54 protein-coding genes and 3 pseudogenes (1 of these 57 running past the window's edge) are annotated in these 57,671 nt (G+C 40.6%); 52 read left to right on the top strand and 5 right to left on the bottom strand.

What is annotated here, in order from left to right:
- From J7E52_RS23160 to J7E52_RS23115, 10 genes are all read left to right on the top strand, one after another.
- Positions 1-38, top strand: the end of a protein-coding gene (locus J7E52_RS23160; protein WP_214750729.1) for a YlmC/YmxH family sporulation protein. It extends 232 nt beyond the left edge of the window; 38 of the gene's 270 nt are visible here — the last part of the coding sequence; its start codon lies off the left edge, out of view; the stop codon is at positions 36-38.
- 227 nt (positions 39-265) lie between these two features.
- Positions 266-1,168 (top strand): dipicolinic acid synthetase subunit A, encoded by a 903-nt coding sequence (gene dpaA, locus J7E52_RS23155; RefSeq protein WP_214750878.1) that lies wholly within the window; start codon positions 266-268, stop codon positions 1,166-1,168.
- Entirely contained in the window at positions 1,165-1,767 is a 603-nt protein-coding gene (locus J7E52_RS23150; RefSeq protein WP_214750728.1) for a dipicolinate synthase subunit B, read from the top strand. Before dpaA ends, J7E52_RS23150 begins: the two co-directional genes overlap by 4 nt.
- A 214-nt stretch (positions 1,768-1,981) precedes the next feature.
- Positions 1,982-3,037: an aspartate-semialdehyde dehydrogenase gene (gene asd, locus J7E52_RS23145; protein WP_214750727.1), complete on the top strand. Its 1,056-nt coding sequence runs from the start codon at positions 1,982-1,984 to the stop codon at positions 3,035-3,037.
- Between the two features lie 105 nt (positions 3,038-3,142).
- On the top strand, positions 3,143-4,369 hold the full coding sequence (dapG, locus tag J7E52_RS23140; protein ID WP_214750726.1) for an aspartate kinase: 1,227 nt from the start codon (positions 3,143-3,145) through the stop codon (positions 4,367-4,369).
- Between the two features lie 46 nt (positions 4,370-4,415).
- The gene (gene dapA / locus J7E52_RS23135) at positions 4,416-5,285 is read left to right on the top strand and encodes a 4-hydroxy-tetrahydrodipicolinate synthase (protein WP_063231824.1); all 870 of its coding nucleotides are present in this window, start codon (positions 4,416-4,418) and stop codon (positions 5,283-5,285) included.
- A gap of 289 nt (positions 5,286-5,574) precedes the next feature.
- Positions 5,575-7,245: a ribonuclease J gene (locus J7E52_RS23130; protein ID WP_214750725.1), complete on the top strand. Its 1,671-nt coding sequence runs from the start codon at positions 5,575-5,577 to the stop codon at positions 7,243-7,245.
- Between the two features lie 190 nt (positions 7,246-7,435).
- The gene (locus tag J7E52_RS23125; RefSeq protein ID WP_396020310.1) at positions 7,436-8,119 is read left to right on the top strand and encodes a ClpP family protease; all 684 of its coding nucleotides are present in this window, start codon (positions 7,436-7,438) and stop codon (positions 8,117-8,119) included.
- Positions 8,116-8,343 carry a YlzJ-like family protein gene (locus tag J7E52_RS23120; protein ID WP_063231821.1) on the top strand — a complete coding sequence of 76 codons (228 nt, stop codon included), beginning with the start codon at positions 8,116-8,118 and terminating at the stop codon, positions 8,341-8,343. The genes J7E52_RS23125 and J7E52_RS23120 overlap by 4 nt, the downstream gene beginning before the upstream one ends.
- Before the next feature lie 239 nt (positions 8,344-8,582).
- Complete coding sequence (locus J7E52_RS23115; protein ID WP_214750724.1) at positions 8,583-10,913, top strand: DNA translocase FtsK; 2,331 nt, start codon at positions 8,583-8,585, stop codon at positions 10,911-10,913.
- A 30-nt stretch (positions 10,914-10,943) separates the two neighbouring features.
- Here the strand turns inward: J7E52_RS23115 and J7E52_RS23110 are convergent, their stop codons facing one another.
- Entirely contained in the window at positions 10,944-11,243 is a 300-nt protein-coding gene (locus J7E52_RS23110) for a DUF6509 family protein (protein ID WP_214750723.1), read from the bottom strand.
- 304 nt (positions 11,244-11,547) lie between these two features.
- Here J7E52_RS23110 and J7E52_RS23105 point away from each other — a divergent pair, with 304 nt between their 5' ends.
- From J7E52_RS23105 to mutL, 26 genes are all read left to right on the top strand, one after another.
- Positions 11,548-12,273: a GntR family transcriptional regulator gene (locus J7E52_RS23105; protein ID WP_214750722.1), complete on the top strand. Its 726-nt coding sequence runs from the start codon at positions 11,548-11,550 to the stop codon at positions 12,271-12,273.
- 160 nt (positions 12,274-12,433) lie between these two features.
- A complete protein-coding gene (locus tag J7E52_RS23100; RefSeq protein ID WP_214750721.1) occupies positions 12,434-13,522 on the top strand; it encodes a BMP family lipoprotein in 1,089 nt (362 codons plus the stop codon).
- 200 nt (positions 13,523-13,722) lie between these two features.
- A complete protein-coding gene (locus J7E52_RS23095) occupies positions 13,723-15,258 on the top strand; it encodes an ABC transporter ATP-binding protein (protein WP_214750720.1) in 1,536 nt (511 codons plus the stop codon).
- The gene (locus tag J7E52_RS23090) at positions 15,251-16,294 is read left to right on the top strand and encodes an ABC transporter permease (RefSeq protein ID WP_101224696.1); all 1,044 of its coding nucleotides are present in this window, start codon (positions 15,251-15,253) and stop codon (positions 16,292-16,294) included. Before J7E52_RS23095 ends, J7E52_RS23090 begins: the two co-directional genes overlap by 8 nt.
- Entirely contained in the window at positions 16,295-17,254 is a 960-nt protein-coding gene (locus J7E52_RS23085; protein WP_214750719.1) for an ABC transporter permease, read from the top strand. It abuts the gene before it with no gap.
- Positions 17,255-17,465: 211 nt separating this feature from the next.
- Positions 17,466-18,746 carry an EF-P 5-aminopentanol modification-associated protein YfmF gene (gene yfmF, locus J7E52_RS23080; RefSeq protein ID WP_214750718.1) on the top strand — a complete coding sequence of 427 codons (1,281 nt, stop codon included), beginning with the start codon at positions 17,466-17,468 and terminating at the stop codon, positions 18,744-18,746.
- A complete protein-coding gene (yfmH, locus tag J7E52_RS23075; RefSeq protein ID WP_214750717.1) occupies positions 18,746-20,032 on the top strand; it encodes an EF-P 5-aminopentanol modification-associated protein YfmH in 1,287 nt (428 codons plus the stop codon). The genes yfmF and yfmH overlap by 1 nt, the downstream gene beginning before the upstream one ends.
- Before the next feature lie 18 nt (positions 20,033-20,050).
- Entirely contained in the window at positions 20,051-20,776 is a 726-nt protein-coding gene (gene ymfI, locus J7E52_RS23070; RefSeq protein WP_214750716.1) for an elongation factor P 5-aminopentanone reductase, read from the top strand.
- A 79-nt stretch (positions 20,777-20,855) separates the two neighbouring features.
- Entirely contained in the window at positions 20,856-21,113 is a 258-nt protein-coding gene (locus tag J7E52_RS23065; RefSeq protein ID WP_214750715.1) for a DUF3243 domain-containing protein, read from the top strand.
- Between the two features lie 241 nt (positions 21,114-21,354).
- Positions 21,355-22,146, top strand: coding sequence for a DUF3388 domain-containing protein (locus J7E52_RS23060; RefSeq protein WP_034313530.1), 792 nt, complete (start codon positions 21,355-21,357; stop codon positions 22,144-22,146).
- Between the two features lie 17 nt (positions 22,147-22,163).
- A complete protein-coding gene (locus J7E52_RS23055) occupies positions 22,164-23,063 on the top strand; it encodes a RodZ domain-containing protein (RefSeq protein WP_214750714.1) in 900 nt (299 codons plus the stop codon).
- Between the two features lie 164 nt (positions 23,064-23,227).
- On the top strand, positions 23,228-23,812 hold the full coding sequence (gene pgsA, locus J7E52_RS23050) for a CDP-diacylglycerol--glycerol-3-phosphate 3-phosphatidyltransferase (RefSeq protein ID WP_214750713.1): 585 nt from the start codon (positions 23,228-23,230) through the stop codon (positions 23,810-23,812).
- 22 nt (positions 23,813-23,834) lie between these two features.
- Positions 23,835-25,067, top strand: coding sequence for a competence/damage-inducible protein A (locus J7E52_RS23045; RefSeq protein ID WP_214750712.1), 1,233 nt, complete (start codon positions 23,835-23,837; stop codon positions 25,065-25,067).
- A 348-nt stretch (positions 25,068-25,415) separates the two neighbouring features.
- Positions 25,416-26,462: a recombinase RecA gene (recA, locus tag J7E52_RS23040; RefSeq protein WP_214750711.1), complete on the top strand. Its 1,047-nt coding sequence runs from the start codon at positions 25,416-25,418 to the stop codon at positions 26,460-26,462.
- 353 nt (positions 26,463-26,815) lie between these two features.
- The gene (gene rny / locus J7E52_RS23035; protein ID WP_063231807.1) at positions 26,816-28,375 is read left to right on the top strand and encodes a ribonuclease Y; all 1,560 of its coding nucleotides are present in this window, start codon (positions 26,816-26,818) and stop codon (positions 28,373-28,375) included.
- A 152-nt stretch (positions 28,376-28,527) separates the two neighbouring features.
- The gene (locus J7E52_RS23030) at positions 28,528-29,325 is read left to right on the top strand and encodes a TIGR00282 family metallophosphoesterase (RefSeq protein ID WP_214750710.1); all 798 of its coding nucleotides are present in this window, start codon (positions 28,528-28,530) and stop codon (positions 29,323-29,325) included.
- Positions 29,326-29,499: 174 nt separating this feature from the next.
- Positions 29,500-29,760, top strand: coding sequence for a stage V sporulation protein SpoVS (gene spoVS, locus J7E52_RS23025; RefSeq protein WP_029281188.1), 261 nt, complete (start codon positions 29,500-29,502; stop codon positions 29,758-29,760).
- 134 nt (positions 29,761-29,894) lie between these two features.
- Positions 29,895-30,830 carry a dipeptidase gene (locus J7E52_RS23020; protein ID WP_214750709.1) on the top strand — a complete coding sequence of 312 codons (936 nt, stop codon included), beginning with the start codon at positions 29,895-29,897 and terminating at the stop codon, positions 30,828-30,830.
- Between the two features lie 216 nt (positions 30,831-31,046).
- Positions 31,047-32,804 carry a 2-oxoacid:acceptor oxidoreductase subunit alpha gene (locus J7E52_RS23015; protein ID WP_214750708.1) on the top strand — a complete coding sequence of 586 codons (1,758 nt, stop codon included), beginning with the start codon at positions 31,047-31,049 and terminating at the stop codon, positions 32,802-32,804.
- Positions 32,791-33,657 carry a 2-oxoacid:ferredoxin oxidoreductase subunit beta gene (locus J7E52_RS23010; RefSeq protein WP_057278380.1) on the top strand — a complete coding sequence of 289 codons (867 nt, stop codon included), beginning with the start codon at positions 32,791-32,793 and terminating at the stop codon, positions 33,655-33,657. The genes J7E52_RS23015 and J7E52_RS23010 overlap by 14 nt, the downstream gene beginning before the upstream one ends.
- Before the next feature lie 590 nt (positions 33,658-34,247).
- On the top strand, positions 34,248-35,288 hold the full coding sequence (gene tdh, locus J7E52_RS23005; protein ID WP_214750877.1) for an L-threonine 3-dehydrogenase: 1,041 nt from the start codon (positions 34,248-34,250) through the stop codon (positions 35,286-35,288).
- 312 nt (positions 35,289-35,600) lie between these two features.
- Positions 35,601-37,145, top strand: coding sequence for a tRNA (N6-isopentenyl adenosine(37)-C2)-methylthiotransferase MiaB (gene miaB, locus J7E52_RS23000; protein ID WP_214750707.1), 1,545 nt, complete (start codon positions 35,601-35,603; stop codon positions 37,143-37,145).
- Between the two features lies 1 nt (position 37,146).
- A complete protein-coding gene (locus J7E52_RS22995) occupies positions 37,147-37,575 on the top strand; it encodes a YlbF/YmcA family competence regulator (RefSeq protein ID WP_101224709.1) in 429 nt (142 codons plus the stop codon).
- A gap of 211 nt (positions 37,576-37,786) precedes the next feature.
- Complete coding sequence (locus tag J7E52_RS22990) at positions 37,787-38,326, top strand: outer spore coat protein CotE (RefSeq protein ID WP_192204090.1); 540 nt, start codon at positions 37,787-37,789, stop codon at positions 38,324-38,326.
- A gap of 250 nt (positions 38,327-38,576) precedes the next feature.
- Positions 38,577-41,204 carry a DNA mismatch repair protein MutS gene (mutS, locus tag J7E52_RS22985; protein WP_214750706.1) on the top strand — a complete coding sequence of 876 codons (2,628 nt, stop codon included), beginning with the start codon at positions 38,577-38,579 and terminating at the stop codon, positions 41,202-41,204.
- A gap of 23 nt (positions 41,205-41,227) precedes the next feature.
- Positions 41,228-43,168: a DNA mismatch repair endonuclease MutL gene (gene mutL / locus J7E52_RS22980; protein ID WP_214750705.1), complete on the top strand. Its 1,941-nt coding sequence runs from the start codon at positions 41,228-41,230 to the stop codon at positions 43,166-43,168.
- Between the two features lie 77 nt (positions 43,169-43,245).
- Here the strand turns inward: mutL and J7E52_RS22975 are convergent, their stop codons facing one another.
- Positions 43,246-43,716 (bottom strand): site-specific integrase, encoded by a 471-nt coding sequence (locus tag J7E52_RS22975; RefSeq protein ID WP_214750704.1) that lies wholly within the window; start codon positions 43,714-43,716, stop codon positions 43,246-43,248.
- Positions 43,717-44,272: 556 nt separating this feature from the next.
- On the opposite strand from J7E52_RS22975, the gene J7E52_RS27635 reads away from it, so the two are divergent.
- The 7 genes and pseudogenes from J7E52_RS27635 (at position 44,273) to J7E52_RS22945 (ending at position 46,825) form a co-directional block, all read left to right on the top strand.
- Positions 44,273-44,377, top strand: a complete 105-nt coding sequence (locus J7E52_RS27635; RefSeq protein ID WP_483861545.1) for a hypothetical protein — start codon at positions 44,273-44,275, stop codon at positions 44,375-44,377.
- A gap of 112 nt (positions 44,378-44,489) precedes the next feature.
- Positions 44,490-44,951: a hypothetical protein gene (locus J7E52_RS22965; RefSeq protein WP_214750703.1), complete on the top strand. Its 462-nt coding sequence runs from the start codon at positions 44,490-44,492 to the stop codon at positions 44,949-44,951.
- A 216-nt stretch (positions 44,952-45,167) separates the two neighbouring features.
- Positions 45,168-45,434: pseudogene (locus J7E52_RS27515) on the top strand (peptidoglycan recognition protein family protein); the annotation flags it as partial.
- 41 nt (positions 45,435-45,475) lie between these two features.
- A complete protein-coding gene (locus J7E52_RS27155) occupies positions 45,476-45,826 on the top strand; it encodes a LysM peptidoglycan-binding domain-containing protein (RefSeq protein WP_286198037.1) in 351 nt (116 codons plus the stop codon).
- 22 nt (positions 45,827-45,848) lie between these two features.
- Positions 45,849-46,016 carry a hypothetical protein gene (locus J7E52_RS22955; RefSeq protein WP_214750702.1) on the top strand — a complete coding sequence of 56 codons (168 nt, stop codon included), beginning with the start codon at positions 45,849-45,851 and terminating at the stop codon, positions 46,014-46,016.
- A 22-nt stretch (positions 46,017-46,038) separates the two neighbouring features.
- Positions 46,039-46,182, top strand: a complete 144-nt coding sequence (locus J7E52_RS22950; protein ID WP_214750701.1) for a peptidoglycan-binding domain-containing protein — start codon at positions 46,039-46,041, stop codon at positions 46,180-46,182.
- 283 nt (positions 46,183-46,465) lie between these two features.
- A complete protein-coding gene (locus tag J7E52_RS22945; protein ID WP_214750700.1) occupies positions 46,466-46,825 on the top strand; it encodes a winged helix-turn-helix transcriptional regulator in 360 nt (119 codons plus the stop codon).
- Positions 46,826-46,900: 75 nt separating this feature from the next.
- Here the strand turns inward: J7E52_RS22945 and J7E52_RS22940 are convergent, their stop codons facing one another.
- Entirely contained in the window at positions 46,901-47,461 is a 561-nt protein-coding gene (locus J7E52_RS22940) for an NAD(P)H-dependent oxidoreductase (protein WP_214750699.1), read from the bottom strand.
- A gap of 635 nt (positions 47,462-48,096) precedes the next feature.
- Positions 48,097-48,279, bottom strand: a pseudogene (locus J7E52_RS27315) (DUF4158 domain-containing protein); the annotation flags it as partial.
- A 96-nt stretch (positions 48,280-48,375) separates the two neighbouring features.
- On the opposite strand from J7E52_RS27315, the gene J7E52_RS22935 reads away from it, so the two are divergent.
- The 8 genes and pseudogenes from J7E52_RS22935 (at position 48,376) to J7E52_RS22900 (ending at position 54,270) form a co-directional block, all read left to right on the top strand.
- Positions 48,376-48,717, top strand: coding sequence for a Na-translocating system protein MpsC family protein (locus J7E52_RS22935; protein ID WP_214750698.1), 342 nt, complete (start codon positions 48,376-48,378; stop codon positions 48,715-48,717).
- A 170-nt stretch (positions 48,718-48,887) separates the two neighbouring features.
- Positions 48,888-50,201, top strand: coding sequence for a nucleobase:cation symporter-2 family protein (locus J7E52_RS22930; RefSeq protein ID WP_214750697.1), 1,314 nt, complete (start codon positions 48,888-48,890; stop codon positions 50,199-50,201).
- 24 nt (positions 50,202-50,225) lie between these two features.
- Positions 50,226-50,720 carry a 2-oxo-4-hydroxy-4-carboxy-5-ureidoimidazoline decarboxylase gene (gene uraD, locus J7E52_RS22925; RefSeq protein ID WP_214750696.1) on the top strand — a complete coding sequence of 165 codons (495 nt, stop codon included), beginning with the start codon at positions 50,226-50,228 and terminating at the stop codon, positions 50,718-50,720.
- A gap of 17 nt (positions 50,721-50,737) precedes the next feature.
- Positions 50,738-51,091: a hydroxyisourate hydrolase gene (gene uraH / locus J7E52_RS22920; protein WP_214750695.1), complete on the top strand. Its 354-nt coding sequence runs from the start codon at positions 50,738-50,740 to the stop codon at positions 51,089-51,091.
- A gap of 70 nt (positions 51,092-51,161) precedes the next feature.
- Positions 51,162-52,583 carry an NAD(P)-binding domain-containing protein gene (locus tag J7E52_RS22915; RefSeq protein WP_214750694.1) on the top strand — a complete coding sequence of 474 codons (1,422 nt, stop codon included), beginning with the start codon at positions 51,162-51,164 and terminating at the stop codon, positions 52,581-52,583.
- A 171-nt stretch (positions 52,584-52,754) separates the two neighbouring features.
- Positions 52,755-52,889, top strand: a pseudogene (locus J7E52_RS22910) (DUF1572 family protein); the annotation flags it as partial.
- Between the two features lie 326 nt (positions 52,890-53,215).
- A complete protein-coding gene (locus tag J7E52_RS27145; RefSeq protein WP_286198049.1) occupies positions 53,216-53,581 on the top strand; it encodes a pyridoxine 5'-phosphate oxidase C-terminal domain-containing protein in 366 nt (121 codons plus the stop codon).
- A gap of 227 nt (positions 53,582-53,808) precedes the next feature.
- Entirely contained in the window at positions 53,809-54,270 is a 462-nt protein-coding gene (locus tag J7E52_RS22900; RefSeq protein ID WP_214750692.1) for a hypothetical protein, read from the top strand.
- Positions 54,271-54,426: 156 nt separating this feature from the next.
- On the opposite strand, the gene J7E52_RS22895 is transcribed toward J7E52_RS22900, so the two are convergent.
- Complete coding sequence (locus J7E52_RS22895) at positions 54,427-55,785, bottom strand: alkaline phosphatase (RefSeq protein WP_214750691.1); 1,359 nt, start codon at positions 55,783-55,785, stop codon at positions 54,427-54,429.
- Positions 55,786-56,615: 830 nt separating this feature from the next.
- On the opposite strand from J7E52_RS22895, the gene corA reads away from it, so the two are divergent.
- Entirely contained in the window at positions 56,616-57,557 is a 942-nt protein-coding gene (corA, locus tag J7E52_RS22890; RefSeq protein ID WP_214750875.1) for a magnesium/cobalt transporter CorA, read from the top strand.
- Positions 57,558-57,671 lie beyond the last annotated feature (114 nt).

Genomic DNA, 57,671 nt, shown 5'->3' with positions numbered 1-57,671 from the left:
GGCTTTCAAATAATGACGGAGAGCATATGGACGGATAATGACGCTCGCGCCATACTCCATGAACTTCTCGGAATGCACGCTCGAAAACGCCTTAGCTGGCAATAGCTATGGCGTTTTTTCTTTTCTTATCACCGTTTTTTAAGTAAAAACATAAGATGGCAGGGTAACTAGAGAATGTAGCAAAAACCGAATTGCTTCCTGAAGGAATTGTATCATGAGGCAAGGAATGTTTAGGATCTTTTATATAAAGAAGGTGACGGTTTTAATGCTCACAGGCATGCAAATCGCTGTAATTGGTGGAGATGCGCGTCAGCTTGAAGTTGTACGTAAACTGACGGAGCTTGATGCAAAGCTATTATTGGTAGGTTTTGAACAGCTCGACCATGCTTTTACCGGAGCGGTTAAGGAAAAAATGGAAGATATAAACTTCAAGGAAATAGATTCAGTTATTTTACCTGTCCGGGGCACGGATTCAGATGGGAAAGTAGAAACGATCTTTTCCAGTGAAGAGGTTGTTTTGACTGAAGAAATGATAAAAAATACCCCGGCACACTGCATTTTTTATGCAGGAATCAGTAACGATTACCTCAATGAGATATTCCAGAAAGTGGATCGCAAACTCGTTCTATTGTTCGAACGTGATGATGTGGCTATTTATAATTCGATTCCCACTGTTGAGGGTGCAATCATGATGGCCATTCAACATACGGATTTTACTATCCATGGATCGAATGTAGCCGTTCTCGGACTGGGAAGGGTCGGAATGAGTGTAGCCCGGTCATTCCATGCACTTGGAGCAAAAGTTAAGGTGGGGGCAAGAAAAAGCGAAGATATTGCGAGGATCAGTGAAATGGCATTAGCCCCTTTTCATTTAAATGATCTTGCTTCAGAAATGAAAGATGTTGATATATGTATCAATACGATTCCTTTTCCGATAATTACCGCAAAAGTTATAGCCAAAATGCCCGTTCATACATTAATCATCGACCTTGCTTCAAAACCGGGGGGAACGGATTTTCGTTACGCTGAAAAAAGGGGAATTAAGGCGCTGTTGGCACCGAGCCTACCTGGTATAGTTGCCCCGAAAACAGCTGGTCAGATATTAGCGAATGCACTGGGACTATTGATACAAGGCGAGTTCTTGAAAAGGAAGGGGAAAATGATATGAGTCTCAAAGGGAAACGGATTGGTTTCGGATTAACAGGATCACATTGCACTTATGATGAAGTGTTTCCTGAAATAGAAAAACTTGTGAATGAAGGTGCGGAAGTCATTCCAATCGTAACATCGACTGTACAAAACACGGAAACCCGTTTTGGAAAGGGAGAGGACTGGGTCGAAAGAATAGAAAAATTGACGGGGAACCATGTCGTTGATACAATCGTCAAAGCAGAGCCTTTAGGACCTAAATTGCCACTTGATTGCATGGTGATCGCTCCTTTAACGGGTAACTCCATGAGTAAAATGGCAAATGCACTTACCGATTCGCCAGTACTTATGGCTGCAAAAGCTACGATGAGAAATCACCGTCCAGTCGTGGTCGCGATATCAACAAATGATGCACTTGGGTTAAATGGTGTCAATCTAATGAGGCTGATGGCAGCTAAAGATATTTATTTCGTTCCATATGGCCAGGATAATCCCACAGGCAAACCAAGTTCCATGGTTGCAAGGATGAGCATGATAAGGGATACGATCATATCGGCACTGGAAAGGGAACAGATTCAACCTGTCATCGTCGAAAGGTTCAAGGATGATTTAGTCTGAACAAGTATTTATGCCTCGATCCCGCTTTGTAACGACTGACATATATGCATAAATTTGTGGGTTGAAGTTATAAAAAACCACTCCACTACCAGAATATTTTGTTAAAGTGCGACCCTTTGGAATGTTAATGTGTTAAAATAAATGATATTCTGAACAAGAAGTAGTAAATCCAATAAAATAACTAATTTAAGAGATAGAAAAGGAGTATGTATAAATGACTGAGACACAGGGATTGCGTATTGCAGTTGTGGGAGCAACTGGAGCAGTAGGACAACAAATGATTTCAACACTCGAACAAAGGGACTTACCGATTAAGAAAATCATCTTTTTATCATCGGCTCGTTCCGCAGGAATCAAACTTACGTTTAAGGGCGAAGAAATCGAAGTGCAGGAAGCAAAACCTGAGAGCTTTGAAGGCATCGATATCGCTTTATTCAGTGCTGGAGGAAGCGTGTCTAAGGAATTGGCTCCAGAAGCAGTGAAACGCGGTGCGATAGTGGTGGATAATACGAGTGCATTCCGCATGGATGAAAATGTGCCGCTAGTCGTTCCTGAAGTAAATGAAGAAGACTTGAAACAGCATAATGGGATCATTGCAAATCCGAATTGTTCAACCATCCAAATGGTTGTGGCATTAGAACCTATCCGCAAGACATACGGCTTATCAAAAATCGTTGTTTCTACGTATCAGGCTGTTTCGGGTGCAGGTGCAGCAGCGATAAATGAATTAAAGGAACAAGCTCGCGACTTGCTTGACGAAAAAGAAATAGATCCGAAAATTTTACCGGTAAAAGGGGACGAAAAGCATTATCAAATCGCATTTAACGTCATTCCCCAAATCGATAAATTCCAAGATAATGGGTACACATTCGAAGAGATGAAAATGATTAATGAAACAAAGAAAATCATGCATATGCAAAACCTTCCAGTGTCTGCAACTTGCGTGAGGCTTCCTGTTGTAACAGGTCATTCGGAATCTGTATACATTGAAGTTGAAAAAGAAGGCATAGCGGCTTCTCAAATCAAAGATTTAATGAAAACGGCACCTGGAGTAGTGTTAGAAGACGAACCTGAACAACAAGTTTACCCTACGCCTGCTTCATCCGTCGGCAAGAATGATGTATTCGTCGGCCGGATTCGCAAAGATTTGGATGAAGATAAAGGCTTCCATTTATGGGTGGTTTCCGATAATCTATTAAAAGGAGCAGCTTGGAATTCCGTTCAAATTGCTGAGAGCCTTTTGAAATTAGGTTTGGTTACCGTTAAGTAATAATTTATTCTTAATGAACTCGACAGAAAATTAAATTCCAATAGGATAGAGAGTTTTTGTCAGCTTCCCTGATTGGGAAGCTGGCTTATATTTGGGGTGCATATTATGAAAATTATCGTCCAGAAATACGGTGGGACATCCGTTCGAGATGAGGAAAGCCGTTCATTCGCCAAGGGGCATATTGAAAAAGCGATTAAAGAAGGCTATAAAGTGGTGGTTGTAGTTTCAGCAATGGGAAGAAAAGGCGATCCTTATGCAACGGATACCTTAATTTCCCTGGTAAATGGAGCGAAAGCCAGCCTTTCAAAACGGGAACAGGATTTACTTATGTCAGTAGGGGAAACGATATCATCTGTCGTATTTACGAACATGCTCTTGGAACATGGTATTGATGCGGTCGCTTATACTGGAGCTCAGGCGGGATTCTTGACGAATACCGACTATTCAAGTGCAAAAATTATCGAAATGAAATGCGACCGTCTCATGAAAGAGCTTGAGGTGAAGGATGTTGTCGTTGTAGCAGGCTTCCAGGGAGCGGCTAAAAACGGGGACATCACGACCATCGGCCGTGGTGGAAGTGATACATCAGCCGCAGCATTAGGTGCGGCATTGCAAGCTGAACGGGTCGATATTTTTACGGATGTGGAAGGAATCATGACGGCAGATCCACGTATTGCCGATCAAGCTCGTCCATTATCAATCGTTTCATATACGGAAGTTTGCAATATGGCATATCAAGGGGCGAAGGTCATTCATCCGAGAGCTGTTGAAATTGCGATGCAGGCGAAAGTCCCGATTCGGATAAGGTCAACATACAGCGAAGGTTTGGGAACACTTGTTACAAGCATGAACAAGGGAAGCCAGGGCAGTGACATACGTGAAAGGCTCGTGACCGGGATTGCCCATGTACCAAAGATCACTCAAATCAAGGTCCATGCGAAGAAAGATCAATATAATCTACAGGCTGAAGTTTTCAAAGCAATGGCCAATGCGTCCATTTCAGTGGACTTTATAAATATATATCCGAGTGGCGTAGTTTATACCGTTTCGGAAGAGGTGACAGAACTTGCGCTCTCGATTTTGGCCGAGCTTGGTCATGAACCGGTCATTGAACGGAATTGCGCCAAGGTTTCAGTAGTCGGTGCAGGCATCAATGGAGTGCCAGGCGTTGCAGCGAAGATAGTCACAGCGCTTTCCGAAAGGGAAATTGCCATTCTCCAGTCAGCGGACAGCCATACGACAATTTGGGTACTCGTAAAAGAGGAAGATTTAATAGAAGCTGTCAATTCCCTGCACTATGCATTTCAATTGCATGAAAGTGAAGTCCAATAATCAGGTTTTTAATGAATAAAGGTTTTAAAAATTAAAGAGGTGTTAGATGATGATATTTGGTAGAGTATCAACCGCAATGGTCACCCCTTTCGATAGCAAGGGAAATGTTGATTTTCAAAAGACGACTTCATTGGTTAATTACTTATTAACGAATGGAACCGATTCGCTTGTGATTTCGGGAACGACAGGGGAATCTCCAACTTTATCTTCTGAGGAGAAAATTGCGTTATTGCGTCATGTTTCCAAGGTTGTTGAAAAACGTGTGCCCATCATCATGGGTACAGGAAGCAACAATACGTATGCGTCCATCGAGTTGACAAAAAAAGCGGAACAAAATGGCGCCGATGCGATAATGCTGGTTGCCCCGTATTATAGTAAAACGAATCAAGAAGGTCTGTACCAGCATTTTAAGGCTATTGCAGCTAGTACGACTCTTCCTGTTATGGTATATAATATCCCTGGGCGCGCTTCGGTCAACATTGAACCGGAAACGATCATCCGCCTTTCAAAAATTCCTAATATCGTAGCCGTTAAGGAAGCGAGCGGGGATTTAAACGCTATGACCCAAATCATAGCCGGCACGGATGAAGATTTTGCATTATATAGCGGGGACGACGCTTTAACACTCCCGGTATTGGCGATTGGTGGTGTGGGTGTAGTTTCGGTTGCTTCACATATTGCAGGTAATGAGCTGCAGAAAATAGTTGAGGCTTTCATCAGTGGGAACTTGAAAGAGGCAGCCAGGCTGCATCAGGAACTGTTACCGCTTATAAAAGGTTTGTTTGCAGCGCCAAGCCCTGCACCTGTCAAAACAGCGCTTCAGTTATATGGAATTGACGTTGGATCGGTGAGACTTCCAATCGTGCCATTGACTGAACAGGAGCGCCTTGCATTAACCAAGGTATTAAAAAAATAAAAAGTAAAGTCACGAACAAGCTGATCGTTGAAGATTGGCTTGTTTTTACATAATGATGTATATGAATGGGATATACTTTCCGATTTCGGGATGAAAATATTTAAATTTTTTTTATGATCAATCGAAACTGGATAAACGTGCAAGGATCTCTTACATAATAGGTTGTTTTTTTTTGGATTAAATGAAAAAGTCCCTTTGAAAATGGTAAGTGTTGTCATGTTTTTTGAACATCGGTTATAATGAAATCATTGGGAAATTATGAACGGGATTTTTTAAGGAGGATATTCGATTGGGTAAAGATAAAAATAATGGAATAAAAGTGATTTCTCTTGGAGGACAAGGGGAACTTGGTAAAAATATGTACGTCGTTGAGGTGAACGAGGACATCTATCTTCTTGATGCAGGGTTAATGCTGCCAGAAGACGAAATGCTCGGAATCGATGCGGTTATCCCTGATATTACTTATTTGATGGATAATAAGGAACGGGTGCAGGGGATATTCATTACCCATGGTCATGAAGACCATATGGGAGCGCTTGCTTATGTCTTGAAATATTTACCGGTCCCTGTATATGGAACAAAGCTTACTCTTGCTTTAATCAAAACGAAATTAAAGGAAGATGGCTTTAACGGCAGGGCGACATTCACTGAAATCGATTCGGATTCTCTTTTAAGTTTCCCTCAAGCAGCCGTGTCTTTTTTCCGGACAAACCATAGTATTCCCGATTCCGTCGGAGTCGTGATCCACACACGTGAAGGTGCAATCGTTTATACAGGGGATTTCAAATTTGATCAAGCGGCAACAGATCTATATAAACCGGAAATCGGTAAAATGGCCAGTATCGGTGAAGAAGGTGTCCTATGCTTGCTTTCGGATAGTACCGGAGCCGAGAGGCCAGGTTATACCACATCAGAAGCAGTTGTGGCCAAAGATATTACAGAGGCTTTTCATGCTGCCTCCGGAAGGATCATTGTTGCGTGCTTCGCTTCGAACATCAACCGGATTCAACATGTTTTCAATGCAGCGGCAGCAAGTCGCAGAAAAGTGGCAGTTGTAGGGAAAAGCCTGCAACGCGTTTATGAAACAGCCTTGAACCTTGGCTACTTAAAGGTCGAAGAAGAGCTGATAATCCCAATTAATGAAATCAGCCAGTATGACGACCGTGAAATCGTCGTGTTATCGACAGGTCATCAGGGGGAGCCCATTGCGGCACTTCAAAAAATGGCAAAACAGACCCACAAGCAGGTGACGATCAAAAAGGGAGACACAGTTTTGATCAGTGCATCACCCCTACAGGGCGGCGAACTTATTTTATCCAAAACCGTCGATTTGCTATACAGGGTAGGTGCGGAAGTGGTATCTGCAAATAAATATAAAGTTCACGTAACAGGGCATGGCAGCCAGGAAGAACTTAAAATGATGATCAATTTGATGAATCCTAAATTCTTGATCCCTGTACATGGGGAATACCGCCATTTATATGCCCATCAAAAAGTTGGGATTGCTGCGGGGATTAAACGTGAAAACATCATCATTGCCGAAAAAGGTGATGTCATCGAACTAAAGGGCAATAAATTGGGCCTTTCCGGCAAAGTCTCTGCAGGAAATATCTTGATAGATGGCAGCGGTGTCGGAGATGTGGGTAATATCGTTCTTCGTGATCGGCGCTTGTTATCCCAGGATGGCATTTTGATTGTAGTGGTAACGTTGAACCGTCAGGATAAAAGCATTGCAGCTGGCCCTGAAATCATTTCAAGGGGCTTCGTATATGTTCGCGAATCAGAGAAAATGATTGGCGAAGCAACTGAAATAGTAAGTGAAATCGTAAAGAAAAATGGGTCGCGCCAACCTTTTGATTGGTCCACGCTGAAGCAGGAAATGCGTGATGCGTTAAACCAATTCTTCTATGAAAAAACGAAACGCCGCCCAATGATTTTACCGATCATCATGGAATATTAAGTAAGGAACCCCTGATTTAAAGGTCAGGGGTTCTTTTTCTGTTTCAAACCTCTTATATCTTGAAGAATGAAGTCCGAGACTCGTGACATAATAAAGCTATAGGCTAAAAGAGAAAGGGGTTGGCATAGTGGATAATGCACCATTACCAAATGAAAATGAAGGCAAGCAGGAAGGTAAGAATTCAACTTTAATCGAAAAGATCCAGCAGCTGGGGGCTACTAATGTTCCGCAACTATCTCAGGACTCAAAAATCCATTGTTTGACGATCATTGGACAAATTGAAGGACATATGCAGCTGCCGCCTCAAAATAAAACGACCAAATATGAACATGTTATTCCGCAAATTGTGGCAATTGAACAAAATCCCAATATAGAGGGGCTGCTTGTCATTTTAAATACAGTGGGAGGAGATGTCGAAGCGGGACTAGCCATCGCAGAAATGCTGGCTTCCCTTTCAAAGCCATCCGTCTCTATTGTACTTGGGGGAGGTCACTCGATCGGTGTGCCAATTGCGGTTTCGTGTGACCATAGCTATATAGCAGAAACAGCAACGATGACGATTCATCCCATTCGTTTGACAGGGCTAGTCATTGGCGTGCCTCAAACCTTTGAATACTTGGATAAAATGCAGGAAAGAGTCATTAAATTTGTTACGCGGCATTCCAACGTTACGGAAGAAAGTTTTAAGGAATTAATGTTTGCTAAAGGAAATTTAACCCGTGATATCGGCACGAATGTAATCGGGGCCGAGGCAGTTGAAATCGGTATGATCGATGATGTAGGAGGAGTAGGCCAGGCCATGAGAAAACTGAATAGCTTCATGGAAGAAAGAAGGCCAAAAATTGCCGGGGAAGAGGAGGGGCTTCTGCAATGACGCTTTATACGATCGTTCCTGAAGAAATCATTTTCCCTCACCATCATGAGAAGACGGCAAATTTAATAGAAATGATCTATAATGGTGTACATGTGATGGTCGAACATGACGGCGGCCGCACGTTTCGTATTGATCGAATCGTGAGCACGGATCCTGAAGATTATATGAATGTACACATTCAGCCGGGGGCTGTCATTAATGTGTTCGAACAGATGAATCCTTAGTAAAAACGACTAACTGAGGTAAATTATGATATACTGGAATGAAAATCAGCAGCCGCTTGGCTGCTTTATTCATTATAGGGGCAAAATGTTCGCTTTAAGAGTAAATGGTATATATATCAAGGACAGGGGCATTTTTATTTGGTATAATCAATGAGCGAACGTTTGTTTTGTGAAGGGAAATCATGTTGTGATGTTGAATAGGAAAGTTAGAATAGTTTCATGAAGAATCAGGTGATATTATGGCAAAGAAGAAACGCAGAAAAAAGAATAGTACAGAGAAGTTAAAACTAACGCTTAAATTTGAATTGATCGGCCTCACTTTAATAGGCTTGGCCATCATTGCCATTGCCAAGCTTGGAGCAGTGGGAAATGGGACGGTCTTTTTAATCCGCTTCTTCATGGGGGAATGGTATATCCTCTTTTTGTTGGGAGCAATCGCAGCCGGGTTCTATTTGATGATAAAGAGGGAGGTCCCTTATCTGTTAAAACGGCAATTCGTCGGGATGTATTTCCTTGTTGCGAGCATGCTCCTACTAAGTCATGTGACGCTGTTTAACATGCTTGCAGATGGAGGACCGTTCACGAAGCCCAGCGTCATTTCAAATACTTGGGAACTATTCTGGATGGAAGTGACCGGCAAGGCCAGCACCAAGGACCTTGGGGGCGGTATGATTGGAGCGGTATTATTTGCGGCCTCATACTTTTTATTCGACGAAGCTGGATCGAAAATCGTTTCATTCCTTTTTATCATTGTAGGTGCTGTCCTATTGACCGGGAAAACGTTAGGTGAAACCCTCGGGAAGTTTTTCATGGGTCTTGGCGGCTTTTTCAAAAAGCAATGGTCTGCTTTCAGAGATGATATGAAAACGTGGAATGAAGACAAAAAAGAAAAGAAAAAGAATCCCGTGAAAAAGAAGAAACGGGAAAAAGAACTGGTGGAAGAAACGGATCAGCCCCTTCACCAAGAAGAGGAAACACAGCAAATGGCGACGGAGCGGATCATTTCCAGCTTTGCTGATAAAGCCTATAGCGACGAAGACGAAATAATTCCGGTCGTTACGGAACCAGCAGCTGAAAGTGCAGAGGAACAGGATGATGCCGTTCCGCCTATGAATTTTACGGAAGTGGAGAATAAAGAATATCTTTTACCGCCACTTTCTTTGTTATTGCAGCCTAAAAAAACGGACCAAAGCGGAGAATACCAATTGATTCATGAAAATGCGGCCAAGCTTGAGCGTACCTTTCATAGCTTTGGAGTGAAAGCAAGGGTCACTCAAGTTCATTTAGGCCCAGCCGTAACCAAATACGAAGTTCATCCGGACGTAGGGGTGAAGGTAAGTAAAATTGTCAGCCTATCCGATGACTTGGCCCTTGCACTAGCCGCAAAAGATATTAGGATCGAAGCTCCGATTCCCGGAAAATCGGCTATCGGAATAGAAGTGCCCAACTCTGAAGTGGCGATGGTGTCATTAAGGGAAGTTTTAGAGGCCAAAGAAGTTGACAAGCCTGACGCAAAGCTGCAAATAGGCTTAGGGCGGAATATTTCCGGTGAAGCGGTTAAGGCGGAACTCAATAAAATGCCCCATTTACTAGTGGCTGGTGCTACTGGCAGCGGGAAATCCGTTTGTATCAACGGGATTATTACGAGTATTCTGATGCGGGCAAAACCGCATGAAGTGAAAATGATGATGATTGATCCAAAAATGGTGGAGTTGAATGTCTATAATGGAATTCCCCACTTACTCGCACCTGTTGTGACAAATCCAAAGAAAGCTGCACAGGCTTTGCAAAAAGTGGTCAGTGAAATGGAAAGGCGCTATGAGCTATTTTCTCATTCCGGTACGCGTAATATTGAAGGCTATAATGATTATATTAACCGGTATAACATCGAAGAAGATGCCAAACAACCACTCTTGCCTTACATCGTAGTCATTGTCGATGAGCTGGCGGATTTGATGATGGTCGCCTCTAATGATGTAGAGGATGCCATCACACGGCTTGCACAAATGGCACGTGCCGCTGGCATCCACTTGATAATTGCCACTCAGCGGCCATCCGTAGATGTAATTACAGGGGTCATTAAAGCGAACATCCCATCTCGGATTGCTTTTAGTGTCTCATCTATGACCGATTCGAGAACGATTCTCGACATGGGCGGAGCCGAAAAACTGTTAGGCCGGGGTGACATGCTCTTCCTGCCTGCAGGAGCTTCAAAGCCGGTTCGCGTCCAAGGGGCCTTTTTATCCGACAATGAAGTCGAGGAAGTTGTCACATATGTCATTTCACAGCAAAAAGCACAATATAACGAAGAGATGATACCGGATGAAATTGCAGAAACTTCAAATGGTGAAGTCGAAGATAATTTATACGGGGATGCGGTGTCCTTGATCGTAGAAATGCAGACTGCATCTGTTTCCATGCTGCAACGCCGTTTCCGGATTGGCTATACCCGGGCAGCGAGATTGATTGATGAAATGGAAGCGAGGGGAATTGTCGGTCCATATGAAGGCAGTAAACCACGAAATGTATTGGTCACTAAAGATGAACAGGATGAGGCGCATTCATCATAGATAAAAAAAACCGGGCAGCAGCCCGGTTTTTTAATTATTCATCGCCTCGTCTAAATGTTTAAGGCAGAAGTCGGTAATCATCGCTTCTTCATCTTCTTCTAAATCGAATTCGAGTGCGACTTCGTTCCCTTTTTCAAAAATATCATATTTAATCAATTTGCCTATTTGTTCTTCCACTGCAAAAAGCACCCGAATATATAAACCATTTTCTGAAAAGAGCTCATCCTCTTCAGGCACTTCAATATCCAAGAACAACTCGAAACGTTCCCCGGACAAAATACCAAATGGATCATTCAATTTTTCGATCGTGTATTCTGTAATCTTTAACATCTTGTGTACATCCCTTCAAAGAAGATAAATCCTATTATACAGGAAAACAGCATCTTGAACAGAGCTGCATTCATTTTGCATTTTCAAAAAAAAATTATCTGATTTAGGAGAATAATCGTACAAATTTCGCGGCCTTCTCTAGATTGAAAGACACAGGGAAGGGTAATTTCTCCTAAATTCTTTTGAAGTAAATAGTAAAACACTATTTATTTATATCAAAAAAAATGTTATATTATTTTCGATTAGTAGGAATGATTCAACATCAGAGGTCTGATGTCTTAAGAAATTAGCTGGGGGAAACCGTATGTCAATAAAATCAGATAGTCGACATTTATATTTGCAGGTCATTGATTACCTGAAGCAGGATATTGAAGCAGGAGTCTATCAGGAAAATGAAAAATTCCCTTCAGAGTTCGATCTTGCAAAAAAATTGGGAGTGAGTAGGGCGACACTTCGTGAAGCGCTGCGAATTTTAGAAGAAGAAAACATCATCATTCGCCGCCATGGAGTTGGTACTTTCGTCAATCCGAAACCTCGGTTCAGTTCAGGTATCGAGCAATTAAAAAGTGTCACGAACATGATTGAAGAGGCAGGAATGAAGCCGGGTACGATTTTCTTAAGCTCGACGGCCCAAGAACCTACAGAAGAGGATATACGCAGGTTTTCTTGTTCAACAGATGAACGCATCGTCATCATCGAGCGAGTAAGGACAGCGAACGGGGAGCCAGTTGTCTACTGTATTGACAAAATTCCTGAATCTATACTATCAGAAAATTTTGACCGTAATGATGAGTCTCTTTTTGATATTTTGGAAAGAGATGCGCATCGAAAAATTACGCATGCCGTAGCAGAGATCGAGCCCATTGGATATCATGAGAAAGTTTCTCCTATCCTTAAATGTTCGCCAGAAGCCGCACTACTCGTTCTAAAGCAGATGCATCTGGATGATTGGGACCAGCCTATCCTGTATTCTGTTAACTACTTTAAAGCCAATATGTTCAGCTTTCATGTTCTTCGTAAACGTGTGTAGGCAATGACTTTGCATACGGGTGAATGCAAGCGTTTGTTTCGATTCCTTAAAAGTCGATCAAACGTATGCAAAAAAAATTAACGAGAAGTGAAAACGCAAACATAAATGACTTTTCAGAACATTCCTGCTCAAAAAACTATGTAAATTAGGGGGATAAAAATTGAAAAAGCGCAAATTAGGTCTAGCTCTTTCACTTGTTCTTGCAGCCGGTACGCTACTAGGAGCATGTGGTAATTCAGAGAATGATGATAAAGAATCTTCAAATGGGAAAAACAAAGATAACTTCACTGTTGCAATGGTAACTGATACTGGCGGCGTGGATGACGAGTCGTTCAACCAATCCGCTTGGAAAGGCATTCAGGAATTCGGTAAGGATAATGGTCTGGAAAAAGGTAAAGATGGCTACAACTACCTGCAATCTAAATCTGATGCCGATTACGCTAAAAACCTGAATACGCTTGTACGTGAAGATTACCAACTGATCTATGGTATCGGTTTTCTTTTAGCCGAAGCTGTTGGTGAAGTGGCTGACCAACGTCCGGATTCACACTTTGCTATCGTGGATACAGTTGTAGATAAAAAGAATGTAGCCAGCATTAATTTTAAAGAGCAGCAAGGTTCATTCCTTGTAGGTGTAATTGCCGGATTGCAAACGAAAACAAACAAAGTCGGTTTTATCGGCGGTGTTGAATCTGAATTAATCAAGAAATTTGAAGTTGGCTTTAAGGCTGGGGTTTTATCTGTTAATCCGGATGCGAAAGTTGAAGTTAAATATGCCGGAGATTTCAATAAAGCTGATATCGGTAAATCGACAGCAGGCTCCATGTATTCTTCAGGCATCGATATCATTTATCATGCTGCTGGCGGAACTGGAAAAGGTGTATTCACTGAAGCAGTAGAGCAAAAGCAAAAAGATCCTAAGAGAGAAATCTATGTTATCGGTGTAGATAGCGACCAAGCTAAATTAGGGGCAGTTCCTGGAACTGACGACAACATCACACTGACTTCCATGCTAAAACGTGTTGACGTGGCAGTTAAAGACCTTTCCGAGAAAGCGAAAGAAGGAAACTTCCCAGGCGGAAAAGTAATTGAGTATGGTATCGAAGAAAATGGTGTAGGCATTTCCGATACAAAAGATAACGTAACAGAAGAATCTTTAAAAGCGGTCGAAGAGTGGACAGAAAAAATTAAATCAGGTGAATTCGTAGTTCCGGGTACGGATGAGGAATTCGAAAAACTTGGTTTATAAGCGGTGATGCAAGAATAGGGAGGCAGAATTGCCCTCTATTCTTTCTTTTCCCAATTGCTTTTTATAACTGAAAAATATCGAATGAAAAACTATGATAGAATCGTAGTTTTTCATTTGGTTTTTTTAAAAAAATCAATAAGCTAGTAGAAGCAATTAAATGATTTAAGAATATTTACACTCATTTTAGGAGTTGATAATACGTGGAATATGTAATTGAGATGCTTAATATCCGTAAGGAATTCCCCGGCATCGTCGCAAATGATAATGTTACCCTTCAGGTTGAAAAAGGGGAGATTCACGCATTATTAGGTGAAAATGGCGCGGGTAAATCCACTTTGATGAATGTTTTATTCGGCCTATACCAGCCTGAACAGGGAGAAATCCGTGTGAATGGCAAGCCAGTCAAGATTACCAGTCCTAACATTGCCAATGATTTAGGGATTGGGATGGTCCATCAGCATTTTATGCTCGTTGACCCTTTTACAGTAACGGAAAATATCATTTTAGGAAAAGAAACGTCAAAAGCGGGTAAGATCGATTTAAAAGAAGCGAGCGAGGAAGTTAGGAAACTATCTGAACAATATCAGCTACGTGTTGACCCCAATGCAAAAATTGCCGATATTTCAATAGGGATGCAGCAGCGTGTCGAGATTCTTAAAACGCTTTACCGTGGTGCGGAGATATTGATTTTTGATGAACCGACCGCTGTACTGACTCCTCAAGAAATCAAGGAATTGATTTATATTATGAAAGCCCTTATCAAAGAGGGGAAATCAATCATTTTAATTACACACAAACTTAAGGAAATCATGGAGGTTTGTGACCGGGTAACGGTTATACGCAAAGGGCAAGGAATTGGTACAGTGAATGTCAACGAAACGAATCCTAACGAATTGGCCAGCTTAATGGTCGGTAGGGAAGTTTTGTTCAAGACGGAAAAAACGGCAGCTACTCCTTCGGATGTAGTTCTCGAGGTCCGGGAGCTGGTAGTCAAGGATTCCCGGGGTGTTTCAGCTGTTCGGAACTTGGATTTAACTGTCCGTGCAGGAGAAATTGTCGGAATCGCTGGTGTAGATGGTAATGGGCAATCCGAATTGATTGAAGCATTGGCTGGCCTAAGGAAGACAACAGCAGGTTCCATAATGCTAAATGGAAAAGAAATCAGGAATCTGAAGCCGCGTAAAATCACTGAAGCAGGTGTCGGCCATATTCCCGAAGACAGGCATAAGCATGGTCTGGTTCTCGATTACAGCATTGGGGAAAATATTGTCTTGCAAACCTATTATCAAAAGCCTTTTTCAAAAGCTGGTATCTTGAACTCAAAGAAAATATTTGAAAAGGCCCGTTCATTGATCAAAAGTTACGATGTTCGTACTCCGAGTGAATATACCCCGGCAAGGGCGCTTTCTGGAGGAAATCAGCAAAAAGCGATCATCGGCCGGGAAGTGGATAGGAACCCGGATTTATTGATTGCCGCACAGCCAACACGCGGGCTTGATGTAGGGGCGATCGAGTTTATCCATAAACGTCTGATTGAACAGCGTGATGCAGGAAAAGCGGTACTCCTCATATCCTTTGAATTGGAAGAAATTATGAATGTGAGCGATAGAATTGCCGTTATATACGAAGGGAAAATCGTCGCAATAGTCGATCCGAAAGAAACGACTGAACAGGAGCTTGGCCTTCTTATGGCTGGCAGTAAACGGACGGAAGCAGGGGGAAAACAAAATGTCTAAGTATTTATCTAAATTAACGAGTCCGTTAATAGCAGTTATCCTCGGCTTAGTCGTTGGGGCCATAATCATGTTAGTAAGCGGCTATGACCCTGTTGCCGGCTATGGCTCCATGATAAATGGAATTATTGGGGATTCCTATTATGTAGGGGAATCCGTCAGGACAATCATCCCTTATATCCTTGCTGGTTTGGCAGTGGCTTTTGCTTTTCGCACGGGCCTATTCAATATCGGTGTAGAAGGGCAATTAATTGTAGGCTGGCTGGCGGCAGTTTGGGTCGGAATCGCTTTTGATCTTCCGAGAATCATCCATTTGCCGTTTGCCATATTAGCAGGTGCAGCTGCTGGCGCCTTGTGGGCATTTATCCCTGGTTATTTAAAAGCCAAGTTCCGTGTACATGAAGTAATCGTTTCGATCATGTTGAATTATACAGCTTTATATGTGACGAATTATTTAATTAGGAATGTAATGACTGACAAGCTGGATAAAACAGAAAGAGTTGCAGATACAGCATCACTGCGGTCTCCTTTCTTTGAAAGCATTACGGATTTTTCCCGGATGCATTGGGGAATAGTGGTAGCGATTATTTGCGTGATCATCATGTGGTTCCTTCTTGAAAGGACAAAAACCGGCTTTGAATTGAAAGCCGTAGGTTTCAATCAGCATGCGTCCGAATATGCAGGGATGAGTGTAAATAAGAACATCATCCTTTCCATGGTTATTTCAGGTGCATTTGCAGGGCTTGCGGGTGCGATGGAAGGCCTTGGGACTTTCGGTTATGCCGCAGTCAAAGGCGGGTTCACAGGTATGGGCTTTGATGGGATTGCAGTAGCCTTACTAGGAGCGAATACGGCTATTGGTGTTGTGCTGGCAGCCTTATTATTTGGGGGACTGAAAGCAGGGGCGTTAAATATGCCGCTAGAAACCGGCATACCTAGTGAAATTGTAGATATTGTCATAGCATTAATCATTTTCTTCGTCGCATCCAGTTATTTTATTCGTTGGATTGCCGCTCGATTTAAGAAAGGGGTGAAATAAGTGGATTTTTACCAAGTATTACAAATTATTATTCCATCTATGATTGCTCTAGCTGCACCACTTATTTTTACTTCACTCGGAGGAGTGTTTTCTGAACGGGCAGGTGTCATAAACATCGGTTTAGAAGGATTGATGGTCATTGGTGCCTTTACAGGGATTGTTTTTAACTTAATGTTTGCTGATGTTTTTGGGGAATGGACTCCTTGGCTTGCAGTCTTAGCGGCAATGATTGCCGGCTTGCTGTTTTCCATTCTTCACGCTGTGGCATGCATTACGTTCAGGGCGGACCAAACGGTTAGTGGGGTAGCCATCAATTTGTTGGCAGTAGGTCTGACCATGTTTTTGGTGAAGCTGATTTTTGACAAAGGTCAAACTGACAGAATCACAGAAACATTTCCAAGGATCGATGTTCCTTTACTCAGCGATATTCCATTTATAGGACCCATCTTTTTCGCAAATGGATATTATATCGTATATATAGCGATTCTAATATCTTTTGTCGTCTGGTATGTACTTTATAAAACACCATTCGGGTTAAGGATCCGTGCAGTGGGTGAGCATCCCATGGCTGCTGACACAATGGGTGTCAATGTTACGAAAATCCGATATGCCGCCGTTTTATTATCAGGTGCTTTTGGAGGTATCGGCGGAGCGATTTATGCTACCATCTTTTCGAATGAATTCAATCATGCGACAATTAATGGTCAAGGTTTCATGGCCATTGCCGCCATGATTTTTGGCAAATGGCACCCGGTCGGGGCAATGGGTGCAGCGTTATTCTTTGGTTTGGCTCAAAGTTTAAGTATCGTTGGATCGAGCCTTCCCTTCTTCAAGGATATTCCATCGGTTTACCTCTTGATCGCCCCTTATGTTCTGACGATCATTGCACTAACTGGTTTCATTGGACGTGCAGATGCTCCAAAAGCATCCGGACAGCCATACATCAAAGGGAAAAGATAATTTTTAAACCGGTCAGCAAACTATGCTGGCCGGTTTTTTATTTTTGAGGTTGAGCCGTAAGTGATGGTTGGCTGGTGAAAAACCAAAAAAAGTAGCTGTAACTTGCATGATTTTTCCTTTCACATGTATATTTTAAGTAGATGTTTAAAAGGGTTCCAATCTACAAACAATAAGCTAATAAAGGTGATTTATATAATGAGGAGGATTATTCATGTCTATTGCTTCCGATACAATTACGGAAAAAAGCGGCTACAAGCTTCATGTGGTCCGGACGGATAAATATAAAACGAATACTCTCGTGCTGAAGATGAAAGCCCCGTTGACAAAAGAGGACGTTACATATCGTGCATTGCTGCCATATGTGTTACAAAGCAATACAAGTAAATATCCTACAACACCCGAGCTTCGATCTTATCTTGATGATTTATATGGAGCAGGGTTTTATGTCGATGTAGCTAAAAAAGGCGAATATCAAATCATAAGTTTTACGATCGATATCGTCAATGAAAAATTCCTTAGTGATTCAACCCCGCTTCTCGAAAAGGCTTTTGGGTTATTATCAGAGGTGATCTTTAATCCGAAGAAGAAAGGCGAAGCCTTTGACTCTAAAACGGTTTCCAATGAAATCCGTTCATTAAAACAGCGGATCCAATCCATTTCAGATGACAAAATGCGATATTCAGCTACACGCCTTGTAGAGGAAATGTGCAAAAACGAACCATATGCTTTAGAAGCGAGCGGTAATCTTCAAGACTTGGAAACGATGACTCCAGAGTCCCTTTTCGCCTATTACAAAAAAATGCTGGCGGAGGATGAAATCGATTTATATGTAATCGGTGACATCGATGAATCGGAAGTGCAGGCCCTAGCTGACAAGTATGTGTCGTTGCAAGAACGAGTGCCTGTGAGACTGCCAGGGAAGACGGGCAAGATAGTGGAGAAGGAAAATGAAATCATTGAGAATTCGGATGTAAAGCAAGGGAAATTGAATATCGGTTACCGAACCCAGGTTGCCTACGGTGATCGTGATTATTATGCACTTCAGCTTTTCAATGGGATTTTTGGTGGCTTTTCACATTCAAAACTTTTCATTAATGTCAGGGAGAAAGCCAGCCTTGCTTATTATGCGGCTTCGAGGCTCGAAAGTCATAAAGGTTTATTAATGGTCATGGCCGGCATTGAAAATGCCAACTACAAGCAGGCATTGGATATCATTCATGCACAAATGAAGGAAATGAAGCAAGGGAACTTTTCCGAAGAAGAGCTGGCACAGACGAAGGCGGTCGTTAAGAATCAACTCCTTGAAACCATTGACGTTTCGAGAGGACTTGTGGAAATTTTATATCATAATGTAGTTTCCGGGCAGGATATTTCACTCGACGAGTGGTTTGCAAAAACAGAGCGGACGACAAAGGAAGAAATCATTGCAGTTGCTCAAAAGATTCAGCTTGATACGATTTATTTCCTAACGGAAGGGGAGGTGCAAGGATAATGGATAAAATAGCATTCACTCAATTGAAAGAAGAACTTTTCCATGAAAAAATGGATAATGGCCTTGAAGTGTATATTCTTCCGAAAAGTGGGTTCAATAAATCATTTGCCACTTTCACGACGAATTATGGTTCAATCGACAACCATTTCAAACCATTGAATGAAACGGAATTTTCTAAAGTACCTGATGGAATTGCCCATTTTCTTGAACATAAGCTTTTTGAAAAGGAAGATGGTGATGTTTTTCAGCAATTTTCAAAGCAGGGAGCATCTGCAAATGCCTTTACTTCTTTCACCCGTACAGCTTATTTATTTTCCAGCACGTCCGATTTTGATAGGAATCTAACTACCTTAATCGACTTTGTCCAGGATCCGTACTTTTCGGAAAAGACGGTGGAGAAGGAGAAAGGAATCATTGGGCAGGAAATCAACATGTATGATGATAATTCAGACTGGCGATTATATTTCGGGACGATAGCCAATATGTATCATCAGCATCCCGTGAAAATCGATATTGCCGGTACTGTGGAATCCATTGCAGATATCACGAAGGATATGCTTTACGAATGTTATAATACGTTTTATCATCCTAGCAACATGCTCTTATTCGTTGTAGGACCGGTAGATGTCGAAAGCACCATGAAACTGATCCGGGATAATCAAAATAATAAAGGATACAACGAACAGCCTGAGGTGGAACGTAAATTTGACCAAGAGCCGGAAATCGTTGCCAAGGATAAGGAAATCTTAAGAATGAATGTCCAGACACCAAAAGTGATGCTGGGAATCAAGGCTACCAATGTCCAACAATCAGGTTTACAGCTTTTGAAAAGGGAATTGGCAACCAATATCTATTTGGAAATGCTGTTTGGCAAGAGTTCACCTTTGCATGAGGAGCTATATGAGAAAGGGTTGATCGATCAAAGCTTCTCATATGATTATACACAGGAACAGGGTTTTGGGTTTGCGTTAATTGGCGGGGACAGTGCCAAACCTGATGAGTTGACGGAGTCTTTATTTGGTATCCTGCAAAAATCAAAAGCCGGAACCAGCCTGAATGAAGAAAGCCTGCAAAGGACAATCAAGAAAAAAATCGGTTCTTTCCTTCGTTCCCTGAATTCGCCGGAATATATAGCGAATCAATTCACCAGATATGCATTCAATGATATGAACTTGTTCGAAATTGTATCGGTATTGGAAAAACTAACGATCGAAGATATCAGGGAGATCGCCAAGGACTTAATATCCGATGAACGGATGACAGTCTGTCAGGTACTTCCTAAATAATATAAAGGGGGCTGGGATGTGGGGAAACGTTTTGCCCTTATTACTGGAGCCAGTGGAGGAATCGGCAGGGAAATCGCTATAAAGCTCGCCGAGGAGAATTATTCTCTTTATTTACATTATAACAGCAATGAAGAAGCGATACTTGACCTGATTGAAGAATTGAAGCCTCATCAAGTCGAACTTATTCCGGTTCAAGCGGATTTGGCCGCACCGGATGGATACAAGAAATTGGCGGAAAATATTTTTGCCCTTCATGCAATCGTCCTTAATAGTGGCAATAGCTATTATGGGCTTATATCGGACATGGATGAGAAAATCGTTAATGAAATGGTGCAGTTGCATGTAACCAGCCCTTTCCAATTAACAAAGGAACTGCTTCCAAAGCTTATGTACCAAGAACAGGCTGCCATCGTTGCGGTCACATCGATTTGGGGTCAGACAGGTGCATCTTGTGAAGTATTATATTCTATGGTCAAGGGCAGTCAAAATGCTTTTATCAAGGCGCTTAGCAAAGAAGTATCGCTTAATGGAATCCGGGTGAATGCCGTTGCCCCCGGTGCGATTTCCACTTCCATGCTCGAATCTTTCAGTGCTGAAGATCTGGAGATCATCAAAGGCGATATCCCGATGGGCAGGATGGGGCAATCCAAGGAAGTCGCCGAGGCCGTATACTATTTGCTTTCCGACAAGTCATCCTATATAACCGGGCAAATTTTAGGCGTAAATGGCGGATGGTACACATGATTTTTTTTAGACATGTATAATTTCCTCACTTCCTTCACAAAATATCTATGTACTATTTTGAAGGAAAGGGTGACCATTCATGTCTGTACTGGACAATTGGGATCAATGGAAAAATTTCTTAGGCGACAGATTAAATCAAGGTGAACAACAAGGCTTGTCAGAAAGTGCTGTTAACAACTTGGCTTACGAAATCGGTGATTACCTGGCAAATCAGGTTGAGCCCCAGAATGATCAAGAGAAAGTGCTTGCTGATCTTTGGTCAGTCGCAAGCGATCAAGAAAAACATGCCATGGCAAGTGTCATGGTCAAGTTAGTCGAGAACAATGGAACGAAGTAAAATATCAATCCAAAGGCCCTGTTATTAATTAACAGGGCCTTTTGGATTTAAGTGGATGACTATTTATCCTCTTATATAAAAATGAATATTTTTCTAGGGTTTTTCCTTTTAACTTATCACGAAATGCTATATTATAGAAGCTAGACAAATAATAATAAAGTGTTCAGACCTTGAAATTTACGATGGATAAGTTTTTTGCCCCTGAGTAGGGTAAAAGCTTTTAGGCTTAAGGAGTGTTATCGTGGATAATAAAGAATGGTATTTTGAATATGAAATCCAAGTCAACCGTCCTGGTTTATTAGGGGATATTTCATCCCTGCTGGGGATGCTTTCCATTAATATCATCACCATTAACGGGGTCGATGAAGGTAGGCGTGGTTTACTTTTGTTGGCGAAAGACAGCCGTAATATAGAAAGGTTCGAGTCAATCCTCCGTACGATGGATACGATAAAGGTCATTAAGCTTCGGGAACCTAAATTGCGTGATCGCCTGGCAGTCAGGCATGGCCGTTATATTCAGCGCGATGCCGATGAGAAAAACACCTTTAGGTTTGTCCGTGATGAACTAGGCTTGCTTGTCGATTTCCTGGCCGAGCTATTTAAACAGGAAGGTCATAAATTGATCGGGATACGAGGGATGCCTCGTGTCGGGAAAACTGAATCCATCGTAGCCTCGAGTGTATGTGCTAATAAGAGATGGTTGTTTGTGTCATCTACCCTTTTAAAGCAGACTATCCGCAGTCAGCTTATTGAGGATGAATATAATAATGATAATTTGTTCATTTTAGATGGAATTGTTTCCACTCGCCGTGCAAATGAGCGTCATTGGCAGTTGATTCGCGAAATAATGAGGCTTGATGCTGTCAAAGTAATCGAACATCCGGATGTTTTTGTCCAAAATACGGAGTATACCCTCGAAGACTTTGATTATATTATTGAATTGCGAAACAATCCTGAAGAAGAAATAACATATGAAGTTGTCGACCAAAAAGACCAGTTTTCAGGGTCCGATTTTGGTTCCTTTGACTTTTAAAATGGCAGGTGTTTTATTTGACTGAGTTAGGTAATCGATTAAAGGAAGCTAGGGAAGCCAAAGGTCTTAGCTTAGAAGATTTGCAGGAATTAACGAAGATTCAAAAGCGTTACCTCATAGGTATTGAAGAGGGAAATTACAGTATGATGCCTGGAAAGTTCTATGTACGGGCATTCATAAAGCAATATTGTGAAGCGGTCGGACTGGATTCAGAAGAGATTTTCGAACAATATAAGAGTGAAGTGCCATCAGTCTATAGTGAGGAATTGCCAGAACAGCTTTCAAGGGTCCAATCCCGGAAAACCATACCGGCAGGAGATTCTAAGGTTGTGGAGATGTTACCGAAGATCTTGGCTGCCGTTTTAATCATTGGTGCTGCCGTATTGATTTGGGTGCTCGTATTGAACTATATGAGTAATCCGGACAACGATGACAAAAAGGAAGCAAAACAGAGCGATGCCGTGGTTTATAATAAAAGTGAAGATTTTAACAAAGAAGAAGAGAATGCAGACCAAAAACAGAATGAAGAAAAATCAGAGTCATCTGATGAGAAGAATGAAGATGATGCAGTTGCCAAAGATGAAAAGAAAGAGCAAAAACTTGCCGTCACCAGTTCCAGCGGTAAAAATAGTACGTATGAATTAAAAAATACCGATACCTTTAAATTAAAGGTGACCTCAAAAGGCTCACCATGGGTCGGCATAAAAAATGGTGAAGGTAAATTACTGTTCCAGGGCACTATCGACAAGGACAAAAGCCAGGAAATTGATTTCACCAATGAAAAAGAAGCTGTCATCAATATAGGCAGGGCATATGAAACTGAGATTTATGTGAATGATGAGAAGCTGGAGTATTCCATTTCACCGACTGAAGTGAATACGCAATTGGTTACGATACAATTTACGAAAGCCGAATAGTCATCTTATAGATGACTATTTTTGCTCTATATAATAGGTAAGGCGGCTGGAAATGGACTACCCGGCATATAAGATTGGATTTTGAGTTAAATTATACATAAAAGCATTATTAAGATCTAAGACACAGGCCCAAATGGCATGTGTAAATTTTGGAGGTAAAAGTTTTGAATCTGCCTAATAAGATTACAGTAGCAAGAATCTGTTTAATACCAGTATTTTTAATCATCATGCTCGTTCCTTTTTCATGGGGGACGCTGACTTGGGGAGAATACAGTTTGCCAGTGGCGCACTTAGCTGGAGCCATCCTCTTTATTATCGCTTCCACTACGGATTGGATCGATGGCCATTTTGCCAGAAAATATAATATGATTACTGATTTAGGGAAATTTTTAGATCCATTGGCTGATAAACTTCTGGTTTCGGCTGCCTTAATCGTTTTGGTTGATCTAGATTTAATGTACGGTCAATCATGGATTGCCATCGTGATTATTAGTCGCGAGTTTGCAGTCACCGGGTTGCGTTTGGTGTTAGCGGGTACAGGGGAAGTGGTTGCAGCGAACCAGCTTGGTAAAATTAAAACATGGGCACAAATTGTTTCTATTTCGGCTTTATTGCTGCATAACCTTCCATTTGCCCTCATTTCACTTCCATTTGCCAATATCGCATTGTGGATTGCATTACTCTTTACAATCTGGTCAGGTTTGGATTATTTTATAAAAAACAAAGAAGTATTTGTTAATTCAAAGTAAAACGAATGGTGGTTTTGAAAAGATGGATGCAGAAATCATTGCAGTGGGCTCAGAGCTTCTTTTAGGACAAATCAATAACACTAATGGAAGGTTCTTATCGCAGCAGTTTGCGGAAATGGGGATTAACGTTTTTTACCATACTGTGGTCGGGGATAACGACCGCCGTTTACAACAAGCTATAGAAATCGCTGAATCGAGGGCGAACTTGATTGTCTTTACCGGTGGACTCGGTCCTACCAAAGATGATTTAACGAAAGAAACGATTGCTCGCCATATTGGGAAAAAGCTCGTTTTTAATGATGAAGCTTTGCAATCCATTGAAGCTTACTTCCAAAAACGGGAACGGCCGATGACGGAAAACAACAAAAAGCAGGCCCTTGTCTTAGAAGGCAGTGAAGTGTTGGCAAACGATCATGGCATGGCACCGGGAATGGTCTTGTCCAAATCCGGGATTACATATATGCTTCTACCTGGTCCACCAAGTGAAATGGAGCCGATGTTTTTAAGTTATGGTTATGAAAAGATCATGAATAAACTGGAAAAGCATGAACGGATCGATTCCAAGGTTCTTCGGTTCTACGGTATAGGTGAAGCCGAACTGGAAGCGGTGATTGAAGATCTTCTTGTCAATCAAACGAATCCGACAATTGCTCCGCTGGCAGCCGAAGGGGAAGTGACGTTAAGGATCACCGCTAAAGACTCTTCTAAAGAAAAATGCGAAGAGCTTATTTTAGAAGCGGAAAAAGAAATTCTTAGCAGGGTCGGTAAGTTCCATTATGGAAGTGATAATACTTCGCTAATAAAGGAACTTGTAAAAGAATTAACGGTTCGCAAGCTTTCAATTGCGGCAGCTGAAAGCTTGACCGGAGGGATGTTCCAAGAACAGCTGACAACCATACCGGGCGCCGGTAAAGTCTTCAAAGGCGGAATTGTCTGCTATACGAATGATGCGAAGTCGAATGTCCTCGGTGTCAGTGATGATACCATTTCCGAGCATGGGGTGGTCAGCGGTGAGTGTGCAATGGAAATGGCCTCTAATGTCCGGAGCAAGCTCGATGCGGATGTAGGCATAAGCTTTACGGGTGTTGCAGGGCCGGATGAACAAGAAGGCAAGCCTGTAGGGACAGTATTTATCGGTATTTCCTATCGGGATGGAAACACTCATTTCAAGGAGTTGAACCTTTCCGGAAGCAGGGCGCAAAACCGTATTCGGAGTGTGAAATACGGCTGTCATTACCTATTAAGGGATTTATAAACGCTATAGGCAGAGCTTTTTACAGCTCTGCTTTTTATTTTGGCTTTAGAAGTTTGTTTCTTGAAAAATAGGGAAAAAAGATAAAAGTTAATTCAATGAAAATGTTTTTTTTAGGGAGCAAGTGAATGGAAATGGAGATTTCCTTAAGGTAAAACGCTTTTTTACAAAGAATATCCCAAAAGAAAAAAACGAATGAATGTTCGACTTTTTGCTTGGCAAAATAGTAAAAAGAGTATATAGTAAAGATAGGTTTTGAGACAGGTTACAAACTTTGATCTCAAATAATTGCTAACGTATGTACACCTTTAATCGGGCAGCCGATTATTTGAATATAGAGGAGGAAATTGAGTGAGTGATCGTCAAGCGGCTTTAGATATGGCGTTAAAACAAATTGAAAAACAATTTGGTAAAGGTTCTATTATGAAACTTGGGGAACAGACTGATCGTAGGATTTCAACGATTTCAAGCGGTTCTTTAGCATTGGACGTAGCGTTGGGAGTGGGCGGATATCCAAGAGGCCGGGTCATTGAGATATATGGACCTGAAAGCTCCGGTAAAACGACTGTTGCATTACATGCTATTGCAGAAGTACAAAAGACTGGCGGCACGGCTGCATTCATTGATGCCGAGCATGCTTTAGATCCAGCATATTCAGAAAAACTTGGTGTGAATATCGATGAGTTACTGCTTTCACAGCCTGATACGGGTGAACAAGCCTTAGAGATCGCTGAAGCGTTAGTTCGAAGTGGAGCGGTAGATATCATTGTCATTGACTCGGTGGCAGCACTTGTTCCTAAAGCTGAAATCGAAGGCGAAATGGGAGATTCCCATATGGGTCTTCAAGCGCGTATGATGTCTCAGGCACTTAGAAAACTGTCTGGTTCCATTAATAAATCAAATACCATTGCCATTTTCATTAACCAAGTCCGTGAAAAAATCGGTGTTATGTTTGGGAATCCAGAAACGACTCCGGGAGGCCGGGCATTGAAGTTCTATTCAACTGTTCGTCTGGAAGTGCGCCGTGCGGAACAATTAAAACAGGGTAATGAAATCGTCGGTAATAAAACGAAAATCAAAGTTGTAAAAAACAAGGTTGCTCCACCATTCCGTCAAGCAGAAGTTGACATCATGTATGGTCAAGGGATTTCCCAGGAAGGTGAAATCATCGATATGGGTGCAGATCTTGATATCGTCCTTAAAAGCGGCTCGTGGTATTCATACAATGAAGAGCGTGTCGGACAAGGCCGTGAAAATGCGAAGCTGTTCTTGAAAGAAAATCAGGATATCGCTCAGGAAATTTCTCAGAAAATCAGAGATCATTATAATCTCGATGGAGAGCATGAATTACCATCAGAAGAAAATGAACCGGAAGAGCATTTTGAATTGCTTGATTAATGGTGTTTGGAAAAGGCCTAAGCTTGTTCGCTTAGGCCTTTTCTATATATTTTGAGAAAAGTGCGAAATTTTCAGCGGATTAAATGGCATTGAAATCAGATTTACAGACTTCTTCCATAATGAATGCTGTACATTATGATGGTTGATATTAAGAAAACTTGAATAATCATTGATACATAAGGGACAAACGCTTGACAATAAAAATTCTCAACTATACAATTAATATGTATATTTTACAATTTTTCAAACTAAAATTTTGAAAATTAAGTGCTGTATATTGAATTTATGTGCAATGTACTTGCCGACAGTTCAACATTTTATGTAAAAAGTTCATAGCAAGGGGAGGTGAAACGATGGAACCCATGACAATCATCTTCACTTTGCTTGGCCTAATCGTCGGTGCAGTTGTTGGTTATTTTATTCACAAATCAAAATTTGAGAGTAAAATAGCAGGGGCAAAGGGCTCTGCAGAACACATCCTTGAGGATGCAAAACGTGAAGCGGAAGCACTTAAGAAAGAAGCCTTGTTGGAAGCAAAAGATGAAATTCATAAAGTTCGTGCCGATTCGGATCGGGAAGCCCGTGAAAGAAGGAACGAATTACAAAAACAAGAAAATCGGTTATTGCAAAGAGAAGAGAATCTGGACCGCAAGGATGAAACGTTAGACAAACGTGAAAGCCTTTTGGAGAAAAAAGAAGATTCTCTAAACCAAAGACAACAGCATATTGAAGAGATGGAAAGCAAAGTGGACGAGACGGTTCGTAAGCAGCAAACAGAGCTTGAACGTGTTTCCGGTTTAACTCGTGAAGAAGCCAAAGCAATCATTATAGACCGAATGGAAAACGAGCTTGCTCACGATGTAGCGCTTATGATTAAAGAAAGTGATACCCGTGCCAAAGAAGAAGCTGATAAAAAAGCAAAAGAAGTTCTTTCTCTTGCCATTCAGCGTTGTGCGGCTGATCATGTTGCAGAAACCACCGTTTCTGTAGTAAATCTTCCAAACGATGAAATGAAAGGACGGATAATCGGACGTGAAGGACGAAATATCCGGACGTTAGAAACGCTAACAGGTATTGACCTTATTATTGATGATACTCCTGAAGCTGTCATTTTATCTGGATTTGATCCAATTAGACGCGAAACGGCACGCTTGGCTCTTGAGAAACTTGTTCAAGACGGACGGATCCATCCGGCTCGCATTGAAGAAATGGTTGACAAAGCAAGACGTGAGGTAGATGAACATATTCGTGAAATTGGTGAACAAACAACGTTTGAAGTTGGAGTTCACGGTCTCCATCCAGATCTCATCAAAATACTAGGACGTTTGAAGTTCCGTACAAGTTATGGGCAAAACGTACTTAAACATTCAATTGAAGTGGCCCAGCTTTCAGGTTTACTGGCCGCTGAGCTTGGTGAGGATGAAGTTCTTGCCCGCCGTGCAGGTTTATTGCATGATATTGGGAAAGCGATTGATCATGAAGTGGAAGGCAGTCACGTTGAAATTGGCGTTGAATTAGCAACCAAATATAAAGAGCATCCAACTGTCATTAACAGCATCGCTTCACATCATGGCGATACGGAACCAACATCCATCATTTCAGTGCTTGTGGCTGCCGCTGATGCATTATCAGCTGCAAGACCGGGAGCTAGAAGTGAAACGCTTGAAAATTACATTAGAAGACTTGAAAAACTTGAGGAAATTTCCGAATCCTATGATGGAGTGGAAAAATCATTTGCGATTCAAGCCGGACGAGAAGTGCGGATTCTAGTGAAACCAGAACAAATTGATGATCTTTCGGCCCATCGACTCGCACGTGATATCCGGAAAAGGATTGAAGAAGAGCTCGATTACCCTGGTCATATAAAAGTCACGGTCATCCGTGAAACAAGAGCAGTCGAATACGCTAAATAAATGTTAGAGAAAGACGAAGTGGTGCAATCCACTTCGTTTTTTCTTTTTCCGCTATTAATCGTTAAGGGTAATTCCTATGATTACCCCAAATTATGTTACAATACATACTTGAATAATTCATATAATTAGGTGAATCTAGAGAGGGTTTTACAATGAAATTGCTATTTATTGGAGATGTAGTGGGGTCTCCTGGTCGAGACATGATCCAAGAATACCTTCCTAAGTTAAAAGAAAAGTATCGTCCGCACATCACGGTCATCAATGGCGAGAATGCAGCAAGTGGCCGGGGAATTACAGAAAAGATTTACCGCAGTTTTTTAGAGTGGGGAGCGCAGGCGGTGACCATGGGAAATCATACATGGGATAATCGTGATATTTTCAATTTTATTGATGAAGCGAAATATCTCGTCCGTCCAGCGAACTTTCCAGACGGGGCACCTGGTGAAGGAATGAAATTTTTAAAGTTGAACCAGTATGAAATAGCGGTCATCAATTTGCAAGCGAGAACATTCATGCCGGATTTGGATTGTCCGTTCAAAAAGGCTGAAGAACTCGTGGCGGAGGCTCAAAAAAAGACACCAATCATCTTTGTCGATTTTCATGGAGAAGCCACAAGTGAGAAGCAGGCTATGGGGTGGTTCCTGGATGGGAAGGTTACAGCTGTTGTTGGTACACACACACACGTCCAGACAGCCGATAACCGTATACTGCCTGGAGGCACCGCTTACATATCAGATGTAGGCATGACAGGGCCATATGATGGCATCCTTGGCATGGAAAGAGATGCAATCATCCATCGGTTCCTAACTAGCCTTCCTGTTCGTTTCGAAGTGCCAAAAGAGGGGCGGACCCTATTAAGTGGGGTTCTCCTTGAAATTGATGATAAAACTGGCAAGGCAAAAAAAATAGAAAGGATACTGATTAACGAAGATCATCCCTTTTATCATTGATTCGAACGGATGGATAGTCAAACTGGCCATCCGTTTTTCCATTCATTAATAAATGGTGGACAATCCCGATTTTCTTTGTCATACAAGTTTTACTTGATGAATATAGTAGCAGTGGAAAGTGTTATAACTATTGAGCCAAGTTAGAATCGGCAGGGAAAACAAGGAGGACTAGGAATGGAAATATTAAAAGTTTCAGCAAAATCTAATCCTAATTCTGTAGCAGGCGCACTAGCGGGAGTGCTCAGGGAAAGAGGGGCAGCCGAAATTCAAGCAATCGGTGCAGGTGCGTTAAATCAAGCCGTCAAGGCAGTAGCAATCGCAAGAGGGTTTGTCGCACCTAGTGGAGTTGACTTGATTTGTATTCCTGCCTTTACAGATATACTTATTGATGGCGAAGAGAGAACGGCAATAAAACTAATCATTGAACCAAGATAATTCCATGTTTTGGTGTCCTGTTTGTCGGATGGCGAGCAGGCTCTTTTTTGTCGTGAAATCGAAATGACGAAAAACCCGTATCCCTTTATAATGGAATATATAAACATAAAAAAGGTGCAGGAAGGGGGATTACATTGGCGATTTTTGATGCCCATTGTGATGTGCTGATGAAGATGTTCATCGAACCGGATATTTCTTTTAAGAATAGTGATAAATTACATATAACAAAGCGGGCGTTATTGGATGAGGGGGGGAAGATCCAATGTTTTGCAATATATATTCCTGAAAAAGTCCACCCTGATATGAGATTTCAAGCTGCTTTGGCGATGGTGGATATTTTTCATGAAAAGATTTTATCAGAGCCGGAAATGAGATTTATAAAGACCAAGGCAGACATCGAATCCTTAAAAGAAAAGGAAATAGGTGCAATGCTGACTTTGGAGGGGTGCGATTGCATCGGGAATGATTTGTTGAAACTGAAAACCCTTATTCATCTTGGAGTGTCCTCCGTAGGCCTAACTTGGAATTACGCTAACTTGGTAGCGGATGGGGCATTGGAAACAAGAGGGGGCGGCTTGACAGGGTTTGGAACCGAGGTGGTCGCGCTATTGAATGAGAAGTCAATTTGGTGCGATTTATCCCATTTATCTGAAGCGGGATTTTGGGACACCCTAAAGTTAGCGAAATTCCCAATTGCCTCCCATTCAAATGCTTATCATCTTTGTCCGCATCCGCGAAATTTAAAAGACGGGCAGATAAAAGCCCTTTTGCAGAAAAATGGGGTGATCGGCGTAACCTTTGTCCCGCAATTTTTGGCAAATGGTGAATCGGCTACAATTAGGGATATCCTGAAACATATAGAGCATATATGCAGTTTGGGCGGGGAAAGACAAATTGGATTAGGATCAGACTTCGATGGAATCGATCATATGGTAGAGAATTTAACGTCATATAAGGATTATCATAACTTAATCAATGAACTGAACAGGCTTTATTCGAGTGAGTTTGTAAAAGGTCTCCTTTTTGATAATTTCACTCGTAATTTTCCGCTTGAAAAGGAAATATCGTAAGTGATTTGCAATTCTTACTATATAGATATGAATAAATATTCTGAAAATATAAAAAATAAAAGCAAAAAGGTTGCAATTTGATGATTTAACCGATAGAATTGAAAGCGTTTAGTACACCTTTCCTAAATTAGAACGATAATTATACATAGTTGAATGTTCTGAAGAGAGGTGCGGTTAAATGCATTTATATACGAACGTCCTAAAGGAGTGTAAGACATGATCAATCAACTTTCATGGAAAGTTGGCGGACAACAAGGTGAAGGTATTGAAAGTACAGGAGAAATATTCTGTATTGCCCTCAATCGCTTAGGTTATTACTTGTATGGCTACCGTCATTTCTCATCCCGAATCAAGGGTGGACACACGAATAACAAAATTCGTGTAAGTACTACGGAAACTCGTGCTATCTCTGATGATTTAGACATCTTAGTTGCTTTTGACCAAGAAACAATCGACGTCAATTATAAAGAATTACATGATGGTGGCATCATAATTGCAGATGCAAAATTCAAACCTGTCTGCCCAGAAGATACAAAGGCAGAATTATATATTGTTCCCTTTACGGAAATAGCAGCCGAATTAGGAACGTCATTAATGAAAAATATGGTCGCCATCGGTGCGACATGTGCTGTTCTAGGAATGGAAATTTCCGTATTCAACGATGTGGTAGATGAAATATTCGGCCGTAAAGGTGAAGAAATCGTTAAGAAGAATATGGATGCCATTACTGCTGGCTATAAGGCCATGGAAGTGTTGCTTGGAGAAAAACTTGGCGCAATGGAGCTGGAAAAGGCAGACGGCCAAAAACGAATGTTCATGATCGGAAACGATGCTATCGCTTTAGGCGCAGTTGCAGGCGGTTGCCGCTTTATGGCAGCATACCCGATTACTCCGGCCTCGGAAATTATGGAATACTTAATTAAGAAACTTCCTCAATTTGGCGGGACGGTCATACAGACTGAAGATGAAATCGCGGCGGCTACAATGGCAATCGGTGCAAACTATGGCGGTGTACGTGCCATCACAGCTTCAGCTGGACCTGGACTTTCATTGAAAATGGAAGCGATTGGTTTAGCGGGCATTACCGAAACGCCAATTGTCATCGTCGATACTCAACGTGGCGGTCCATCTACGGGACTTCCTACAAAACAGGAGCAATCCGATTTAATGGCCATGATTTATGGTACACATGGTGAAATACCTAAAATCGTCATGGCTCCGAGTACTGTCGAGGAAGCTTTTTATGATACGGCAGAAGCATTCAACCTTGCAGAGGAATATCAATGTCCGGTTATCGTTTTATCCGACTTACAGCTATCATTAGGTAAACAAACGGTTCAGCCGCTTGATTACGGCAAAGTGGAGATAAGACGCGGTAAATTGGTTGACTTTGAAATTGAAGAGGCTGAAGACAAATCTTACTTCAAGCGTTATGAAGTAACGGAAGACGGAGTCTCACCACGTGTAGTGCCTGGTATGAAAAATGGAATTCACCATGTTACAGGTGTTGAACATGATGAAACGGGCAGACCTTCTGAGACGGCCTTGAATCGTAAATTGCAAATGGATAAACGGATGCGTAAGCTGAATAATTTAACTAACACATTCCAAACACCAGTATACAAAAACACACCGCATGAAGAAGCGGATTTATTAATTCTTGGCTTTAACTCAACACGCGGGACGATTGATGAAGCGATCGGCCGGTTAGAAACGGATGGAATGAAAGTGAATCATGCGCAAATCCGTTTGATTCATCCTTTCCCAGCTGACGAAATCCAATCATTGGTGCAAAGTGCTAAGAAAGTAGTAGTTATTGAAAATAATGCGACTGGACAATTGGCTAATATCATCAAGATGAATGTCGGACATGTTAATAAAATTAAAAGCATCCTAAAATATGATGGCAATCCATTCCTCCCGCATGAAATTCACACACAATGCAAGGAGATGTTCGAATATGGCAACGTTTAAAGAGTTTCGGAATGATGTAAAACCTAACTGGTGTCCTGGCTGCGGAGACTTCTCCGTTCAGGCTGCCATGCAGCGTGCGGCAGCCAATGTAGGATTGGAGCCGGAGAATTTGGCTGTTGTTTCCGGTATCGGCTGTTCAGGGCGTATATCCGGTTACATCAAGTCATATGGTTTCCACGGCATCCATGGCCGCTCACTGCCAATCGCCCAAGGAGTAAAAATGGCCAATCGTGAATTGACCGTTATAGCTTCAGGCGGAGACGGAGATGGTTTTGCGATCGGGATGGGACACACCATCCATGCGATCCGCCGTAATATCGACATTACGTATATTGTCATGGATAACCAAATATATGGATTGACAAAAGGCCAGACTTCTCCTAGATCCGCTGCTGGATTTAAAACGAAATCCACTCCAGAGGGATCAATAGAACAGGCTGTTTCACCTATGGAATTAGCATTGTCAGCTGGCGCTACGTTTGTCGCCCAAAGCTTTTCCACAGACTTGAAAGACCTGACGGCAATCATTGAAGCAGGGATAAACCATAAAGGGTTCTCCTTTATCAATGTATTCTCACCTTGCGTAACATACAATAAGATCAATACGTATGATTGGTTTAAACAAAACTTGACTAAATTGAACACGATTGAAGGCTATGATTCATCAAATAAAGAACAGGCCATGCAGACTTTGATGCAGCATGACAGCCTTGTGACAGGGATCATTTATCAAGACTCTTCACGCCCTTCGTACCAGGAATTAGTGCCAGGGTATGCTGAAAAAGCATTAAATAAATCAGATCTGACTCTGGATCAAGCGCACTTTGATAAGCTTGTTGCTGAATTTATGTAAAAGGTAAAAGGTTCACCCCTTAAGATGGGGTGAACCTTTTTTGTGATTAATTGGAAAGCTCAGTAGAGAGAATCACTATACTCTCTGAATTAGCTTACCACCAACCGTTATTGCATCCGCAGCCGAATGAGAAGAAATTGCAACGATTCCTTCTGCGACAATTATTGTTATTGTTGTTATGGTGGTGGTGATGATGGTGCTCGCAGTCCCGATCGCGGTCCCGATCGCGGTCCCGATCATGGTCTCTATCGCGGTCGCGGTCACGTCTTTGACAGCCTCTCACAGCACGACAAAAATCGTCTGCGATTCTATCGTTATTATTGTTGTTATCATGATGGTGATTATTGTTACATGACATATAAGTCACTCCTTCAATTAATTTGTTGTACAAGATATCTTATTCGAGAGCGGACAAGATGCTATAGAAACATGACCCATTTATCAAAAATGTACGAATGCACTAAAAATCATCATTATTAATCTGAAGGCCGATACAAAAGGGATTAAGGTATTTTTTTATTTAGTTTTTCATATCTTTACATATTAAGGTAGATGAAAGAAGCAGCCCTAGTTCAGGGGGAGTGTACATGTTGAAAGGGAAAATGAAAGCCGTCGTCAAACACCACCGAGGTTATGGGGCGCAATTACAAAATGTCGATATACCGTTTATCCGTGAAGACGAAGTATTGATTCGAGTGAAAATGACCTCGATATGTGGAACGGATATTCATATTTTCACCTGGGATGAATGGTCGCAGGGAAGAGTGAATCCACCATACGTATTTGGGCACGAATTTGCTGGGGAAGTAATGGAGATAGGAGCAAGTGTAAGCAATGTTTCGGTTGGTGATTGCGTATCTGCAGAAACACATATCGTTTGCGGCACATGCAGGCAGTGCTTAACCGGGCAATTCCATATTTGTAAAAAAACAAACATTATCGGTGTTGATAGACAAGGGTGCTTTGCAGAGTATATAGCTCTGCCCGCCAAAAATTTATGGAAAAATCCAAGTGATATGCCACTCGATATGGCTACCATCCAAGAACCGATGGGAAATGCAGTCCATTCAGTGCTAGCTGGCGAGGTGCTGGGGAAAACGGTGGCAATAATCGGCTGTGGTCCAATAGGGCTTATGGCGATTGCTGTAGCAAAGGCCGCAGGTGCTGATAAAGTAATCGCTCTTGATATTAATGATTATCGACTTCAGCTGGCCCAAAAGATGGGTGCTACAGACCTCATTCATTCAATTAAACAGGATCCATTGAAAATCACGAAAAGCCTTACAAGTGCCGATGGGGTGGATGTCATTTGCGAAATGAGCGGTAATCCGGAAGCTATCCAACAAGGGTTTAAGATGGCGACGAATGGTGGAAGAATATCAATTCTTAGTCTGCCATCTAAGCCCGTCACGCTTAATATAACGGAGGATATAGTATTCAAGGGTCTTACTGTCCAAGGAATAACAGGAAGGAAGATGTTTTCAACCTGGCAACAGGTTTCAAGTCTGCTTGAAAGTGGCAAGGTTGATGTAAAACCAATGATTACCCATCGTTTTTCACTAAGCGATTTTGAAAAGGGATTTGAACTGATGATCAGAGGTCAATGTGGTAAGGTGCTCCTGATACCTTAATCATTTGAAAAATCTTGAAAGGGGAAGGCGTCATCCAAAAATGATAAGAAGAGGCTGATTTCGTCATAGCCTCTTCTTTCATGTTCTTATTTTCCGTATTTGTGAAATATTTCTTACAATTCAAGAAGCCATGACAGAATGATTGTTTCTTGCTGTTAAAAGCTTTATACTATGATAATGTGGATATATCACACTTAATAGCAAATATTTACTGGTAATTCTTAAAAAGGAATCCGTATAAAACCATTAGAAGATAGGTCTTGAAATAGTTGGTGAAAGAAATAAACTAACTATTTTGAAAGGAGATTAACTATGAACGAGAAACAACGATTAGAATCACAACAAGTACAGGCTGAGAATCCAGCGGACAAAAAATCCGAAAAGGACTTCAGTAAGTACTTTCAAGCCGTTTATATTCCGCCTTCCTTAAAAGATGCGAAAAAGCGAGGAAAAGAAGAAGTAGAATATCATGATGACTTTGCAATTCCTGAAGGTTTCCGCGGAATGGGAGAAGGTAAAAAGTTTTACATTCGTACTTATGGCTGTCAAATGAACGAACATGATACAGAAGTCATGGCGGGCATCTTTATGGCACTTGGTTATCAGCCGACAGACACGGTGGATGATGCTAACGTCATTTTACTAAACACTTGTGCGATTCGGGAAGGCGCAGAGAATAAAGTGTTCGGTGAATTGGGGCATTTAAAATCATTGAAATTGGAAAAGCCGGATCTATTGCTTGGGGTTTGCGGCTGTATGTCACAAGAGGAGTCAGTTGTAAAGCGGATTCTAGAAAAGCACCATTTTGTTGATATGATTTTCGGAACGCATAATATCCACCGCCTGCCGCAAATTCTTAATGAAGCTTATCTTTCCAAGGAAATGGTCATTGAGGTTTGGTCTAAAGAAGGTGATGTTATCGAGAACCTTCCGAAAGTGCGTAAAGGAAAAACGAAGGCATGGGTCAATATCATGTATGGCTGCGATAAGTTTTGTACATACTGCATCGTACCGTACACAAGAGGGAAAGAAAGAAGCCGCAGGCCTGAAGATATCATACAGGAAGTCCGTCATTTAGCGGCACAGGGTTACAAGGAAATAACCCTGCTTGGACAGAATGTGAATGCTTACGGTAAAGATTTTACGGATATCGAATATCGTTTCGGCGATTTGATGGATGAAATCCGCAAAATCGATATTCCGCGCATTCGTTTTACGACAAGCCATCCCCGTGATTTCGATGATCACTTGATTGAAGTATTGGCTAAGGGCGGTAATCTCGTTGACCATATCCATCTTCCAGTTCAATCGGGAAGTACGGACACACTTAAAATCATGGCCCGTAAATATACACGTGAACAATATTTGGAGCTAGTAAAAAAGATCAAGGAAGCTATCCCAAGTGCATCGCTAACCACTGACATCATTGTAGGCTATCCGAATGAAACGGAAGAGCACTTTGAAGAAACGATGTCTTTATACCGTGAAGTTGGTTTCGATGCGGCATATACTTACATCTATTCACCACGTGAGGGAACACCGGCTGCGAAAATGCAGGATAATGTACCGATGGAAGTGAAAAAGGAACGTCTGCAACGCTTGAATGCCCTTGTCAATGAAACGTGCGCATTGAAAATGAAGGAGTATGATGGGCAGATTGTTGAAGTGCTCGTTGAAGGCGAAAGCAAGAAGAATGCGGAAGTATTAGCAGGTTATACAACGAAAAATAAGCTCGTGAACTTCAAAGGACCAAAATCCGCTATTGGCCGAATAGTAAAAGTGAAAATCACCGGAACGAAAACATGGTCATTAAATGGCGATATGGTTGAAGAAGCAACGGCGATTGAGGTGGAGTAATATGACGAAATATACTAAAGATGACATTCTGAACAAAGCTGCCGAGCTTGCTGAAATGATCGCAAGCACGGAAGAAGTCGATTTCTTTAAACGAGCAGAAGCTCACATCAATGAAAACCAAAAAATCCGTGAAATGATCGCCAGCATCAAGAGCTTGCAAAAACAGGCTGTAAACTTCCAGCATTACGGCAAAGAGAAGGCATACAGTCAAGTTCAGGCCAAAATTGATGCACTGGAAAAACAATTGGATGAACTCCCAATCGTACAAGAATTCAAACAATCCCAAGTGGATGTAAATGATCTTTTACAAATGGTCTCATCACAGGTATCGAATAAGGTGACGGACCTGATTATTGAATCGACTGAAGGAGACGTCCTTCGCGGTGAGACAGGTTCAAAGGTACAAGCAGGCGGCGGAAGCTGTTCATGAATCTAAAAAAGCCCTTCTGATTTCAGAAGGGCTTTTTAATATGCGGAAATCCTTATACAGTGCCCATTCGTGACACATATCCCAAAACATGCGCATAAAATAACCTAGGTTTAAAACATTACAGCAGTTTTCAAACAATTAAAATTCTACGCACACTAGACTTTTACCACGCATAGGATGAATGGAAACTGTATGAGGAGGGTTCGCTAGCATGTCACAATATAGAGAGATAATTACTAAAGCGGTGGTGGCAAAAGGACGTAAATTCACAAAGTCCTCTCACACCATTTGCCCGGCTCATCATCCTTCTAGCATTCTAGGTTGTTGGATCATCAACCATAAATACGATGCAAAGAAAGTCGGCAAAAAGGTAGAAATTCACGGCAGCTACGAAATCAACGTCTGGTATTCTTATAACCATAATTCAAAGACGGAAGTTGTAACTGAAAAAGTGCAATATACCGACGTTATTTCGCTGAAATACCGTGATCCCGATTGTCTTGATGACCATGAAATCGTTGCAAAAGCTGTCCAACAGCCGAATTGTTTAGAAGCTTGCATCTCCCCATGTGGACAAAAAATAATTGTCCATGTGGAAAGGGAATTCTTTGTGGAAGTCGTCGGCGAAACGAAAATTTGTGTCGCTGTTAGTCCAGATGGCCGCTGCGAGGATGACTGGGGCTCTGATTTCGATGATGAGGATTTCGAAGATTTAGATCCGGATTTCCTTGATGAATTCGAAGACGAATAGAATATAGAAATTAATACCGGATGACATTCCCTTCATCCGGTTTTATTTAATTTGCAGCGGGACAAGTCCCTTGCAGGACTGGCAATGAGAAAGATACTATATACTGCGAAAAGTTGCTTACAACAGTTTCCAATTCAGAGGATAATTGATTTACCATGCAATTTCGAATACAGGCAATGTTGCTTTCCCGTATGTTATAATGAAGGACATAAAAGTGTAATAGATTATAGTTTGGAAAGGTTTTGAAGGAATGGCTGGATATACTCCGATGATACAGCAATATTTAAAAATTAAGGCAGAGTATCAGGATGCCTTTTTATTTTTTCGTTTAGGCGATTTTTATGAAATGTTTTTTGACGATGCACTGAATGCATCTCAAGAGCTCGAAATCACATTAACAAGCCGAGAAGGCGGTAGCGAAGAGCGAATTCCGATGTGCGGCATTCCGTATCACTCGGCTGCTAATTATATTGATATATTGATAGAAAAAGGTTTTAAAGTAGCTATTTGTGAACAAACCGAAGATCCGAAGCAAGCCAAAGGCGTGGTACGCAGGGAAGTTGTCCAGCTGATTACTCCTGGCACGAAAATGGATAGTAAGGGTCTTCGAGAAAAGGAAAATAATTATATTGCCACCATCACTTATTTCACGGATGGTCAGTTTGGCTTTGGATACAATGATTTATCGACAGGGGAAAATAAGGTCACATTGATTGAGAGTTTTGAGGAAGTTCTGAATGAATTTGCCATCCTTGGTGCGAGTGAAGTGGTCATTGCCGAGGATTTCAATGAAGAATGGAAAAAAAAGCTGCAAGAACGGGGCGCTGCCGCTCTATCCCTAGAGAATAATATAGATCAAAGCGAGTCATTCGTTGCATTGCTTCATCTGTTAAAAGACCAGAAACTGGCGACAACGACTTCACGTTTATTGAATTATCTATACCGTACCCAAAAACGCAGCCTGGATCATTTACAGCCAGTGCTTGCATATGAAACATCACAATATATGAAAATTGATTATTATAGCAAACGCAATTTGGAATTAACTGAAACCATTCGTTCCAAAGGTAAAAAAGGCTCATTATTATGGCTGCTTGATGAAACAAAAACAGCCATGGGCGGAAGGATGTTGAAACAATGGATTGATAGACCGCTCATTAATAAAAAACAGATCGAGCGGAGACAAAGCCTTGTTGAAACCCTGAAAAATCAATACTTCGAACGTCAGGACTTACGTGAACGCCTGAAGGAAGTGTACGACTTGGAGCGGCTTGCCGGAAGGGTGGCCTTCGGGAATGTAAACGCTCGGGATTTAATTCAATTGAAACGTTCATTGCAACAGGTGCCGATCATTCGTGAAATCGTGAAGTCAATGGCTTCCAATCAGGATATTTCTATCCTGGCCGAGAAATTGGATCCTTGCGAAGAAGTGACGGACCTGCTTGAAACGGCGCTTGTAGAAAACCCGCCATTGTCCGTGAAGGAAGGGAATATCATTCAGGACGGTTTCCATAAGGAGCTGGATACATACAGGGATGCCAGCAGAAACGGGAAAACCTGGATTGCACAGCTTGAACGAGAAGAGCGGGAACGTACCGGGATCAAATCATTGAAAATCGGATATAATCGAGTTTTTGGCTATTATATAGAAGTCACACGAGCCAATTTGCATCTGCTTGAAGAAGGCCGTTATGAACGGAAGCAAACTTTAACGAATGCCGAACGTTATATCACACCTGAGTTGAAAGAAAAGGAAGCTTTGATTTTACAAGCAGAGGAAAAAAGCATCAGTTTGGAATATGACCTATTCCTCAATCTTCGTGAAGAGGTCAAAAGCTATATCCCGCGTTTACAGGATTTAGCGAAAGTCGTCAGTGAACTGGATGTCCTGCAGTGCTTTGCGACGATTAGCGAAGAACGCCATTATGTGAAGCCTGTCTTTTCCGATGATCGAAGAATCGTATTGAAGGAAGGCCGGCATCCAGTGGTCGAGAAAGTCCTTCAATCACAGGAGTATGTCCCGAATGACTGCTTTATGGATGGAGACCGGGAGTTACTCTTGATCACAGGGCCCAATATGTCGGGTAAAAGTACGTATATGCGTCAAATTGCACTAACATCGATTCTAGCGCAAATTGGATGCTTCGTATCCGCAAGCATAGCTGAATTGCCTATTTTCGATAAGGTATTTACTAGGATCGGAGCTGCAGATGATTTGATTTCCGGTCAAAGTACATTCATGGTCGAGATGCTTGAAGCAAGAAATGCCATCATGAATGCGACAGAAAACAGTTTGATATTATTTGATGAGATCGGGCGGGGAACATCAACTTACGATGGGATGGCGCTTGCCCAGGCCATCATTGAATATATTCATGAGGAAATTGGGGCAAAGACTCTCTTTTCGACTCATTATCACGAATTGACTGTATTGGCAGCGGAACTGCCAAAATTGAAAAATATCCATGTCAGTGCCATTGAGCAAAATGGAAATGTCGTTTTCCTTCATAAAATTAAAGAAGGTCCAGCAGATAAAAGCTATGGAATTCACGTGGCAAAGCTAGCTGATTTACCGGAGCAGCTAATAGATCGGGCGGCCGCTATTTTAGCGCAGCTGGAAAATGAAAATGGACAGGCAAAAGCGATGCCTGAACAGCCGGCTGCTGTTGTAAAAGCACCTATTGCCGAAGTCGTCCCGGTAACATCCGTCAATGAGGCACAGCTTTCCTTCTTTGGGGAAGAGGCTCCTAAAGGAAAAGTGAATCCCTCGCCTAAGGAAAAAAAGGTGCTGGATGACATAAAATCACTGGATATCCTTGAAATGACGCCGCTTGAGGCGATGAATACCCTTTACAAATTACAAAAGAAACTTAAATGAGAAATTAAAGCGAGGCGATAAAAATGGGAAAAATCAAACAGCTCGACGAGGCATTATCTAATAAAATCGCAGCTGGCGAAGTTGTTGAACGCCCAGCCTCAGTCGTTAAGGAACTTGTGGAAAACGCAATAGATGCAAACAGTACCATTATAGAGATTGAATTGGTGGAGGCTGGACTTGGTTCCATTCGGATCGTGGATAATGGCGACGGGATTTTGGCTGATGACATAGAAGCGGCATTTAAACGTCACGCCACAAGTAAAATAAAAGATGAAAATGATCTCTTCCGAATTCGAACACTTGGCTTCCGCGGTGAAGCAATGCCCAGTATCGCTTCAGTTTCCCGTTTCGAAATGAAAAGCAGCACTGGCGAAGGTGTAGGAACTCGCATCCTTCTTGAAGGCGGCATGGTTAAGGAACTAGAGGCTTCATCCAGCCGTAAAGGAACGGATATCCTGGTTTCCGACTTGTTTTACAATACTCCTGCAAGGTTGAAATATATGAAAACCATTCATACCGAGCTAGGAAATATTACGGATGTCGCAAACAGGCTCGCACTTTCGCATCCGGATGTTTCTATACGGTTATCACACAATGAGAAGCGTATCCTCCATACAAATGGTAACGGCGATGTCAGGCAGGTGCTAGCCGCAATCTATGGTACGAATATCGCCAAAAAGATGATTCCGGTTCAGGCAAGCTCCCTGGACTTCAAATTATCCGGATATATCGTTATGCCCGAGGTCACCCGGGCTTCAAGGAATTATATTTCAACCATGATAAACGGCCGCTTCATTAAAAACTATGCGCTCGTGAAAGCAATCCTGGATGGGTACCATACACTTCTACCGATTGGGCGTTTTCCGATTGCTTTGTTGAATATTGAAATGGATCCGATTCTTGTCGATGTCAATGTACATCCATCCAAAATGGAGGTAAGGCTCAGCAAGGAACAGGAATTGTTCAGCCTTGTATCGGAAACGATCAAATCTTCGTTTAAAAAGATGTCTCTAATTCCAAGTGGATATACACCAACAGCAAAGCAGGTACAGGTGAAAAGTGAGCAAACTACGCTGGAATTGGACCATGTTGTGGCAAGTGGCAAGCGGGTCCTTGAAGAAGCCAAGAAAGAAGCTTCACTCTTGAAGGATACCTTGATTCGGGAAAAGCAGGAACAAAAGAGTTATGGTGATCATAATGAAGATTTCAATCTAGAACCAATAAAGGAAATAATCTATAGCGATGAACAGCAGCAAATGGAAGATGTTTATGTACCGGTCCTACAAGATGATGAAAGTAAACCATATTTCGAGTCAGCTGAAACGTATACAACCTACACTGTCGAACAAGAGGATGAAACCGAGGCGAATGAAACGGATAGCCGTATCCCTCCCATGTACCCGATTGGGCAAATGCATGGAACATATATTTTCGCCCAAAACGAAAAAGGTTTATATATCATAGACCAACATGCTGCACAGGAACGGATCAAATACGAATATTTTAAAGAAAAGGTCGGACGTGTTGAAAACGAGCTACAGGACATGCTGGTGCCCATCACCCTTGAATTTTCAACAGACCAATGTATCCGGATAAATGAATATCGGCATGAGTTGGAAAAAGTCGGCGTCTATTTAGAGGAGTTTGGCTATAACGCCTATATTGTCCGATCTCATCCACAATGGTTCCCTAAAGGAATTGAGCAGGAAATCCTTGAAGAAATGATTGAACAATTGCTCTCGATGAAAAAGGTCGACATCAAAAAATTGCGCGAAGAAGCAGCTATCATGATGAGCTGTAAAGCCTCCATAAAGGCAAACCGTCATCTGCGCAATGATGAAATCCAAGCACTGTTGGATGAACTAAGGCGGACGACCGATCCCTTCACATGCCCTCATGGAAGACCTATCATCATCTCTTATTCCATTTATGAAATGGAGAAAATGTTCAAGAGGATCATGTAATTATAAACACTGGAGAATCCTTTATTTACAAGGGTTCTCCAGTGTTATTTTTATGAAATACCACTAAATGACCACATTTATTGCTCAAGGCTCTTTTTACCTAGTGCTTTTGAAAAGTTTTCTGCCGAAGAGTCCTGTATATTCTGAGTTACATGACTATATTTATCTAATGTTATAGAAATATTTGAATGTCCTAATCTTTCTGACATCACTTTAGAATTTTCTCCGATTTCCAACATTATAGTTGCAAGTGTATGGCGTAAATTATGAAATCGAATCCTCTTCATTCCGGCAAGCTTACCATCATAAAGAAACTGCTTGTGTATCCTATTGGGGTTTACTGGATCTCCACCAAAAGCAGAAACGACAAAGTGATCCTCTATTAACTTCAACCCCACTTTAAAAAGTTGTGCCTGTTTCTTAACTTTGTAAGATTGTAATTCTTCAATCATCTCATTAGTAATAGAAATATTTCTTTTTCCGCTATGTGTTTTAGGAGTTTGTAAAACAAGACCTTGACCTGAAATATAATAAAGGGAGTGCTGCACAAAAAAGGGAACTAAGCCTTTTCAGCATTAACGGAAGCGTGAGGACAAAAATAATTAATCGATTGCAACCAAAAGCCGAATAGGGCTTTTTATTTTATATACAAACGGAGTGAAAAAATGAATGTTTCAAATGAGTTATTGATTACGATAATTGGTTTATTGTGTACGGCATCCGGGGTCATCCTGGTTTGTTAATACTTAACAGAAATAAAAAAAAATGATTTCAAAAGTAATGTCAAAAATGATGCAACAGAATCTGCAATCATTAGGAAAAAGTTAGATAATATTGGTCAATCAGTTGATTCAATTAGAAATGATTTTAAAGCCAGTGACCATCGTTGGACCGCATTATCAGAAAGAGTGATTCGTAATGAAGAAAGTACGAAACAAGCTCATAAACGAATTGATATAATCGAAAACAAAGGGGATTTTTGATATGGATAAAACAAAACAATATGTAGCAATAATTGGCGGTGTCCTGGGGCCACTGCTTTTATTTTTTCAGGCATTAGGTTTTGAAATCTCGTGATTTAACGAAAAAACAATAGATGCCTTTTTGAATGTTTTATTGGCTGCAATTCCGTTAGCGTTTGCCCTATACGGTGTATATAAGAATCAATTTTTGCTAACTAAGAAAGCTCATAAACAAGAAGAAGTATAGAAAAAGAATGGATTGAAATAAGCTGCCCATCGGGTGGCTTTTTTTTAGGTATGTTTATTGTGATTTTTGGGGAAAGACTATTGTATCAGATTTAATAAGGGAGGGGTGGGATATGTTTTTTCATACAATCGTTGGTTTTATTTTCCCATGGATCCTAGGAGTTTATTTAGTTAGAAATCACAATAGGATTTTCGTTATTATTTACCCGATTGGCACTGCCATAGCTTTTTTAATAAACAAAATTGGATTTAATTATTTTTGGAAGATGAATGAGGATTTTGTAGAATTATCGTTCCCCTCACTTCCCTATGATATAGGGCTCTTTCCAATACTGAGCTGCTTATTTATATGTATAATCCATTATAAAAAAGTGCCTTTCCTAATTACTTTTTTAGTCTTAACCTTAGGTGAAAGTTTCTTTGAACTATTATTAGTAATACTAGGTAAATTAGATTACCTAAATGGATGGAATATATATTGGACAGCAGTAAGTTATGGAATTTCGCTTTTAATGACCTATGGTTATTACAAATTAGTTATGAAATATTTTTCATTTAACAAACAGATGTATTAATGAAAATGGGACATAAAACGCCTTATCGAGGCGTCTTTTTTGTTGCTCCGAAAATAAGAATACCATTTAAAATTAAAGGAAACGATGGAAAATGGAATTTAATAAACTTCCTCAATTAGTCAATAAAAGAGGCAAATTAAAATCAAAAGGTACTTATTCAAAAACGCACAAGAGCAATAACTCGCCGTGTATAGCATCATTCATTAACAAAGGAGAATTTGGCTGGATTCTACTGCTGAAAGCTTCGCAATTTACCATGTAAACACGCTGGGGTGGCCTGGAGTTGGAAATACATTTATTATCGAGCCAAAGAATCTGATTATTACTCCAAGGGCTAGAGTTGTATATGCATATGATATTGACCGAAGGACCTATCATGCAGGGAATAGCAACCAATTCTCGTTTGGAATCTGTGTTGCTGGTGATTATCGATATGACATTATGGATGAAGCCACACTTGCAAGTATTGCGCAGCTTCACATTGCGCTTGTTGGGATAGGAAAGTATGATAAGCCCATAATGAAATGCGAGTTTATAGTTGGAAAGCTTGTTGTCAGTATAACTACAGAGATGCTTTTGATTGGAAAGGTTCAAAAACCCGAGCCAAACCAGCACCGGCTCCTGATGTTTATAAAATCCAACAAGGAGATACTTTATGGAGCATTGCACATAAGGACGGTACTGGTGGCGTCCAAGTTAAAGGTTTAATAAAAGCGAATCCCGGTATCGATCCAGCTATATTAAAACTAGGCCAGAAAATCAATTTTGGAAACGCTAAAGATGTTAGTGAAAAACCTGAAAATATCAAAGAAGACACGAAGCCTACGAGTAGTGGGGATAGTGTTATAGTTTCCATTCAAAAAAACATTAAATAGCCGGTATAAAGCCAGTCTTTTTGTGGATGGGATTAAAGGTCCTGGAACTAAAACAGCGCTTATCAAAGGCATACAAACAGAACTTAATAAACAGTTTAATAAAAAACTTGTTGTGGATGGAAAATGGGGAGCTAAGACTAAGGCTGCCATCGTCACTGTCGAAAAAGGTGTAAAAGGCAATCTCACATGAATCCTACAGGCTTGCACTATATATGGCAGGGTTTAACCCTGGATCACTTGATTCTATCTTTGGAAAAGGTACTGAATCAGAATTATCTAAATTCCAGGAAGCTAAAAAGATAACTGTAGATAAGAAAGCAGGTAAAGCTACTTTCACTAAATTGTTTGCAGCATAATCAATAGCCCTTACTCGCTTTGAGTAGAGGCTATTTTTTGTTGTTACATTTACAATAAAGTTGTTTAAAACGCCAGTCATGTTATTCCATTAAAGGGCAATTTAATTGAATAAAGAAGAAGTTTTTTAACAGTCAATCTAAGGGGTGTTTTGTTAAAATTTACTCGAATTAAAGATATAGCAAAATTTTATAGCGATTTTACTTTACATCCTTTGCAATAAGATTGCATAATGATCTATTGTAAAGGATATTTCATATACTTACCTAAAGGAGAGTGTAACTTATGCGCAAAACCTGTGTTCCGACTGGCGTTGAACGAAAAGACACTGGCTTTGGATATACGTTGTCCTTAATAGGCGGTAAATATAAAATGATCATTATATATTGGCTGTCTGAAAATAAGGTTATGCGGCATAATGAGCTGAAGCGAAGTATCGGTATCATTTCTTTTAAAACGCTAAGCATCATGTTAAAAGAGCTTGAGGCAGATGGCCTTATCATACGCAAGGAATTTCCCCAAGTACCTCCAAAAGTTGAATATTCATTATCTGACCGTGGTCTTTCTCTCGTTCCTTTGTTAAATATGATGTGCGAGTGGGGAGAGAAAAACCGTTTGCCAGCTCTGGAGGATGTACAGAGGTAGGCATAGCTATTTTGTTTAAATCAAAAGAAGTATAATAAAAATACTTCTTTTTTATAGCTTTAATTAAGCTGCCTATTACAGGTTGTCAACAAAATTCAAATAATCCTGAGCGCTTTTTTCCAATTCACTTGCACCCGACTCATTTTCTTCTTCTTCGTTTCCACCCGGCTCATTTTCTTTGCCATAAAACGCAAAGAACGAACGATAATCTGCATTGCAATACAGGAAAGTCGTTTCAAATGGAACTAATAGTTGTTCAAGTGTATACCGATATCTTCCGTTTTTACTATAATCCTCTTTTTTGATTCCTGCAGATACACCTAAAGCAACTTTACGATTCCTTAATTTATCTCCGCCATTTGAACCATAAGCCCATCCATAAGCTAAAACATCGTCAAACCATTTTTTAAGGAGAGGCGGACAATTAAACCAATATATAGGGAACTGCAAAACAAGATTACCATGTGATTCAACCAATTTTTGTTCTTTTTCCACGTCTATGTTTCCATCAGGGTAAACTTTAGTCAATTCGTGAACAGTAAACTTTTCCGGATATTTTTTCAGTTCTTCTACCCATCGCTTATTAATGACGGATGTTTCTATGCTGGGATGTGTTACGATAACAAGAGTTTTCAAAGATTTGTCCTCCTAAAGTATTATTTATATCTTGATTATAAAGTGCACACTGCAAATATGTAAGTATGCACTTTTAATACAGGTACTTACATAAAGGTGAGCGTCAAATCAGTCATAAAAATATTTTTTCTATAAGGGGGGGCCAGCGAACCTATTACCCGCAAAGTAGAATAGCTACATCTTGGGTCACCGTACGTTGTTAGAAAAGATCGTGTACTAAGTCATTTTTAGTTATTCAAGAATCGGGCGCTTTAATGGAGTAACGGAAAAAGCCCAATTTCTCAATTTTAATGCTGAGAAATTGGGCTTTTTAATATCGAAATTTTCTTTAACGTTATAAATACGCATTTTCCTGACGCTACCTCTTATAGAACTAACGGGTGAGTTACTTGAACAAGACAAAATAAAAAGGTCAATTTCTATGAACTGAACTGCACCCCAATTGCTAGACAAAAAGTCTAGCAATTGAGGGTGTATTTTTTAGCCCCTGTAGCAGAAGAAATTGGTGCAAATTGTACCGGATTCCGAATTTCTCCTGGTAACTTAGACTTTATAGGTATAAATGAAGGAGAAAATGGTTTAGATGTATATCGTTTTTTAATTCCTGAATTAGCTAAATTAAATCTCGCTTATGTGCATGTAATTATTAGATGAATGGCATAACCATTTTCCAAAGCTAATTGATGAAGATGCTTAAATGTCATTCGATATTCTTTTAGAGTAAAAGTTACAAAGTCGTATTCACTTCGAATTTCTTTCAAATGATCCCAAAGTGTCGATCCTCGAGTGGATGGAGCTGCTATGGACTGGTAAGAAATTAAAATAATATGTTAGATTTCCTTACATAAATAGTGTCAAAGGGCAATAATTTTTATATGATTAATACAAGAACTAGAAGCAGCAGGTGAGTATGGGTGAATTCTTCTTTTAAAATGCAGCTGTCACAGTTATATAATGACGTCAACCAAGAAATTTATAGTACGGGAGTTAGTAAGCAAAAAATTGACATCCAGGATAATCGCATTGTCATTTTTGCGCAGACGAAGCGCTCGCCTTTAATCTCAGTATTAAGTGAAAGGTATCCTGAGCTGACCTTATCCGTCGATGGGGCTTTAGCCATGGAATATAAACTTCGATTAAAAGAAAACTTTGAGAGGCGATTTGGGATGAAGGTTAACACCATATTTAAGGATTACGATTCCACAAGTGAGCATGCTTGTACGGTGATTTACCTAGAACAATCGCTTGATATCTAATCAATATTAGTGTTGGAGAGATTTTGATTTATCATTTTTTCTTCACAGACTTGTTTCAAGGATTCAGGAGCTTAAATTTCGTTATACGTAATTTGAGAGCCGTAGATATAGGAGGAAACCCCTTCTATTTCTGCGGCTTTTTTTAAAAAGCAAATTAAGGGGGAGTACAGATGAATTCAAAAGTATTTTCGTTAGGATTCCAGCACGTCATGGCCATGTATGCTGGAGCGATTCTTGTTCCATTGCTTGTTGGGAGGGCATTAAACCTTACTCCAGAGCAATTGGCTTACTTGGTTGCCATTGATTTATTAACTTGTGGCATTGCTACCTTACTACAGGCATGGAAAAACAAATATTTTGGTATTGGGTTACCCGTTGTTTTGGGTGCTTCGTTTGTCGCCCTGACGCCGATGGTCGCTATCGGATCGCAATATGGCATTCCTGCCATTTACGGATCTATTATAGCAACAGGAATCTTCATTTTTTTATTTGCTCGCTATCTTGGAAAACTCGTAAAGTTCTTTCCACCTGTTGTCACGGGAACTGTCGTCACGATCATTGGACTATCGTTAATTCCATCAGGAATTAGAAATATGGCAGGGGGAACCGGGAAGCCGGACTTCGGCAGCTTAGATAACTTGATGTTATCCATGGGTGTCATCGCTGTTATTCTCATCATCAATCGTTTCTTTAAAGGATATGTCCGCTCTCTTTCTGTGCTCTTAGGAATTATCGCAGGTACAGCATTAGCGGCAATGTTGGGGAAAGTAGATTTTCATGAGGTTGTAGAAGCTTCGTGGTTCCGTATTCCTCAACCTTTCTATTTCGGTGTCCCATCTTTCGAGATCGGTCCGATACTGACGATGTTAATTGTAGGATTAGTCATTGTTGTTGAATCAACCGGTGTGTTTTTTGCCTTAGGGAAAATTTGTGATCGTCCTGTTACACAAGATGATCTCACTCGAGGATATCGAGCAGAAGGCTTGGCCATCACCTTAGGAGGCATCTTTAATGCCTTTCCCTACAACACCTTTGCTCAAAATGTAGGACTGGTTCAATTATCTCAAAACAAATCAACGAACGTTGTGGTTGCAGCAGGTAGTATCCTAGTTTTTCTTGGTTTAGTTCCTAAAATTGCTGCCATTGCTACCATTATTCCTGCCCCCGTGCTTGGCGGTGCTACGGTTGTATTGTTTGGTATGGTCGTGTCTTCAGGAATTAAAATGCTAGGTTCAGTAGATTTCAGCAATCAACATAACGCACTTATTGTTGCTTGCTCAATTTCGCTAGGACTGGGAGCCACCGTCGTACCTGAGTTATTTAGTCAATTGCCTTCAGCAATAAAAATCATCGTTAGCGATGGAGTAATTACTGGAAGCCTAACTGCTATCTTTATGAATCTATTTTTTAACTTCCGGACAGTTTTAGCGCCTACTCCAGCATCCCTTCAGCATGAGGAAGCTGACGAAGCACACGTTTCATAAAAAAAGATAAAGGGGTTATGATATATGGTTACTATGAATGCTTTAAATGAAATTTCGTTGTCTGGGTTTGTGGAAAAATTAAAAGATATATTTGAACACTCCCCCTGGGTAGTCCAAAGGGTAGGGAAGTTTCGTCCTTTTAGTTCCCGTGAGGCTCTTTATGAACAGATGATTACCGTTGTCCAAACAGCGAGTGAAAGAGAAAAACTGAACTTAATTCAGGCCCACCCCCATTTAGGGACACGAAAACCGATGACTTCATTTTCCCAGAGTGAACAAAAGGGTGCTGGATTGAATCAGCTGTCAGAAGCAGAGTATGAGTTTTTGCTGGAAATGAATAAAGAGTACGTTCAACGATTTGGATTTCCCTTTATTTTAGCTGTTCGCGGAAAAAACAAAGATGAAATTCTTCAAGCGATGAGGGAACGATTAAAAAATTCAAAAGAACAAGAATTTGACCAAGCCTTATCAGAAATCTATCAAATTGTTCAATTTAGAATAGAAGATCAAATTATATAAATGAGGATGTTGATTAGATGAAGGGACTTACTACACATATATTAGATTTAACGCATGGCCACCCTGCTTCAGAGGTAGACATCGAGCTCTATCGTTGGGAAGGATCAACAAGACGTTTGTTAAACACCGCCGTAACTAATTTTGATGGCCGATTAGATTATCCCCTTCTCGACTTCAATAACATCCAATCTGGAGAGTATGAACTACTGTTTTATATTGGAGACTATTTCAGGAAAAAGGGACTGCAACTATCCGATCCTGCCTTTCTTGATAAGGTATCAGTGCGAATTGGCATCAATAACTCGTCTTCACACTATCATGTCCCGTTGCTCGTTTCACCATGGGGCTATCAAGTCTATCGGGGAAGTTAACATTCAATGGTCGGTTTGGCCGATGGATGACAACTGACAACAAATAATATGTTGAGAGGAATGAAAAATTATGAGCTTAGAAGCTTTAAATGAACAAGTCAAACTCGATCTTTTTTATCTTGGGTTCGGTGGAGCGGACTGGGTGCGTCCGCTTCACCATCCTGAGGGTCACGTCTACGATGTAGTAATCATTGGCGGCGGCCAAAGCGGCTTAGGCACAGCTTTTGGTCTTTTGCGTGAGCGAGTATCCAATATCCTTGTTATTGATGAAAATCAGGAAGGCCTAGAAGGGCCGTGGGAAACCTACGCCCGCATGGTGACACTCAGAACGCCCAAGCATTTGACTTCCATTGACCTCGGGGTTCCTTCTCTAACCTTCCGCTCATGGTGGGAAGCGCAATTCGGACCGAAAGGCTGGGAAGAGGTGGTGAAGATTCCACGGGGCGATTGGATGAACTATTTGCGCTGGTATCGGAAGGTGCTCAATTTGCCCGTCATCAATGAGGTGAAGCTGAAGCTCATTGAGCCGTCGGAAGAAGGGATTCACCGATTGTATGTCGAAGGATCGGGAGCACTGTGCAACACGTTGCTGGCACGCAAGGTCATTCTGGCTACTGGTATTCAGGGTGGAGGCGAATGGCATGTGCCTCCAATGATTTCTGAAAAATTACCTCGTAATCTCTATGCCCACACGTCTGAAGCTATTGATTTTAATGCACTTAAGGGCAAGAAGGTTGCTATTTTGGGAGGCGGGGCCTCAGCTTTTGATAATGCCAATTTCGCATTATGGGAAGGTGTGGCCGAGGCTCATGTATTTGTGCGCCGCAAGGAGATGCCGCGAATTAACCCAATCCGCCAGATGGAGGGGTCGGGCCTAATTGAACGTTTCCATGCCTTATCTGACGCTGATAAATATGCCGTTATCGCCCATTTCTTTAAGCACAATCAACCACCGACCAATGATACCTTTGAACGCGCAGCTTCATGGCCTGGTTTCAATCTGCACTTAGGTGCACCATGGCTTGATGTAGTGGCAACAGGTGAGGGTGCCGTGGTGACCACGCCTAAGGGAGAATTCACCTTCGATTTCCTGATCATCAGCACTGGTCTTCTCACTGATCCGGCTTTGCGTCCGGAGTTGAGGCTGGTCGAAAGCTATATTGCTCGCTGGGGCGATCGTTATAAGGTACCAACTGAGATATCTAATGATATGCTCGATGCACACCCTTACCTTAGCCCTGGCTTTGCTTTCACAAGCCGCGATGAAAAGGTTAAAAAGCGCCTGCATGGACTTTTTGCTTTTAACTATTCGGCTTTAATTAGCTGTGGTATCTCGGCCTCCGCGCTTTCAGGCATGAGATATGGAATACCAAAGCTCGTTTCAGCGGTGGCGGATCAGCTTTTCCTTGATGATCAAGAAGAGATTCTGAAAAACTTCTTTTCTTACAATGAAGCTGAATTTGTTGGTGAATGGCAAAAAAGAGTACGGTAAAAGCTTAGGGACTTATATGCTCAATAACACATATGGGTGCCTGGGGCAGAGGGCTCACCGCAAATTTCACACGGAACTGATGCTGTTTGAAGGTACAATTATATAAAGGAAATTGGGTTTGAAAATACTTTTCATTTCTTCGAATCGTGCTTTAATGACCTTAGTAATAAACCCCTTACTGTGATTGAAGAGATTGAAAAAAGCATGTACCATTATTCTTATCATATAGGACAAATCGTTTATATTGGTAAACAAATTAAGTCCGTTTATTGGAAGAGTCTAACAATACCCAAAAAAATCAAATAAAATAATTTACTTTTCTCTTGAACGCTGAAATTAGGGAAAAGGAGTATACATATAGAATACACATAAGCTACTAAGAAACCTCAAATCTTTGGAAGGGCCATTTCCAAAATTTGCCCTAAAAATGTTCCTTCAAACCAAATGAGCTCTTTCAAGAATGGTTTCATATTGCTATAAAGAATGAAGTTCATGAACCTCACTCCATGACACTTTCTACCATCTATAGTTTTGGGCACCCTGATGCAAGAGTATTTATTTTAAAAGATATGGATGAAGATGGATGGTACTTTGCTTCTAGCTAAAACAGTATAAAGGGACAACAATTGAAGATGAATCCAAATGTTTCTTTAACTTTTTATTGGTCTTTGATTGGAAGGCAAGTTCGAATACGAGGAACCTCATTGAGGGTAGGAAAAGAGCAAAGTGCAAAGGATTTTTTAGAAAGAGGGGAAGTTGCACGAGCCATTGCTTTTCTAGGAAAACAAAGTAAAGTTTTGCCCGACAGTAAAGTCTTAGAGGAATCATTTATAAAGCAAATTGAGCGAATGACTAATACAGTAGCCCCTTATTGGTGTTTATATAAAGTAACAGCAAGTGAGGTGGAATTTTGGCAAGGAGATAGAGAAAGGAAGCATATACGCTTATTGTATCGAATGGAAAATAACGAATGGATCAAAGAACTTCTGTGGCCATAGTTTACAACAACTTAAGAAGTAATATTGGAGACAAATCTTCCGAAAGTTTATTCCATAAAAGGGCGCGATTCTTGAATAAGGTTAGCTTGTCTTAATCAACTAACGGGTGCTTCATTAATAGTGGGTTGCTGCGGCAGCCTTTTTCTAATGGAACTATCGGGGCAGGATAGTTGCATAAGGAATGGAGAATATAAGCTATAAAAATTATGAATGCGGGTGGATGTTTATTGAAACTTCCTAAAGGAGTAACCGGTTTTTATAATGCAAAACATAATAAGCCACCAACAATTGATGGGAAACAATTTAAACAGCAATGTTTTAGTATCATGAAAAGGAATAACGGAAAAGTGTTGGAATTCATAGAACCACAGTTTGCAACTAATTTTTTAAATGTCGAAGTTAAAGTTTTCAATAAACATTTGCATATATTGCTTAATGAACATTATCCTTTTTTAGCTTTTGCTTCTTTTGTTGATTTTGAAAATATTAAATTTATTGATGAACCCGAATTATTGAAACAGTTTAGTCCTTTTTATTACGTTTTGAGTATGGAGGAACTTAACGAACCATTATTCATTAAAGAGAGTACTGGAAAGATTATTTTAGAAAATGATAATGAATTGAACAGAGTAACAGGGGTGTGTCATAGACCGCAAAGTAGAGTAGATACAGAGGAAAAGGTTGTATGAATAGTGAATAAACGATAAAAAACGACTAAGAGCCAAACCCATGCGTATCAGGGGTTTGGCTTTTTTAGCTACTTCCTAAAACGAAAATCAAGATTTTAAAAAGATCATGATCGTTTATAGTCAAATGTTGAATCTTTAGTTCCTCTTTAATTAGATCTATTTGAGGTTCACATTCATTGCTTTTGCCATTAAGTTAGCAATATCTGTGTTTTGTTTTAGCCCACTAAATGATTGAGCTCCTTTTCCATATGCATAAAGGGGCACATCTGTACCTGTATGACCTGTGCTAGTCCACCCAATTAAAGCATGTTCACTGATAATATTACTAATTGTGTACGCTACGTTATCTGAATCTTTAATTGGTTGATCACCGTTGCTTTGTTTTGCATCTTTAATACGTTGTACTTCTTCGTCACTAAGGTCTAGTTTAGTATATTGTTTGACGACTTCTTTCACGTTACTAAAATCTTTGTTAAATTTCGACTCAATATAAGGAGCAGAAGCTGTGACATTGTGCAATATATCTACTTTTGTATCGTATTGATCATAACCACCTACAGACATTCCTCCTGTATCATGGTCGCCAGCAATAACTACAAGGGTGTTCCCGTCTTTCTTAGCAAAATTAACAACTTCCTCTACAGCCTTTTCAAATGATTCAGTATCCTTCATAGCGCGTGCTGCATCATGAGAATGGCCAGCCCAATCAATTTGACTTCCTTCAACCATTAAAAAGAATCCATCCTTATCCTTTTTCAATGTATCTAGGGCTTTAGTTGTCATAGTAGTAAGACTTGGTTCTTTTGTCGTTTCACGGTCTAATTCAGGTGACATTCCTTCATCAGCAAATAAACCAAGGACTTTGTTACCTTTCACATTTGCTAACTGTTTTTCAGTTTCCACATATCGATAACCTTGTTTTTTAGCTTTTTCTACTAAGTTTTGGCTAGTTTGTTTTCCACCTAATTTCTCTGGTAAGAAAAAGTCCTTTCCGCCTCCTAGAATAACATCCACATCGTTTGAAAGAATTTGTGATGGAATAGCAACTTCGTTAGAGCGATCAGTAACGTGAGAAGAAAAGGCTGCAGGGGTTGCATCAGTAAGGCTTGACGTAACAACAAGCCCAGTGGCTTTTCCCTTGGACTCTGCACCTTCTAGAACTGTTTTCAATTCTTTTCCTTGAGGAGTAACACTAACCATTCCATTATTTGTTTTTACACCGGTAGCGTATGCAGTACCTGCTGCTGCTGAATCAGTCACTTCTGTATTAGCAGAGTGGGTACGTACCATTCCAACAAGTAATGGATCCATCGCACTTTCTTTTCCTTTATACCAGCGATAATTTGTAGCATACGCTGTTGAATAACCGTCAGGAACCATCATAATAACATTCTTTACAGATGATTTAGGAATAGTTTTTGCCTCGGTCTCATTTGTTGTAGTATGTGATCCCATTCCTACGCTAGTAAGTAATATGGTAGCACCTAATAGAATAAAGGCTGTTTTCTTAAACATACTTATCTCTCCCTGTTCTATGTATTTTTGACACAAATTCAATTTTATCGACAAATTGTGATTTTTTAGATAGAAGAAAGTAAAAAGATTGTAAATATGATTACTTATCATACTGACGATGTTTAGATGTATGTGGCCCTTAGCTCAGTTTTATCTATCAAACAATAAATGTTAAAAGGAGTGATTTTTATATAACTTACTCTTTTTTTATATGCAGAGAAATGCTCTCAGACGCAATTAATGTTTGTTTTACGTATAACGGCTTATTAATTGCAAATTTCAGTGCTTTAGAAAATCCTCTGTTTAAATTGGGAAGCTTTAATGTGTGGTGCCGAACCATTATTAATTACATACGTACAATGACTGTGCCTCCAGAAGGTGTTGAAACGATCTTACTTTGCTCTGGCCATTTCTGAAGATACCGCAATAAATGATGGTTTTGTTGTATTATGTGAGCAAGTTGGGAAGAGAGATGATTTAATCGCTTTTCAAGATCACTTCCAGACTGGATAGTATATGAAATGTGATGATTTTGAATATAGATTATAAAGCTAATTTAATAAGCTCTGTATCTACTCTACTTTGCGGTCTATGACACAAACCCTGTCACTACCCCAATAAGAGGGATTGTTTTTCTTTAATGAACTAACAGGTGCGTTAGTTTAATAAAGGGTTGCTGCGGCAACCTTTTTCTTGTGGAACTAAAGGGGCAGGTTAGTTGAACAAGGAGTTATAATATATTAGACCAATTCTTTATGTTATTAATAATAATTTGTATCTGACACAAAGAGGTAGTGTTTAATTTACAATTAAAAGAGGAAGCGATACATATGATTCATACTTTTGCGGTAACAAACGATTTAAAACTAATAACTGATATACCATTAAAACGTTTAGATGATTCAGATATTAAATGGTTTTGGGTAGATTTCGATACACCTAATGATGAAGAAGCACTGCTTTTAAAAACTCATTTTGATTTCCATCCACTTGCAATTGAAGACTGCTTACATTTTCTACAGCGTCCAAAACTTGATTATTATGATGGGTATAATTTTTTTGTTCTACACACTTTAAACCAAGTCTCCCTTGCACCTGAAGAATTAGATATATTTGTCGGACACAATTTTATTGTTACTTTCCATTCATCACCTTCAAGTGAAATAGGAATGGTTCGAAAAAGAGTAATGGAGGATAAAAACACTATTAATAAAGGGGTTCTCCACATTTTTTATTCAATAATGGATAAAATTGTAGATGAGTATTTTCCAAGTATTTATAAAAGTGAAGATGAATTGAATGAAATAGAAATGAATAAAACAAATCAAGATTTAATTGAAAATGTTTATGAAATAAGAAACCAGTTACTTAAGTTAAGGCGCACAATTTTTCCGATGAGAGAATTGCTGTATAGAATTTTAAATTCGGAGAGAGTGATAGTCCCAAAAGATGATCGAGTCTATTTTATGGATATATACGACCATCTATTGAGACTTTCTGAAATGATTGAGTCTAATCGAGAAATGACGGCAGATATACGAGACAACTATATTTCACTAAATTCAAACCGAATGAACAGAATTATGAAGACACTAACTGTTATGACATCAGTTTTCATACCCTTAACGTTTATTGCCAGTATATATGGGATGAATTTTGAATATATGCCAGAACTTACTTGGCAATGGGGATATTTTGGAGTGTTGGGAGTTATGGTATCAGTTGGCTCTGTAATGTTGTTATGGTTTTGGCGTAAGGGTTGGTTTAAATGATTAAAAATAAAAAGCCGATGCAAAAAACGGGCACGATTGTTTAAAAAGGTTCACTTTTCCTTATAGAACTAACGGGTGCTTAGCTCAATAAGCAGGCTGCCAATTGGCGGCCTT

Origin of the sequence: Bacillus sp. ISL-34 (assembly GCF_018613325.1) — a bacterium.
Taxonomy (GTDB): Bacteria; Bacillota; Bacilli; order Bacillales; family DSM-1321; genus Peribacillus.
This window is presented reverse-complemented; position numbering and strand designations above follow the sequence as displayed.

What these genes read in the sequence shown, in the direction of transcription:
- dpaA (WP_214750878.1), top strand. Translation starts at nt 266, where the DNA reads ATGCTCACAGGCATGCAAATCGCTGTAATTGGTGGAGATGCGCGTCAG.
- J7E52_RS23150 (WP_214750728.1), top strand. Translation starts at nt 1,165, where the DNA reads ATGAGTCTCAAAGGGAAACGGATTGGTTTCGGATTAACAGGATCACAT.
- asd (WP_214750727.1), top strand. Translation starts at nt 1,982, where the DNA reads ATGACTGAGACACAGGGATTGCGTATTGCAGTTGTGGGAGCAACTGGA.
- dapG (WP_214750726.1), top strand. Translation starts at nt 3,143, where the DNA reads ATGAAAATTATCGTCCAGAAATACGGTGGGACATCCGTTCGAGATGAG.
- dapA (WP_063231824.1), top strand. Translation starts at nt 4,416, where the DNA reads ATGATGATATTTGGTAGAGTATCAACCGCAATGGTCACCCCTTTCGAT.
- J7E52_RS23120 (WP_063231821.1), top strand. Translation starts at nt 8,116, where the DNA reads ATGACGCTTTATACGATCGTTCCTGAAGAAATCATTTTCCCTCACCAT.
- J7E52_RS23115 (WP_214750724.1), top strand. Translation starts at nt 8,583, where the DNA reads ATGGCAAAGAAGAAACGCAGAAAAAAGAATAGTACAGAGAAGTTAAAA.
- J7E52_RS23110 (WP_214750723.1), bottom strand. Translation starts at nt 11,243, where the DNA reads ATGTTAAAGATTACAGAATACACGATCGAAAAATTGAATGATCCATTT.
- J7E52_RS23105 (WP_214750722.1), top strand. Translation starts at nt 11,548, where the DNA reads ATGTCAATAAAATCAGATAGTCGACATTTATATTTGCAGGTCATTGAT.
- J7E52_RS23090 (WP_101224696.1), top strand. Translation starts at nt 15,251, where the DNA reads ATGTCTAAGTATTTATCTAAATTAACGAGTCCGTTAATAGCAGTTATC.
- yfmF (WP_214750718.1), top strand. Translation starts at nt 17,466, where the DNA reads ATGTCTATTGCTTCCGATACAATTACGGAAAAAAGCGGCTACAAGCTT.
- yfmH (WP_214750717.1), top strand. Translation starts at nt 18,746, where the DNA reads ATGGATAAAATAGCATTCACTCAATTGAAAGAAGAACTTTTCCATGAA.
- J7E52_RS23065 (WP_214750715.1), top strand. Translation starts at nt 20,856, where the DNA reads ATGTCTGTACTGGACAATTGGGATCAATGGAAAAATTTCTTAGGCGAC.
- J7E52_RS23045 (WP_214750712.1), top strand. Translation starts at nt 23,835, where the DNA reads ATGGATGCAGAAATCATTGCAGTGGGCTCAGAGCTTCTTTTAGGACAA.
- rny (WP_063231807.1), top strand. Translation starts at nt 26,816, where the DNA reads ATGGAACCCATGACAATCATCTTCACTTTGCTTGGCCTAATCGTCGGT.
- J7E52_RS23030 (WP_214750710.1), top strand. Translation starts at nt 28,528, where the DNA reads ATGAAATTGCTATTTATTGGAGATGTAGTGGGGTCTCCTGGTCGAGAC.
- spoVS (WP_029281188.1), top strand. Translation starts at nt 29,500, where the DNA reads ATGGAAATATTAAAAGTTTCAGCAAAATCTAATCCTAATTCTGTAGCA.
- J7E52_RS23015 (WP_214750708.1), top strand. Translation starts at nt 31,047, where the DNA reads ATGATCAATCAACTTTCATGGAAAGTTGGCGGACAACAAGGTGAAGGT.
- J7E52_RS23010 (WP_057278380.1), top strand. Translation starts at nt 32,791, where the DNA reads ATGGCAACGTTTAAAGAGTTTCGGAATGATGTAAAACCTAACTGGTGT.
- miaB (WP_214750707.1), top strand. Translation starts at nt 35,601, where the DNA reads ATGAACGAGAAACAACGATTAGAATCACAACAAGTACAGGCTGAGAAT.
- J7E52_RS22995 (WP_101224709.1), top strand. Translation starts at nt 37,147, where the DNA reads ATGACGAAATATACTAAAGATGACATTCTGAACAAAGCTGCCGAGCTT.
- J7E52_RS22990 (WP_192204090.1), top strand. Translation starts at nt 37,787, where the DNA reads ATGTCACAATATAGAGAGATAATTACTAAAGCGGTGGTGGCAAAAGGA.
- mutS (WP_214750706.1), top strand. Translation starts at nt 38,577, where the DNA reads ATGGCTGGATATACTCCGATGATACAGCAATATTTAAAAATTAAGGCA.
- mutL (WP_214750705.1), top strand. Translation starts at nt 41,228, where the DNA reads ATGGGAAAAATCAAACAGCTCGACGAGGCATTATCTAATAAAATCGCA.
- J7E52_RS22965 (WP_214750703.1), top strand. Translation starts at nt 44,490, where the DNA reads ATGTTTTTTCATACAATCGTTGGTTTTATTTTCCCATGGATCCTAGGA.
- J7E52_RS27155 (WP_286198037.1), top strand. Translation starts at nt 45,476, where the DNA reads ATGCGAGTTTATAGTTGGAAAGCTTGTTGTCAGTATAACTACAGAGAT.
- J7E52_RS22950 (WP_214750701.1), top strand. Translation starts at nt 46,039, where the DNA reads ATGGCAGGGTTTAACCCTGGATCACTTGATTCTATCTTTGGAAAAGGT.
- J7E52_RS22945 (WP_214750700.1), top strand. Translation starts at nt 46,466, where the DNA reads ATGCGCAAAACCTGTGTTCCGACTGGCGTTGAACGAAAAGACACTGGC.
- J7E52_RS22930 (WP_214750697.1), top strand. Translation starts at nt 48,888, where the DNA reads ATGAATTCAAAAGTATTTTCGTTAGGATTCCAGCACGTCATGGCCATG.
- uraD (WP_214750696.1), top strand. Translation starts at nt 50,226, where the DNA reads ATGGTTACTATGAATGCTTTAAATGAAATTTCGTTGTCTGGGTTTGTG.
- uraH (WP_214750695.1), top strand. Translation starts at nt 50,738, where the DNA reads ATGAAGGGACTTACTACACATATATTAGATTTAACGCATGGCCACCCT.
- J7E52_RS22915 (WP_214750694.1), top strand. Translation starts at nt 51,162, where the DNA reads ATGAGCTTAGAAGCTTTAAATGAACAAGTCAAACTCGATCTTTTTTAT.
- J7E52_RS27145 (WP_286198049.1), top strand. Translation starts at nt 53,216, where the DNA reads ATGAATCCAAATGTTTCTTTAACTTTTTATTGGTCTTTGATTGGAAGG.
- J7E52_RS22895 (WP_214750691.1), bottom strand. Translation starts at nt 55,785, where the DNA reads ATGTTTAAGAAAACAGCCTTTATTCTATTAGGTGCTACCATATTACTT.
- corA (WP_214750875.1), top strand. Translation starts at nt 56,616, where the DNA reads ATGATTCATACTTTTGCGGTAACAAACGATTTAAAACTAATAACTGAT.